The organism is Streptomyces sp. SX-6 (assembly GCF_059089585.1).
Map to the genome: position 1 here is coordinate 56,622 of NZ_JBTHHU010000028.1, position 46,153 is coordinate 102,774.

Consider the following 46,153-nt stretch of genomic DNA (forward strand, 5'->3'; position numbering starts at 1 on the left):
CCGGGTCGGCGAGGTCGTCGCCGCCGTGCTCGCCGCGACCGGGGCCCGGCTCGGCGTCCACGCGCAGGACGACACCGGGTGCGCGGTGGCCAACACGCTGGCCGCCGTGGACGCGGGCGCCACGCATGTGCAGTGCACCGCCAACGGCTACGGCGAGCGCGTCGGCAACGCCAACCTCTTCCCCGTCGTCGCCGCGCTGGAGCTCAAGTACGACCGCCGGGTGCTGCCCGAGGGCAAGCTCGCGGAGATGACCCGCATCTCGCACGCGATCGCCGAGGTCGTCAACCTCACGCCTTCCACGCATCAGCCGTACGTGGGTTTCTCGGCCTTCGCGCACAAGGCCGGGCTGCACGCCTCCGCCATCAAGGTCGACCCGGACCTCTACCAGCACATCGACCCGGAGCGGGTCGGCAACACCATGCGCATGCTCGTCTCCGACATGGCCGGACGCGCCTCCGTCGAGCTCAAGGGCCGGGAGCTCGGCGTCGATCTCGGCGGCGACCGGGAGCTCGCCGGCCGGGTCGTCGAGCGGATCAAGGAGCGGGAGGCGCAGGGCTACACGTACGAGGCCGCGGACGCCTCCTTCGAGCTGCTGCTCCGCGCCGAGGTCACCGGCCGGCCCCTGCGCTACTACCGCGTGGAGTCCTGGCGCGCGATCGCCGAGGACCGCCCCGACGGCACGCACGCCAACGAGGCGACCGTGAAGCTGTGGGCCAAGGGCGAGCGCATCGTCGCCACCGCCGAGGGCAACGGCCCGGTCAACGCCCTGGACCGCGCGCTGCGCGTCGCCCTCGAGCGCATCTACCCCCAGCTCGCGGCGCTGGAGCTGACCGACTACAAGGTCCGCATCCTGGAAGGCAGCCAGGGCACCGGGTCGATCACCCGGGTACTGGTCTCCACGAGCGACGAGAGCGGCGAGTGGTCCACGGTGGGCGTGGGCGAGAACGTGATCGCCGCGTCCTGGCAGGCGCTGGACGACGCGTACGCGTACGGGCTGATGCGGGCCGGGGTCCTGCCCCAGGACTAGGCGAGTTCGCGGCCGAGCCCGTGCTCCAGGAGGTCGAACGCGGCGTCCGTCTCCCGGTGGGCCTCGGGCAGCAGCTCCTTCGCGGCACAACCCTCCGACACACGGCGCCAGTTGTCCTGCCCGAGGAGCTGCTGGACGGTGACGATCTGGACGGCGGCGACGCGGCTCGTCAGCTCGTCCGCGCCGGCGGTCTCGCGCAGCGCCGCCGCCAGCTCCCGCTCGTCCACCTCGGTGTAGGCGTACATCCGGGCCACCAGGCCGGGGGAGGAGAAGATCAGGTCGCGGAAGGCGACCACCGCGGGGTGATCGCAGAGGCCGGTGACCGGGTCGAAGGCGTCGAGCCGTTCATGGAAGTGGGCGCGCAGCGCGGTGAGCGGTGTCAGGCCCGCCGCCCGGTCGCGCACCACGCGTGCCGCCTCCCCCTGGTGGTCGGCGAAGCGGTGCAGGACGAGGTCTTCCTTGGTGGGGAAGTAGCGGAAGAGCGTCGGCTTGGACACCTCCGCCGCTGCCGCCACATCGGCCACCGACACGCGGTCGAAGCCGTGCTCGAGGAAGAGTGCGATGGCGGCCTCCGACAGCGTCTGCCGTGTGCGCCGCTTCTTGCGTTCCCGCAGGCTCTCAGTCACGAGTTCGAGCCTAGCAGAGGTCCGTTACCCGGAATCTTTTGTTACTGAGTTGCATTTCTGGCTCGGTTGCCTTTTCCTGGATCCATGACGGAGACAGCCGTACTCATCGTGGGTGCCGGTCCGGCCGGCCTGACCCTTGCCTGCACGCTCGCCCGGGCCGGAGTGCCCGTGCGGATCATCGACAAGTCGCCCGAGTTCCACCACATTTCGCGGGGAAAGGGGCTCAACCAGCGCAGCCGCGAGCTCCTCGACGACCTGGGCGTGGGGGAGGAACTCGCCGCCTGGGGCGTGGAGCACCTGGTGCTGCGCAAGTACCGCGACGGCGTCCCGGTCGCCGACACGGTCAGCTTCGCCGACCGGACCCCGACTCCCGACACGCCCTACGTCAGCGGGCTGTCCCTGCCGCAGTGGCGGACCGAAGAGGTTCTGCGCGGCAAGCTCGCCGAGTACGGGATACAGGTCGAACTCGGCTGCGAGCTCGCCGAGTTCACACAGGACGCGGACGGGGTGACGGCCGTGCTCGCCGACGGCCGGAGCATCCGGGCCGCGTACCTCGCCGGCTGCGACGGCGGCCACAGCCCCGTGCGCAAGGCGCTCGGCATCACCTTCGAGGGGAGGACGGACGAGGAGGTCATGGCCGTCGGCGATGTGACGGCCGACGGGCTCGACCCGGCGTACTGGCACCAGTGGATCGACGAGGACGGGGGGATCCTGCTCTGCCCGTTCAAGGGGAGCCGTCACTGGCAGCTCCAGGCGCCGCTGGAAGCGGATGTCGCCCCTTCGCTGGAGAGCTTCCAGCGGATCTTCGACCGGCACGCGCGGGTGCCGGGAGTGCGGCTGGGGGACCCGCGGTGGATCGGGGAGTACCGGGTCAGCGTCCGCATGGCCGACCGTTTCCGGGACGGCCGGGTCTTCCTCGCGGGCGACGCCGCGCACGTCCACTCCATCGCCGGTGGTCTCGGCATGAACACCGGCATCCAGGACGCGGTCAACCTCGGCTGGAAGCTCGCCCTCGTCGCGCGGGGCGAGGTGGGGGGCGGGCTGCTCGACAGCTACGAGGAGGAGCGACTGCCCGTCGCGGCCTGGACGTTGAAGCTGACGGACGAGCGGTGGGCGGCGGTCGTCGAGGGGATGAGGGCCGCGGGCGTCGGCACCGAGGCCGTGCTCGTCGACGACGTCACCACCCTCGGGGTCGGCTACCCCTGGTCCTCGCTGGCGTGGGGCGGTGCGAAGGCGGGGGAGCGGGCGCCGCGGGTACCCGGTGTGCGGTTCGGGCCGCACTTCACACTGCTCGGCTTCGGCGAGGGCGGCGCGGCGGCGCTGGCCGGGGTGGAGCGGGAGCTCCCGGGGCTGGTGCGTACGCACCGGGCGGACGGCGCGCGTGAGGCGTACGGCGTGGAGGGCGACGGGCTGGTGCTCGTACGGCCCGACGGCCACGTCGCGTTGAGCGCGGCGGCGGACCGAGGCGCGGAGGTCGTCATCGACCGCTTGAGGCGCCTCGGCCAGTAGTGCCGCACAAGGGGGTTACGCCTGGGGCGCGTTCTTGACGGCGGAGATGTCGAAGGTCAGCTTCACCTTGTCGCTGACCATCACGCCGCCGGCCTCCAGGGCCGCGTTCCAGGTCAACCCCCAGTCGGAGCGCAGGATTTCGGCGCTGCCCTCGAAGCCGACGCGCTCGCTGCCGTAGACGTCGGTGGCCGAGCCGTTGAACTCCAGGTCGATGGAGAGGGGGCGCGTGACGTCCTTGATCGTGAGGTCGCCGGTGATGCGGTAGCGGTCGCCGCCGAGCTGCTCCGCGCCGGTGGAGCGGAACGTCATCAGCGGGAACTTCTCGGCGTCGAAGAAGTCGGCGCTGCGCAGGTGCGCGTCGCGGTCCTTGATGCTGGTGTCCACGCTGGCGATCTTGATGTCGAGGGCGGCGGTCGAGCGCGAGGGGTCGGCGCCGTCGAGGCGGAGGGCGCCCTCGTGCTCGTCGAACGAGCCGCGCACGTTGGTGACCATGGCGTGGCGGACAGTGAAGCCGATCCGGCTGTGGGCCGGGTCGATGGCGTAGTCGCCGGTCAGCGCGGCCAGTGCGGGGTCGACGGCGACGGCGGGGGCTGCGGCGGTGTTCTGCTTGCGGGAGAAGAGGCCCATGACTGCTCCTGTGGTCTCGTGGTCTCGTGGTCTCGAGAAAGTTGTTTAACCTTCAACGAGAATGAAGGTAGCGCGATTCGGTTCAACTTTCAACAGTCTGGTCATTGCAACTTCCGCATGGTCATGCCACGGTGCGCTCATGCCCACCGCCTGGACCCGTCGCCTCTTCCTCGCCGCCGCCACCGCCGGCGCGTTCGGCCTCACCCGCACCGCTCAAGCCGCCACGGCGGACGGCGAGTTCGCGGCCCTGCGGCAGCGCTGGCGGGACCTCGCGCTCGGCACCGGCTTCGACCCCGCCGCCGAGCCGTACGCCACGGTCCTGCGCCGCACCGGCGCGGCCGCCCGGGCGCACCGGGCGGCCATGCGGCCCGGCGCGTCCTCGCTCTGGCCCGACGCGCCCTTCGACCCGCCCGCCGGGATCACCCAGAGCTACGCCCGCCTGCTCGCCATGGCGCAGGCGTACGTCCAGCCCGGCACCGGCCTGACCGGCGACGCCGGGCTCCTCGCCGACACGCTCGCCGGGCTCGACCACGTGCACGACCGCGTCTACCATGCGGGCGCCGCCCGGCCCGGCAACTGGTGGGAGTGGCAGATCGGCAGCCCCAGACTGCTCCTGGACGCCCTCGCCCTGCTCCACGACCCGGTCGGGGACGCCCGGCGCGGCCGCTTCCTCGCGGCGGTCGACCACTTCGTCCCCGACTCCGTGCTCGGCTCGTACTCCGGCACCAGCACGGGCGCCAACCGCGTCGACCTGTGCCGCGTCGTGGCCGTACGCGGCGTGCTGGGCGAGTCCCCGGCCAAGGTCGCGCTGGCCCGCGACGCCCTCTCGCCGGTCTTCCCGTACGTCACCAAGGGCGACGGGCTCTATGCCGACGGCTCCTTCGTCCAGCACACCTGGATCGCCTACACCGGCACGTACGGCCAGGTCCTGCTCGACGGCCTCGGCCGGCTCTTCGCGCTGCTGCGCGGCTCGCGGTGGGAGGTCACCGACCCCGGCCGGCGGATCGTCCTCGACAGCGTCGAGCACGCCTACGCGCCGCTGATCCACAACGGCCTGGTGATGGACAGCGTCTCCGGCCGGGCGGTGAGCCGCGGGCTGCAGAGCGGCGGGGGAGTCCCGCAGAGCGACCGGCAGCGCGGGCACGCGCTCATCGCCGCCGTCGCGGTGCTCGCCGACGGGGCCGATGCCGCCGAGCGGGCCCGCTGGCACGGGCTGATCAAGGGCTGGGCGGCGAGGGACACCACCGGCGGGCCGCTCGCCGACGCGCAGCTCGGGGTCGCGGACCTGGCCCGGCTGGCCGCCGTCGCGGCGAGCCCGGAACCACCGGCGGAAGCGATACGGGGACCTCGCCTGTTCCCGGCCATGGACCGGGCCGTGCACCGGGGCCCCGGCTGGGCCGCGAACATCGCGATGGCCTCCGACCGCATCGCGTACTACGAGAACGGCAACGGCGAGAACCCGCGCGGCTGGCACACCGGCGCCGGGATGCTCTCCTGGTGGGCGCCGGGCGGCGACGACCAGTACGCCGACGGCTTCTGGCCCACGGCCGATCCGTACCGCATGCCCGGCACCACCGCCTCCACCAAGCGGCTCGCCGACAACGAGGGCGGTGCGTGGGGGGCGGCGAGGCCCGCGGTCCGCTGGGTGGGCGGGGTCGCGGACGACGCGTACGCGGCGGTGGGGCAGCACCTCAAGGGGCTCTCCTCGACGCTGGAGGCACGCAAATCCTGGTTCTGCGCCCCGGACGCGATCGTGTGCCTCGGCGCGGGCATCACCGCACGGGACGGCGTCCCCGTAGAGACCGTCGTCGACCACCGCAACCTCGGCGAGAACGGCGCCCCCGCGCTCGTCGTCGACGGCGAGACCCAGCCCTGCGACGACGGCCGGCCCCTCTCCTTCGACGGCGCGGCATGGGCCCACCTCGAGGGGCACGGCGGCTGGGTCTTCCCGGGCGGCGCCCCGCTGTGCGCGCTGCGCGAGACCCGCACCGGGGCGTGGCGGGACATCAACGCGGGCGGGTCGCCCGACCCGGTCCGCCGCCGCTACCTCACCCTCTGGCGCGACCACGGCACCGACCCCGAGGACGCGGACTACGCCTACGTCCTGCTGCCCGGCGCCACACCGGAGGCCGTCGCCGCCCGCGCCGAGGACGGCGGCGGGGTACGGATCCTCGCCAACACCCGCGACTGCCAGGCCGTCCGGCTCACCGCGCCGGAGGTCACCGCGGCCAACTTCTGGCGCGCGGGCAGCGCCGGAGACCTCACGGTGACGGCCCCCGCCTCCGTGCTCGTACGCCACCACGGCAACTCCGCGACCCTGCGCCTGGCGGACCCGCTCCGGGCCGATGCCGTGATCGACCTGACCTGGGCCCGCCCGGTGCGCCGGGTCACCGCGCACGACGCCTCGGTGCGGGTGCTCGGCACGGGGGCCTCGCTCCGGCTGCGGATCACGGCGGGGACGGCATGCGCGCCGCACGCCTGCACGGTGGAAGTCCGGTGAATCGCGAAACAGCTGACTTGTCGGTCACCCCTCAAGCCCCGCTGAGGGGCCGCTAGGGGCCCGCCAAAGGCCCGCTGGAGACCGCTCGCGAGCAGGGGTTTTGTGGGGTGCCCACAGCACGCGATCCGGAGCCGGCCCGGGGCAACTGATAAGGACCCCGTGCGATTCTGTACTCCTTGCCCACGAAATCACGCCCTACCTTGTGGGGAGTCGACATGATGTTCCGGCGCCCCCGCCGCGTACCGTCTATCCATGAGCAATCTCGAAGGTGCGCCCGAAGAGGCGAGTGACGTCCGCGGGCGCGTCGCCGAGCTGCACGCCATCCGCGAGCAGGTTCGGCGTGGCCCGAGCGAGCGGGCTACCCAGGCGCAGAAGGCCAAGGGGAAGCTGACGGCTCGCGAGCGTATTGATCTTCTGCTGGACGAGGGCTCTTTCAGTGAGGTGGAGCCGCTGCGGCGGCACCGCGCGCAGGGTTTCGGCCTGGAGGCCAAGCGCCCGTACACCGACGGTGTGATCACGGGCTGGGGCACGGTCCACGGCCGTACGGTCTTCGTCTACGCGCATGACTTCCGGATCTTCGGCGGAGCGCTGGGCGAGGCGCACGCCACCAAGATCCACAAGATCATGGACATGGCGATCGCCGCGGGTGCTCCGCTGGTGTCGCTGAACGACGGCGCGGGTGCCCGTATCCAGGAGGGCGTCTCGGCGCTGGCCGGCTACGGCGGGATCTTCCAGCGCAACACCAAGGCCTCCGGCGTCATCCCGCAGATCAGCGTGATGCTGGGCCCCTGCGCGGGCGGCGCCGCCTACTCGCCCGCCCTGACGGACTTCGTCTTCATGGTCCGCGAGACCTCCCAGATGTTCATCACCGGTCCGGACGTGGTCCGGGCGGTGACGGGCGAGGAGATCACCCAGAACGGCCTCGGCGGCGCGGACGTGCACGCGGAGACCTCCGGCGTGGCGCACTTCGCCTACGACGACGAGGAGACCTGCCTCGAGGAGGTCCGCTACCTCCTCTCCCTCCTGCCGCAGAACAACCGGGAGAACCCGCCCCGCGTGGTCTGCGAGGACCCGGCCGACCGCACCGGCGACGCCCTGCTGGACCTGGTGCCGGCGGACGGCAACCGGCCCTACGACATGCGCAAGGTGATCGAGGAGATCGTCGACGACGGCGAGTACCTCGAGGTCCACGAGCGCTGGGCGACCAACATCATCTGCGCGCTGACCCGGCTCGACGGCCAGGTCGTGGGCATCATCGCGAACCAGCCCCAGTCGCTGGCCGGTGTGCTGGACATCGAGGCCTCCGAGAAGGCGGCTCGGTTCGTCCAGATGTGTGATGCCTTCAACATCCCCATCGTCACCCTTTTGGACGTACCCGGCTTCCTCCCGGGTGTGGACCAGGAGCACGGTGGGATCATCCGGCACGGCGCAAAACTGCTGTACGCGTACTGCAACGCGACCGTGCCGAGGATCTCGGTGATCCTGCGCAAGGCCTATGGGGGTGCGTACATCGTCATGGACTCCCAGTCGATCGGCGCGGACCTGACCTATGCCTGGCCCACGAACGAGATCGCCGTGATGGGCGCGGAGGGCGCGGCGAACGTGGTCTTCCGCAAGCAGATCGCCGAGGCCGACGACCCCGAGGCCATGCGTGCCCGCATGGTCAAGGAGTACAAGACCGAGCTCATGCACCCGTACTACGCCGCCGAGCGAGGCCTGATCGACGACGTGATCGACCCGGTCGAGACGCGGGCGGTGCTCATCCGTTCGCTGGCCATGCTCGCCACCAAGCACGCGGACCTGCCGTCCCGCAAGCACGGCAACCCGCCCCAGTAGAAAGCCGCCCGACATGACTGACACGCTCGTCCGCGTGGAGAAGGGCACCGCCGGCGCCGAGGAGCTCGCCGCCGTCACCGCGGTCCTTCTCGCCCGTGCCTCCGCCGCCGCTCCCACGGCGGCCGGTCCGCGCCGCACCACCGCCAGCTGGCGCCGCCTGGAGCGCAGCTCCGGCTTCACCGCGCCGCACAGCTGGCAGGGCTGATATCCCTGTAAAGAAAGGCCCCGCACTCCCGAAGGAGTGCGGGGCCTTTCCGCTGCGCCGGGAGGCGCCTACCGCAGGCGCGCCATGAGCGCGTGCTCGACGAGCGTGATGAGGGCGCTCTTGGCCTCGTTGCGGTGGCGGGCGTCCGTGGTGATGATCGGGGCGTCCGGGCCGATCTGCAGCGCCTCGCGGACCTCTTCGGGGGCGTAGGGCTGGTGCCCGTCGAAGCCGTTGAGGGCGATGACGAAGGGCAGTCCGCTGTTCTCGAAGTAGTCGACGGCGGGGAAGCAGTCGGCGAGGCGGCGGGTGTCGACGAGGACGACCGCGCCGATGGCACCGCGGACGAGGTCGTCCCACATGAACCAGAACCGGTCCTGTCCGGGCGTGCCGAACAGGTACAGGATCAGATCCTGGTCCAGGGTGATACGGCCGAAGTCCATCGCCACGGTCGTCGTGGTCTTGTCCGGCGCGTGCGTGAGATCGTCGATGCCCGCCGACGCCGAGGTCATCACGGCTTCGGTACGCAGCGGGTTGATCTCCGAGACGGCGCCGACGAACGTGGTCTTGCCCACGCCGAAACCACCGGCCACCACGATCTTCGCGGAGGTGGTGGAGCGGACTGCCTCGCCGCTAGAGGTTCCGAAGTCCACTGAGCACCCTTTCGAGCAGTGTCACGTCAGGCTGGCCGCCGGCGGCCGCGTCGCCGCCGGGCTGATGGATGGCGACGAGCCCGGCCTCGGCCAAGTCGGCGACGAGGATTCGGGCGACGCCGAGCGGAATGGAGAGAAGTGCCGAGATCTCGGCGACCGACTTGATCTCGCGGCACAGATGGCAGATGCGCTGGTGTTCCGGCAACTGCCCTTGGAGCTGGGACGGCTGGGCCGTCGTGTGCACCAGCGCCTCGATGGCGAGCTGGTAGCGCGGCCGGGTCCGGCCGCCGGTCATGGCGTACGGGCGCACCAACGGGCTGCCCCCGCCCCTGGCGTTCGGCGCCGCCGCACGCCGGTGCTGCTGCGGCATCGCCTGCTGCGGTACCTGCGGCGGCACATGGGGCGCCTGCGGCCGTGGCGTCGGCGCGGACGGGAAGTTGAAGCGGTTCAGCGGCGGCCCGGCCTGATCGTCATTTCCATACGGGTAACCGCCTGGGGGCGTTGCCACGTCTCCTCCTCGGACTTCCCTGTCTGCTGCTGGTGCGCCACCGCACCTTAAGGCGCGGTGGCGCGAAACGCACTGCCTCTTTGCTAGTTGAGAAGGCTCCCCTGCAGTTCGGCGCGGAGGTCGGGCGTCAGGACATTGCCGGCGCGGTCGACCAGGAGGGCCATTTCGTAGCCGACGAGGCCGATGTCGCACTCCGGGTGGGCGAGGACGGCGAGCGAAGAGCCGTCCGAGATGGACATGATGAAGAGGAAGCCGCGCTCCATCTCCACCACGGTCTGGTTGACCGCGCCGCCTTCGAAGATCCGGGAGGCACCCGCGGTCAGCGAGGTCAGACCGGAGGCCACTGCCGCCAACTGGTCGGCGCGGTCCCGCGGGAAGCCTTCGGACATCGCCAGAAGGAGTCCGTCGGCGGAGACCACGACGGTGTGGGACACCCCTGGGGTGCTCTCCACGAAACTGGTGATCAACCAGTTCAGGTTCTGCGCCGCCTGGCTCATCGGGCTCACACTAACGCTCCTGATCGTAGGTGCCGCCGGGGCCGAAGCCCTGGTCGTGTTGCTGATGCTGCTCGTCCGCGGTGATCGCGGGGAACTCCGAGGAGTCCGTCCCCGCGCTGCGCCCCTGTTGGACACCGCGACGCAGATTCGCGAGCCTGCCGCGGACATCTTCCGGTGCGCGGGAGATCTGCGGGCCGCTCTGGGTGGTCTCCGCGGCCTTGCCCTCGACCAGGTTGGCCTTCGGCACCCGGCGCGGGAGACCCGACGCCGTGACTCCGCCGGCCTTCGGTATCCGGAGCTGCTCGGCACGCTGCCAGCGCTCGTCGTTGTCCGATCGCGGCTGGGGCTGGTCGCCCTGCTGAGCCTGTTGCGCGACCTCCTGGCGGTCCCGCTCCCGTTCGCTGCCGTCTCTCGTGGCCTCCTCGCCCGTCTCGGAGTGCCGCCACTGCCTGTCACGGCGCGGCAGACCGGACCCGGTCAGCGAGTGGGAGCCGCTCGAGGCGGGGCCCGGACGGTCGAACTCTACGCGCTCCGGCTGGGCCGTGTCAGCGGTCGGCGAGGATTCCGATTCCGCTGCGTAACCCGCCGAGTACTCGTTCTGGTACGTACCTGCCTGCGTCCAGTCGCCTTGATAGGCAGGCGCGTTGTAGTCGCCGTACGTCTGCTGGTCGGTGAAGCCCTGTTGCGCGTAGGGGGCTTCCGTATACGGCTGCTCGGGCTGCGGCTGCTGCGGCGGCTGCGGTGCGTAGGGCTGTTGCGGCGCCTCGGCGGGGAACACCGGGGCGGCGGTGGCCTGTTCGGCGCTCGCGGCGTAGTGCTGCGCCTCCTCCAGTGCCGCGCGCCGTTCCTCGCGCAGTCGCGACCGGCCCAGCGGGTCCGCCGGGGTCATGCCCGCGGACTGCGCCCCGGGCTCGTAACGGGAGTCGTCGAAGCCGAGTTCGGCGGCGGTGGGCATCCGGCCGACGGGCGCGGCCTGCTGCTCGGGGACGATCCGGGAGACCGTGAAGTCGTCGTCGTTCAGCTGGTCGTCGCCGCCACCACCGTGCGTGATGGCGTCCGGCAGCATCACCAGCGAGGTGGTGCCCGCCTGTTCGCCCGACGGGCGCAGCTGGACGCGGATGCCGTGCCGCATCGCGAGGCGGCCGACCACGAACAGGCCCATGCGCTGGGCGATCGCGACGTCCACGGTCGGCGGGTTGGCCAGCTTGTGGTTGATGTCCGCGATGTCCTCGGCGGTCAGGCCGATGCCCTTGTCGTGGATCTCGACCATCACGCGGCCGTCGGGCAGACGGGTCGCGTTCACACGGACCTTGGTGTGCGGCGACGAGAAGCCCGTCGCGTTCTCCAGCAGCTCCGCGAGCAGGTGCACGAGGTCGGTCACGGCGAGGCCGTGGATGTCGGCCTCGGGGATGCCGCTCAACTCGATGCGCTCGTAGGCCTCCACCTCGGAGGAGGCGGCACGCAGCACGTCCACCAGCGGGATCGGCTGGTCCCAGCGGCGGCCGGGCTCCTCGCCCGCGAGGATGAGGAGGTTCTCGCCGTTGCGGCGCATGCGGGTGGCCAGGTGGTCGAGCCGGAAGAGGTTCTCCAGCTGGTCCGGGTCGGCCTCGTTGTTCTCGAGCGCGGTGATGAGCTCCAGCTGGCCCTCGATCAGGCTCTGGTTGCGCCGCGAGAGGTTGGTGAAGATCGCGTTGACGTTGCCCCGCAGCAGGGCCTGCTCGGCGGCGAGCCGGACGGCCTCGCGGTGGACCTGGTCGAAGGCGCGGGCGACTTCGCCGATCTCGTCCTTGGTGGTGATCGGGATGGCCTGTACCCGGGTGTCGACGCGGCCCGGGTCGGTGCGCGACAGCTGGTCGACCAGTGCGGGCAGGCGCTGCTCGGCGACGTCGAAGGCCGCGGCGCGCAGGCTGCGCATGCTGCGGCTCATCGAGCGCGCGATCCGGCCGGCCACCACGAAGGCGGCGACGAGGGCGACGACCACGACCAGGCCGTTGACGATCGCGTCCTGCTGGGCGCTCTCGGAGACCTGCTCGACGTCGTTCACGGCGGCGTCGGCCAGGTGCTGCTCGACGGAGCGGTAGGCGTCGAACTTGCCGGTGGAGACGGCGTACCAGCTCTCCTTGGTGATGCCCATCGCCTTCAGCTGCGCGGGCGTCGCACCGGACATGATGGCGGCGGTCATCTTCTCCTGCTTGGCCGCCTTGTCCTTGTCGAGCGCGTTCTCGAGGCGCTTGATGTCGGCCTGGGAGCCACCGCTGCGGTACTCGTCCTCGGCGATGTACTCGAGGAACTTGTACGAGGAGAACGACGTCAGAAGGAACTGACGGTCCTTGGTGCTCATCTCCGGCTTCGCCAGCAGGTGGACGCCCATGGAGCGCTGGAGCGACTCGGCGGCCTTGGCGAGGGAGATGGCGTACATGGTGCGGCCGTAGGAGCCGCCGGAGCTGCCGGTGCCCAGGCCCAGCTCGTTGGCGAAGGACATGAGCGGGCGCTGGATGGAGCCGTACTCGTCCTCGGTCTTGACGCCCTGGTAGGCCGTCTTGCGTATGTCGCCGAGCTTCGCCTCGGCGGTGCGCACGGTCTTCAGACGGCGCTGCAGGCTCGGGGTGTCCGGCATGCTCTTGGCGGCCGAGTCGAAGTCGTCGCGGGCCGCGTCCGTCGCGTCCCGGGCCTTCTTGATCGCCGGGTCGTCGGGGTGGTCCGTGAGCAGGGGTATCGCGGACACGTCGCGCTCGTAGATCACGGCATGCGCGTAGGTGGCGGCGGCCCTGACCGCGCGGGCCGTCCTCGCCGCGTCCTCGGCCTCCTGCCAGGTGCCGACGGACTTGTTCACGTCGAGGCCGCCGAAGACGAGGGCGACGAGCACCGGGAGCAGCAGGATCGCGTTCAGCCGGGTGGCCACCCGCCAGTTGCGGGGCGAGAACCGGCCGCCACGGCCCGGGGGTGCGGCGGGAGCTTCGGGACCATCGGAAGGCGGCACCGAGGAGCGCGACGGCGGTGTGAAGTTGCCCCGCGCGTCTCGCGTCTGCCCCGCGGCACCCGTCTTTCTACGCCTCACTCGTCCAACAACCTCTCGGCGTCGGCACTTGTCGTCGTGCCGTCGTTCTGCTGAGCCATGGGTGCTCAGTTCGGGGAATTCCAGCATGCCGGGCTGGCACGGTCCAAACACCGGGCAGAGCCGGAGCCCGACGGAAAGTGGCCGACATAAAACGGGCATTAAGAGCGAGCAGCGCCAAAAGGCGGGCGAATTGTGCGCGCAGTGAAACCGGCCGAACGCGTCCTGTGGTCGCGTCCGGCCAATTCAACTGTCGAAACGTTATGAACCCCCGGCCGTTCCGTGTTCAATCACACAGCCCGTTCCGGCGCTGCCGGAACCATCGGTACCGGTTACTTGAGCCGCGCCATGAGCGCGTGCTCGACGAGCGTGATGAGCGTGCTCTTCGCTTCGCCCCGGTGCCGCGCGTCGGTGGTGATGATCGGTGTGTCCGGGCCGATCTGCAGCGCCTCGCGCACATCCTCCGGACCGTAGGGCTGCTGTCCGTCGAAGCCGTTGAGGGCGATGACGAAGGGCAGTCCGCTGTTCTCGAAGTAGTCGACGGCGGGGAAGCAGTCGGCGAGGCGGCGGGTGTCGACGAGGACGACCGCGCCGATGGCACCGCGGACGAGGTCGTCCCACATGAACCAGAACCGGTCCTGCCCGGGCGTGCCGAACAGATAGAGGATCAGGTCGTCGTCGAGCGTGATGCGGCCGAAGTCCATCGCCACGGTGGTCGTGGTCTTGTCCTGGACGTGGCTCAGGTCGTCGATGCCCGCCGAAGCCGAGGTCATCACGGCCTCGGTGCGCAGCGGGCTGATCTCCGACACCGCGCCCACGAATGTCGTCTTGCCTACTCCGAAGCCGCCCGCGACCACGATCTTCGCGGAGGTCGTGGCGCGGCCGACGCCGCCACTAGAGCTTCCGAAGTCCACTGAGCACCCTTTCGAGCAGTGTCACGTCCGGCGTACCGCCGGACTCGCCGCTGCCGCCCGGCTGGTGGATCGCCACCATGCCGGCCTCAGCCAGGTCTGCCACCAGAATCCGCGCCACGCCCAGGGGCATGTTCAGGAGCGCGGAGACCTCCGCCACCGATTTGACCTCACGGCACAGGTGGCAGATGCGCTGGTGCTCGGGAAGCAGGTTCCCGAGGTGCGCCGGGTCGGCCGTGGAGCTGACCAGCGCCTCGATGGCGAGCTGGTAGCGCGGCCGGGTACGGCCGCCCGTCATGGCGTAGGGACGGACCAGCGGCTGGTCGCCTTCACTCCCGTACGGCGTGTGGTGAGCGGCGCCGTACGGGCCGGGCGAGGCGGGCGGGGTCATGAATCCTCCGGGCTGGGACAGCAGGAAGGCAATAATGCCGTCGAGCGGGCGCCGGTGGGGGCGGCGGCCTTGCGGTCGGACGGTAAATCCGGTGTGTGTACGGTCAGTTCAGCAGGCTTCCCTGCAGTTCGGCGCGGAGGTCGGGCGTGAGCACGGTGCCCGCGCGGTCGACCAGGAGTGCCATCTCGTAGCCGACGAGGCCGATGTCGCACTCCGGGTGGGCGAGGACGGCCAGCGACGAACCGTCCGACACGGACATGATGAAGAGGAAGCCGCGCTCCATCTCCACCACGGTCTGGGTGACCGCGCCGCCCTCGAAGATCCGGGAGGCACCCGCGGTCAGCGAGGTCAGGCCGGAGGCCACTGCCGCCAACTGATCGGCGCGGTCCCGCGGAAAGCCTTCGGACATCGCCAGCAGCAGGCCGTCGGCGGACACCACCACCGTGTGGGACACCCCCGGGGTGTTCTCCACGAAGTTGGTGATCAACCAGTTCAGATTCTGCGCCGCCTGGCTCATCGGACTCAACTAACGCTCCTGCTGGTAGGTGGGGCCAACATTGTGGCTGCCGGTGGACGAGCCGGTGCCGGCCTGACGTCCCTGCTGGATGCCCCGGCGGAGGTTGGTCAGCCGGCCGCGTACGTCGTCGGGCGAACGCGAGACCTGCGGACCGCCCTGCACGGGCTCCTGCTGGGCCGTGCCTTCGACGAGGTTGGCACGCGGTACGCGCCGGGGCAGCCCGGACAAGGTCGTGCCGCCCGCCGCCGGCTCACGGACCTGTTCGGCCCGGCGCCAGCGCTCGTCGTTGGTGGTGTCGCGCCAGGAGCCCTGTTCGGCGGGCGCCGTGCGCTGTTCGCGGCGGGGCAGCGGCTGCGGGGTTTCCGCGGGCTGCTCCGGTACGGACGGCCGGCTCTCGCCGGGCGCTCCGCGGAACCAGTGCGACTCCAGTTCCTGGAAGAGCGGGGTCCCCGAGTCGGCACCGGCCGGTGCCTGCGGCTGCGCGGGCACCGCGAACTGCCCGGTGTCGCCGGGGAGTTCATGCTGTCCGGTCGTGCCGCCGTCCGGACCGGACACCGGGCGCAGCTGCGGGAACTCGGCGGTGTCGCCCGGTCCGCCCTGCGGCGCGCCGGCGCCGGGCAGGGCGAACTGGCCGGTGCCGCTGCCCGTCAGGTCCGGCTCGGGGACCGGAGTGAGCTGCGGGAACTGGCCGGTGCCGCTGTTGTCCGGCGTGGGCACCGCGGTCAGGTGCGGGAAGCCCGTGGTGTCGCCGGGCTGCGCGAACTGGCCGGTGTCCGGGAGACGGGTCTGTCCGGTGGTGCTGCCCGGGTGCTCGGGGGCGGCGGGCAGCTGCGGGAACTCGGCGGTACGGGACGCGCTTTCGACGTCCTCGTGGCCTCGCGGAGTGTCCTGCGCGTTCCGCGGCGAGCCGTCCGTGGCCAGCGGCCAGTCGTCCACCGGCGCGGGCTCGGGGGCCTTCGGAGCACGGTCGTCGCTGCCCCAGCTCGGCGCCGGTCGGCCGGCCTGGCCGTCGTCGGACGCGCCACGGGTCGGCAGCTGCGGGGGACGGCGTCCGGGGCTGCCCACGGGCCTGATCGTGGCCGGGCCCTTGCCGCCACGGGTCGGCAGCTGCGGCGGACGGCCCTGCTCGCCCGCGCCGTCCGCCGTGGGGGCGGCGGGCGCCGCGGGTGCGCTGCCGCCGCGGGGCGGAGTGTCGAAGAGGCTCGGGCCGCTCGGCGCGGCGGCGGCGGGACCCTGGCCGGGCGTCGGCAGGGGGCGCGTCGGCAGACCGCTGCCGGTCGTGGCCGGGCGGGAGGACAGGGCGGGCCGGGGGCCCGCGGGCGGGACCTGACGCCGGCTCGGCGCGGTGGGCAGGGAACCGCCCGGCGCACCGGTCGGGGCACTGCCCAGGGCGCCGGTCGGGGCACTGCCCGGGGTACCGCCCGGCGCACCGCCCATGGCGGGCATGGCGGGCATGCCCGGCATCGCGGGAGCGCCCTTGGTGCCGGCGGCACCCGGACCCGGCCTCCTGCCGCCCTGGGCGACGTCGACGGGCAGCATGACGAGCGCCGTCGTGCCGCCGGAGTCGGACGGGCGGAGCTGGATGCGGATGCCGTGTCGCAGGGACAGGCGGCCGACCACGAACAGACCCATGCGCCGGGAGACCGACACGTCGACGGTCGGCGGGCTGGCGAGCCGCTCGTTGATCGCGGCCAGGTCCTCGGGGGAGAGGCCGATGCCCGTGTCGTGGATCTCGACCAGCACGCGGCCGTCCGGCAGTGCGTGACCGGTGACCTTGACCTTGGTCTGCGGGGAGGAGAAGGACGTCGCGTTCTCGAGCAGCTCGGCGAGGAGGTGCACGAGGTCGTTGACGACGCGGCCGGCGACCTCGGTCGGCGGCACGCCGGTCAGCTCGATGCGCTCGTACTGCTCCACCTCGGACGCGGCGGCACGGAGCACGTCGACGAGCGGGACGGGGCGGGTCCACCGGCGGCCGGGCTCTTCACCGGCGAGAACGAGGAGGTTCTCGCCGTTCCGGCGCATACGGGTCGCGAGGTGGTCGAGCTTGAAGAGCGAGGACAGCTGGTCGGGGTCGGCCTCGCGGCTCTCGAGCTCGGAGATGAGCGAGAGCTGACGCTGGATGAGGCCCTGGCTCCGGCGCGAGAGGTTGGTGAACATCGCGTTGACGTTGCCCCGCAGCAGGGCCTGCTCGGCGGCGAGGCGGACCGCCTCGCGGTGCACCTCGTCGAAGGCCGCGGCCACCTTTCCGATCTCGTCCCGGCTGTGCACGCCGACGGACTCCACGGAGGTGTCCACGTCCTGCGGGTCGGTCTCGGAGAGCTGCTTGACGAGCTCGGGCAGACGGTCCTGGGCGACCCTCTGGGCGGTGTCCTGCAGCCTGCGCAGCGACTTGACCATGGAGCGGGCCACGACGAAGGCGCCGACCAGCGAGATGCCGAGCACCAGCACGACCACCGCACCGTTGATGACGGCTTCCTGCGTGGCGTCGTCCTGCAGCTGACGGGCCTGCTGGTCCATCTCCGAGAGCAAGCTCTTCTCGATCTTGCCCATCTCGGTGAGCTTGGACGTGTCGAGGTCGTACCAGTCACGGTACGAGCGCGGGTCGGTCTTGATGCCGTCCTGCTTCTCGAGCACGCGGTCGGCGTAGGTGTTGGCCGTGACGACGTCGACGACGCTGCCGTTGAGGGGCGCCGTCAGCTCCTGGTCATAGTCGCCGCGGATGGCGGTGAAGCGCTTGATGGCCGCGGTCTCGTTGTCCGCCGCCGCCTTGCCGTACTGGCGGTCGTTGGCGGTGAGCTGGGGACCGAAGGGGTTGGCGAGGCCCGCGCTGATCACCGCACGCTGGATGGAGGCGTACTCCTTGGCGGAGGAGAACGCGGTCAGCGCACGGGTCGCGGAGATCATCTCGCTGTTGCTGGTGGCCTGGGCCATGTCCTGGGAGAGACCCAGCAGCGAGGTGATCAGGGCGTCGTAGCTGTTGGCCGTCTGCGAGATGTAGTTCTTGTCGTAGTACGCGGACGACCGGACATCCTTGATCTTCTGGAGCTGCTTGGTGATGTCGACCAGGGTGGTCCGCACACCGACCATCGCCGTGTCGTCGGGCTTGACCTTTCCGGTGACATCCGTGAACGCCTTGATGGCGCGGTCGGTCTTCTCCCGGGGCGCGACGACCTCGTCGTCCTTGTAGTTCTTATTGGACACCGTCAGCGGACCCGCCGACTTGTCGCGCTCCTCCTGAAGGGCGTCGACCAGGTCGGCGGCCTTGCCCGTCATCTCCGTGAGGAGCTTCATGTGGTCGAGCTGGTCGACGTTGTCGAGCGAGCTGTTGATGCGCAGCGCGCCGAACGTCGTCGCGGCGACGACGGGGAGGGCGAGCAGGGAGACGAGTCGGGTGCTGATGCGCCAGTTGCGCATGGCTATTCGCGTACCCGGCCCGCCGGGCCCCTTTGCCTTCGGCGCGTCGACGGGCTCGCCGCCGCCGCTCGGCGCGTCGGCAGGCGTGCCGCGGTCGGTCGCACCGCGCGGCTCCTTCTCCGCCGCAGCGCTGCCTTCCCTCTTGAAACGTCCCTGCACTAGCGTCGCAACCTCTGGACCAGGCGCCCCACCGGGTGAGCGGAAGGACGGTGTCGAGTCGTGGGGGGACCGCGGTGCCCCCCTGGCGGTCCGTGGAATTCCAGCACAGTGCCGGATCTCCCAACAAGGCCGGTGCAGGCAGCGGGACGGTGGGTGACGGTGTGTACAGGAAATGTCGCGAAGCGTAGAGGATGCGCTCATCCATAGCGGACATTCATGGACGAGCCACCCGGGTGTCCCTGGCTGGCATCCGTTGTCCCAGTCGCCATGATCGGGAGCGGAACGTCAGGTTCAGCCCTGCAATGTCCGTTTCGCGATGTCAGATCGGGCGCCCGGTTTGCGGCAATTTTCGGCCGGTTCGTGAGCAAACTCACAGGCAATGCCGGGCATCCCCCATGCCCCCGGGGGGAATGGCGCGCCTAGCCTGGTTCTTTGCATTTCCCGAGAATCCGTAACCCGTGACGACAACGCGAGGCCCCGAACAGTGAAGACGACGATGCCCTCCCGGAAGACCGCCAACCCGCGCCGCACCACGCTCGTGAACCGCGAGAACATCGAGGGTCTCTTCGACGCGGAGCGCCCGGAGCACGCCGCCGAGCTGCCGACCGTCACCGCCAACCCGCGCCGCACCATCCTGATGGTCGCGCCCCAGGCCGCGCCCCAGGGCTGAACGCCCTCCCTCTGCGGCGCACGGGCCGCGCGCAGGCCCCCGCGATAGCCTGAAGTGTCAGACTCCGGACCGATCAGACAGGGGCACAGTTTCCCGTGCGCATCGCCAGATTTTCCCTCGACGGCAACGTCGCGTTCGGCGTGGTGGAGGGCGACGCCCACACCGAGGGCGGACCCGTCCTCGACATCATCAAGGGACACCCCTTCGCCGAATTCGAGCGCTCCGGGCGGAAGATCCCGCTGAGCAAGGTCCGGCTGCTGCCGCCCGTCCTGCCGAACAAGGTCGTCGGCATCGGCCGCAACTACGCCGAGCACGCGGCGGAGCTGGGCAATGCCATTGTTGATGATCAAGGGCGTCCCGAGATCCCGGTCACCTTCTTCAAGCCCTCGACCGCGGTCGTCGGCCCCGGCGACCCCATCGCCTACCCCTCCTTCTCCAGCGAGCTGCACCACGAGGCCGAGCTGGCCGTGGTCATCGGCCGCATGTGCCGCGAGGTCCCGCGCGAGCGCGTCAAGGACGTCATCCTCGGCTACACCTGCGCCAACGACGTCACCGCGCGCGACGTCCAGCGGCGCGAGAAGCAGTGGGCCCGCGCCAAGGGCTTCGACGCCTCCTGCCCGCTCGGCCCCTGGATCGAGACCGAGCTGGACCCGGGCGACCTCGGCATCCAGTGCACCGTCAACGGCGAGCAGCGCCAGCTCGGCCGCACCGCCGACATGGTGCGCCCCATCGAGGACCTGATCGTCCACATCACCGAGGCGATGACACTGCTCCCCGGTGATGTCGTCCTCACCGGCACCCCGGCCGGAGTCGGACCCCTGAACGTCGGCGACGAGGTCGCCGTCACCATCGAAGGCATCGGCACTCTCACCAACAAGGTGATCAAGCGTGGCTAACGCGAACGTCCGCGTACGTTTCTGTCCCTCCCCGACCGGCAACCCCCACGTGGGTCTGGTCCGCACCGCCCTGTTCAACTGGGCCTTCGCCCGGCACCACGGCGGCACCATGGTCTTCCGCATCGAGGACACCGACGCGGCCCGCGACTCGGAGGAGTCGTACCAGCAGCTGCTCGACTCGATGCGCTGGCTGGGTCTCGACTGGGACGAGGGCCCCGAGGTCGGCGGCCCCCACGCGCCGTACCGCCAGTCGCAGCGCATGGACATCTACCGGGACGTCGCCGCCAAGCTGCTCGAGCGCGGCTTCGCGTACAAGTGCTACTGCACCACCGAGGAGCTCGACGCCCGCCGCGAGGCCGCCCGCGCCGCCGGCAAGCCCTCCGGCTACGACGGCCAGTGCCGCACCCTCACCACCGAGCAGACCACCGCGTACGAGGACGAGGGCCGCACCCCGATCGTCCGCTTCCGGATGCCCGACGAGCCGGTCACCTTCACCGACCTGGTTCGCGGCGAGCTGACCTTCACCCCGGACAACGTGCCGGACTTCGGCATCGTCCGCGCCAACGGCGCGCCGCTCTACACGCTCGTCAACCCGGTCGACGACGCGCTGATGGAGATCACGCACGTGCTGCGCGGCGAGGACCTGCTCTCCTCGACGCCGCGCCAGGTCGCCCTCTACCGGGCGCTCGCCGAGATCGGCGTCGGCAACGGCACTGTCCCGGAGTTCGGCCACCTGCCCTACGTCATGGGCGAGGGCAACAAGAAGCTCTCCAAGCGCGACCCGGAGGCCTCCCTCAACCTCTACCGGGAGCGCGGCTTCCTCCCGCAGGGCCTGCTCAACTACCTGTCCCTGCTGGGCTGGTCGCTCTCGGGCGACCGGGACATCTTCTCGATGGAGGAGATGGTCGCGGCGTTCGACATCAAGGACGTCAACGCCAACCCGGCCCGCTTCGACCTCAAGAAGGCCGAGGCGATCAACGCCGACCACATCCGGCAGCTGGACGTGAAGGCCTTCATCGAGGCCTGCGACCCCTGGCTGAAGGCCCCGCACGCCCCCTGGGCGCCCGAGGCCTTCGACCGGGCGCGGTTCGAGGAGATCGCCCCGCACGCGCAGACCCGCCTCACCGTCCTGTCCGACATCACCGCCAACGTCGACTTCCTCTTCCTCGACGAGCCGGTGGAGGAAGAGGCCTCCTGGGCCAAGGCGATGAAGGAGGGCTCGGACGCCCTGCTGCGCACGGCGCGCGAGAAGCTGGCCGCCGCCGACTGGAACGCGGACGCCCTCAAGGCCGCCGTCGTCGCCGCGGGCGAGGAGCACGGCCTCAAGCTCGGCAAGGCACAGGCCCCGGTCCGCGTCGCGGTCACCGGCCGGACGGTCGGCCTGCCGCTGTTCGAGTCCCTCGAGGTCCTCGGCCGCGACCGCACGCTGGCCCGCATCGACGCCGCGCTGGCGAAGCTGGCGGCGTAACGCCCGGAAGGGCACCCCGAAGCGCCCCGAAGGCAGCAGAAGGCCCGCTCCCGCGGTTTCGTGCCGCGGAGCGGGCCTTCCGGCTTTGACGGGGCTGACGGGGCGTACGGCGGCCGCGGAGGCCCTCGGGGGCGTGCGGCCGGATCGCCCGCGCCGGGCCGGTGCGCATGCCGTGGCGGCCCGGACTGCGATGGCGGCTTATCGATTTTGGAGCCCCGTCCACCTTCGGGTAATGTTCTTCCTGCGCCGCCCGAGAGGGCCGAGAGGCCGGAGCGGGAGGCGCCAGCCCGAGCAAGACCCCTTCAGGGGGGTCGAGTTCTGGTGGGGTATGGTGTAATTGGCAGCACGAGTGATTCTGGTTCACTTAGTCTAGGTTCGAGTCCTGGTACCCCAGCAAGAGAATTCAACCGAATTCCTTCGGATATAGTTCTCTTGCAAAACGCGCAAAATGCAGTGTCTAGCCCCCGTTGTGTAGCGGCCTAGCACGCCGCCCTCTCAAGGCGGTAGCGCCGGTTCGAATCCGGTCGGGGGTACGGATCTGCTCATGAACAATGAGTGGATTACAGGCCCCCGTTGTGTAGCGGCCTAGCACGCCGCCCTCTCAAGGCGGTAGCGCCGGTTCGAATCCGGTCGGGGGTACTGGTAAACACCATGGGGTATGGTGTAATTGGCAGCACGAGTGATTCTGGTTCATTTAGTCTAGGTTCGAGTCCTGGTACCCCAGCTGAAAACTGAATAGATAGAGCTAGCCCCCGTTGTGTAGCGGCCTAGCACGCCGCCCTCTCAAGGCGGTAGCGCCGGTTCGAATCCGGTCGGGGGTACAAGAAGAAAAAACGCCTTTCGCATGAGCGAGGGGCGTTTTTTCGTTGCCCGTCCGGCGACTGTGCGCCCTTCTCCCCGCCGGGCCCCCGGCGTCATAATTCCCCGCATGGTCCATCCCCATGGCGCGGACCGCGAATTCCGGCTGCCCGGCGGCGAGTTCGAGCCCGCCGCACCGCGAGGCCTTGCCCGGCCGGGGAGTTCGCGGCGGCTCACCGGCCTGGTCGTCGCCCGTACCCACTGCCCGCCGGGGCTGCTCCTCGAGGGAGTCGTCGACGCGGCCACACGGGGCCGGCTCAGGGACGCGCTGTGGTCCGTCGCGGCGGTCAGGGGTGCGCCTGGAGATGTCCCGGGTGGAGTTCCTCGACCTCGGCGGCGTCCGGCTGCTGATGACCTTCGCCAGGGCCCGGGCCGCCCGTCACGGCACCGTCGAACTGGCCGGGCTGATGCCGCACCTGGCCCAGGCGATCACCCTGATCGGCTGGCACCGCACCCCGGGGCTCCGGCTGGGCGCCCCCTAACAACCCCCGAACCGCCGGGCGGACTCCTGGACGTGCGCCAGCCTGCGCAGGCTGAGCAGCACCGGTTCGTACAGCACGGTCAGTGCGACGGCCGCCTCGATCTGCCCGGCGGCCGTGGGCTGTTCCTCCACCAGGTCCAGGTCGGCGACGGCGAGCTCGGCGGCGAGGCGGCCGTACGGCAGCAGGTGCGCGGTGTCGCAGGGGTAGCCGAGGCGGACGAGCGCGGCGACCGAGGCGACGAGCGTGCCGAGGGCGGGGGAGGCCTCGTCGTGCATGCCGCGCCAGCCCAGTTGCTCCAGCAGCGCCTCGACCGACCGGCGCGCGGCCCCGGCCGCCTCGTCGTCCTCGGCGGGCCCCGGGGCCTGCGGCAGCGCCCGGGTGGCCGCGCCGAGCCGCATGTGGTGGTCCAGCGACGTGTCCTCCGCGGCGTCGATCACCGCCCGTGCGACGGCCACCGGCACCTTGCCGATCTGGATCAGCGCCCGCACCAGACGCAGCCGTCGCAGGTGTTCCTCGCCGTACGAGGCCTGGGTGGCGGTGACCCGGTGGCCGGGCTGGAGCAGCCCTTCCCGCAGGTAGTACTTGATCGTCGCGGTGGACACCCCGCTGCGCTCGCTCAGTTCGGCCAGTCGCATCCTCTTGCACCCTCCTTTGGATACTGGCACTATCCAAACATGGATAGCGACGCTATCCAATAAGAGGAGCGGGGGTACGGCATGAGTAGGGCACCGATAGCGGGGCGGGTCACGGCGGCGGCCGAGGGGGATGTGGTGGTCTTCCTCATCGGGGTGCGCATCAACCGGTGGCGGGCGGTGCGCCACTGGCTGCCCACCCTCACGGCCATGCCGCGCATGCTCAAGGAGCTCGCGCGCGAAGAGGGCAGCGGGCTGCTGGGGTACCGGTTGTACACGGCCGGGCCGCGCGTCTACACGGTCGTCCAGTACTGGGAGTCGCGCGAGAAACTGCTCGCCTACGCCTCGGCCCCGGAACGGCAGCACCGCCCCGCCTGGGCGGCGTTCAACCGCCGCGCGCGGAACGGTGCGGGGAGTGTCGGCATCTGGCACGAGACGTACATCGTGCCGGCGGGCTCGTACGAGGCGATCTACCACGCCATGCCGCCGACCGGGCTCGGTGAGGCCTACGGAGTCGAGCCGGTCGGGCGGCGGGGCGAGCGGGCCGCGGAGCGGCTCGCGGGCTAGCCGTTGCGGCGCAGGGCCTCCGTGAGGCGTACGGCCGCGTCGAGGACCGCCTGGGCGTGCATGCGGCCGGGGTGGCGGGTCAGCCGCTCGATCGGGCCGGAGACCGAGACGGCGGCCACGACGCGGTTGGAGGGCCCGCGTACGGGCGCGGAGACCGAGGCGACCCCGGGCTCGCGCTCGCCGATCGACTGGGCCCAGCCCCGGCGCCGTACGCCCGAGAGGGCGGTCGCCGTGAAACGGGCGCCCTGCAGGCCGCGGTGGAGACGCTCGGGCTCCTCCCAGGCCATGAGCACCTGGGCGGCGGAGCCGGCCTTCATCGGCAGGGTGGAGCCGACCGGCACCGTGTCCCGCAATCCGGACAGACGTTCCGCGGCGGCCACGCAGATGCGCATGTCTCCCTGGCGGCGGTAGAGCTGGGCGCTCTCGCCGGTCACGTCCCGCAGGTGCGTGAGCACCGGGCCCGCCGTCGCCAGCAGCCGGTCCTCGCCCGCGGCGGCCGCGAGCTCGCTCAGCCGGGGGCCGAGGATGAACCGGCCCTGCATGTCGCGCGCCACCATCCGGTGGTGCTCCAGCGCCACCGCGAGCCGGTGCGCCGTCGGGCGTGCCAGCCCGGTCGCCGTGACCAGTCCGGCGAGGGTCGCCGGACCGGACTCCAGAGCGCTCAGCACCAGAGCCGCCTTGTCGAGTACGCCCACACCGCTCGAGGGGCCTCCAGTGTTGTCCATGCGACGATACTCGCGTCTCACACTGTGAAACGCAAGTTCATATTCCGGCGCGAAGGTCCAACCTGTACGGACAGCACTCCAACGGCAATCCGAGTTGGCCGGGCAATCCGGCCGGAGGGACAGCGATGGGACGGACACTCGCGGAGAAGGTCTGGGACGACCACGTCGTCAGGCGCGCCGAGGGCGAGCCCGACCTCCTCTTCATCGATCTGCACCTGCTGCACGAGGTCACCAGCCCGCAGGCCTTCGACGGGCTGCGCAAGGCCGGGCGCAAGGTCCGCCGCACCGACCTGACCATCGCCACCGAGGACCACAACACCCCCACCCTCGACATCGACAAGCCCATCGCGGACCCCGTCTCCCGTGTGCAGCTGGAGACCCTCCGGGCGAACTGTGCCGAGTTCGGCGTGCGGTTGCACCCGCTGGGCGACGTGGAGCAGGGCGTCGTCCACGTGGTGGGACCGCAGCTCGGACTCACCCAGCCCGGCACCACGGTCGTGTGCGGGGACAGCCACACCTCCACCCACGGCGCCTTCGGCGCGCTGGCGTTCGGCATCGGCACCAGTCAGGTGGAGCACGTGCTGGCCACCCAGACGCTGCCGCTCGCGCCGTTCCGGACGATGGCGGTCACGGTCGAGGGCGAACTGCCCGACGGCGTCACGGCGAAGGACCTCATCCTGGCGGTCATCGCACGCATCGGTACGGGCGGTGGCCAGGGTCACGTCATCGAATACCGCGGCCCGGCCATCGAGAAGCTGTCGATGGAAGCCCGGATGACCGTCTGCAACATGTCCATCGAGGCGGGTGCGCGGGCCGGCATGATCGCCCCCGACGAGACCACCTTCGCCTACCTCAAGGACCGTCCCCACGCCCCCACGGGGGCGGACTGGGACGAGGCCGTCGCGTACTGGCGCACTCTGCGCACCGACGACGACGCCGTGTTCGACCGCGAAGTGGTCGTCGACGCCTCCGAACTCGCCCCGTTCGTCACCTGGGGCACCAACCCGGGCCAGGGCGCACCGCTGTCGGCGGCGGTTCCCGACCCGGCCTCGTACGTGGACCCCACCGAGCGCTTCGCCGCCGAAAAGGCCCTGGAATACATGGGGTTGACGGCGGGTCAGGCGCTGCGCGACATCCGCGTGGACACCGTTTTCGTGGGCTCCTGCACCAACGGACGGATCGAGGACCTGCGGGCCGCGGCCGCCGTGCTGAAGGGCCGCTCGGTCGCCGACGGTGTACGGATGCTGGTCGTTCCCGGCTCCGTCCGCGTGGCGCTGCAGGCCGTCGACGAGGGCCTGGACAAGGTGTTCACGGAAGCCGGCGCGGAGTGGCGGCACGCCGGGTGCTCGATGTGCCTGGGCATGAACCCCGACCAACTCGCGCCGGGCGAGCGGTCGGCGTCGACCTCCAACCGCAACTTCGAGGGCAGGCAGGGGAAGGGCGGCCGGACCCACCTCGTCTCGCCCCAGGTCGCCGCCGCCACCGCGGTGCTGGGCCATCTGGCCTCGCCCGCCGACCTGTCGGCCAGGGAAGTCCTCGCGGCCTGATCGCGCAGAGCACCTTACCGCAGGCTCCGAGCCGCGAAGAGGCGCGAAGAGGGAAGGAACTCACCACCATGGAAGCTTTCACCACGCACACCGGCCGGGCCGTACCGCTGCGCCGGAGCAACGTCGACACCGACCAGATCATCCCGGCGCACTGGCTGAAGAAGGTCACCCGGGACGGGTTCGAGGACGGGCTCTTCGAGGCCTGGCGCAAGGACCCGGAGTTCGTGCTCAACCGTCCCGAACGCGCGGGTGCCTCGGTCCTGGTGGCCGGCCCCGACTTCGGCACCGGCTCCTCGCGCGAGCACGCGGTCTGGGCGCTGCAGAACTACGGCTTCAGGGCCGTCGTCTCCTCGCGGTTCGCCGACATCTTCCGCGGCAACTCGCTCAAGAACGGGTTGCTCACGGTCGTTCTGCCGCAGGAGACGGTCGAGCGGCTGTGGGCGCTGACCGAGGCGGACCCCACCGCGCCGGTGACGGTGGACCTCGTCGCCCGGCAGGTCCGCGCCGACGGAATCACGGCTGATTTCGACCTTGACGAGAACGCCCGATGGCGGCTCTTGGAGGGCCTGGACGACATCGGGCTGACCCTCCGGGTCGAGGCCGACATCGCCGCGTACGAGGCCCGGCGGCCGTCCTTCAAACCGTCCACCGCCCTGATCTGAAGCGGGTTTTCACGCCCGTTCGGCCCAGCGCGCCGACCTCGTTCCGACCCCGGATTTTCGCTGTTCACCCAGGGTTTGACATGATGCGCCCCCTGTCCTCGGACAGGGGGCGCATCGCTCTGTTGAGGCCCCGTGAGGCGACAACTCGCCTCAGATGGCACAATCGGTGCATGGGAAGCGACAGCCAACTCGAGCTCTACCGGCTCGTCGCCGACCGACTCAAGGAAGCGCACTCACGGGTGCGCACACTGCAAGTCCCGGAGGGCGTACGGGTGGCGCTGTCCCGGAAGCTGCTGGCCATCACGGCCGTGGCGAAGCACGATCTCTCAGACGCTGCACTGCGTCTGGACCGGCTGATGAACGACCTCGACGAGGGCCGTTTCCCTTCAGAGCGCGGCACCGACGGAACTCCGTGATGGGTCGGGTTCGTTGCGGCACAAGGGTGATTAGACCGTTTCGTGTTTGATTTGCGGTATATATCTGCCTAACGTGCGAAAAGGCTGGAACAATTCCAGCGAAGTCTCCGAAGGGGAAGACGTGAACAAGGCGCAGCTCGTTGAAGCGATTGCCGACAAGGTTGGCGGCCGTCAGCAGGCCTCGGACGCTGTCGATGCCGTACTCGACGCGATTGTCCGCGCGGTGTGCGCCGGCGACCGCGTTTCGGTCACCGGTTTCGGCTCGTTCGAGAAGGTCGACCGCCCGGCCCGTTACGCCCGCAACCCGCAGACCGGTGAGCGCGTGCGGGTCAAGAAGACCTCGGTGCCGCGCTTCCGTGCGGGCCAGGGCTTCAAGGACCTGGTGGCCGGCACGAAGAAGCTGCCGAAGGGTGGCGAGGTCGCGGTGAAGAAGGCGCCCAAGGGCAGCCTCACCGGCGGCAAGGTCACCGCCAAGAAGGCCGTTGCCAAGAAGGCCGCCGCCAAGAAGGCCGTCGCGAAGAAGGCCGTCACCGCCAAGAAGGCCGCGGTCAAGAAGACCACCGCGAAGAAGGTCACGGCGAAGAAGACCACCGCCAAGAAGGCCGCAACCACCGCCAAGAAGACGGTGACGGCGAAGAAGACCACCGCCAAGAAGGCCGTCGCCAAGAAGGCGCCCGCCAAGAAGGCCACCGCGGTCAAGGCTCCTGCGAAGAAGACCACCGCGCGCAAGACGACCGCCAAGAAGACCGCCGCCAAGAAGAAGTAACGGCAGCGATCGGCGTCACGCGCCGGGCCGGGCTCCCTTCGGGGAGCCCGGCCCGCGGTGTGTACGGAACGGGGCACAACGGGCTTTGTACGGGCCCGTGAAGCGCCCTGCGGCGCCCTCAGGCGCCGTCGGAGCCGTCAGAGGGTCTGGAGCGTCACCAGGGTGATGCGCAGGCCCTCCGGGCCCTCCCCGGCAGTTTCCTCGGTGGGTTCCTCGCATTCGATCCGCACCCGCTGCCCGGGACGCAACAACCGCAGGCCGCCCGCGTCGAACGCGGCGGTGTCGAACGGCACCGGGGTGCCGTCGTCCAGCAGCACGCTTCCGGAACGGGTCTGGGGGTCGTAGGTGTACGCGGTGGCCTGCATGCCAGCAGCTTAGGCCAGGGGCGTCAGGTCAAGGGCGTCAGCTCAGGGGCCGCTCGACGGCCCGGCCCGTCCGGCACCGGGGGAGGCGAGCGGCCACGGCCGCCGTTCTGGGACCGACGCCCAGGGCCAGCGCCGCCCGCAAATCCGCTTCCGTGTCCACGTCCTGGCGCACGGATTCGACCCCCGCCAGCTCGATTTCCCGTGCCCCGGAAGCCCGGTGCCGCTCCCGTGAGTGCCCCTCGAACGCCGGCTCCAAAGCGATTCCGGGAGACGCCGCGAGCAGGGTCGTACCGATTCCGGCCGCATCGGCGAGAAATGCGCGCGGGAATTCGGCGGCCCAATCGAGCACCCGGCCGAGTTCCGCCGGGCGCAGCGCCGGAAGGTCCGCGTTGAGGGTGGCCACGGCCGAATTCGGGCGCCGTGCACGCACCGTACGGGCCCCGTGCGCGAGCGCGGCGTTCAGGCCGCCGCGCGGCGGTTCGTCCACCGTCCACGCGCCCAGCGCGGCGAGTTCCGCCCCGGCCGTCGGGTCGCTCGTGACAACCGCCACATCCCGTACGGACCCACAGGCCAGGGCCGCGCCCACGGTGTCGAGGGCGAAGGCCAGCGCCAGCGCGGACCGCGGAGCGGGCACACCTGCGCCCGTGAGACGACTCTTGGCCATGGCCAGCGGTTTCAGCGGCACCACCAGGGTCCAGGCCACATCCGCCCCTCTCTTCGTGTCGGCCCCATTCTCACCCGCCGTCGCGGCCGTCAGGAGAGCACGGGGTTACGGTGTTCTCGACAGACCGGGTAACTGGGGCGAGACTTGTCCGGCTCCCGGGCGAGCGACAGGCCCGCGAAGCTTCCCGTCCCGACAGAAGGGTGTCCGAGTGTCCCGCCACAGAATCGGCTTCTGGTACCGCATTACCGCGGTGATGGTGAAACCGCCGCTCCTGGTTCTGTTCAAGCGGGACTGGCGGGGAATGGAGCACATTCCGGCCGACGGCGGATTCATTACCGCGATCAACCACAACTCCTATCTGGACCCGCTGTCGTACGCGCACTACCAGTACAACACCGGCCGCGTGCCCCGCTTCCTGGCCAAGGCCGGGCTGTTCAAGGGCAGCTTCGTCGGCGCGGTGCTGCGCGGCACCGGGCAGATCCCCGTCTACCGCGAGACCACCGACGCCGCCACCGCCTTCCGCGCCGCCGTCGACGCCATCAACAAGGGCGAGTGCGTGGCCTTCTACCCCGAGGGCACCCTGACCCGCGACCCCGACATGTGGCCCATGGAGGGCAAGACCGGTGCCGCCCGCGTCGCCCTGCTCACCAAGGCCCCGGTGGTCCCGGTCGCCCAGTGGGGCGCCAACGAGGCCATGCCGCCGTACGCCAAGGAGAAGAAGCTGCGGCTCTTCCCCCGCAAGACGCTCCGCGTCATCGCCGGTCCGCCCGTCGACCTCTCGATGTACTACGGCAAGGAACCCACCGCCGAAGTACTGCGCGAGGCCACCGAGAAGATCATGGCCGCGATCACCGAACTCCTCGCCGAACTCCGGGGCGAGCCCGCCCCCGCGGAGCCGTACAACCACAAGAAGGCCCGCGCCGAGGTCCGCAGGAAGGCACAGGAGGACAGCAAGTGACGCGCTGCGCCGTCTTCGGCACCGGTTCCTGGGGAACCGCCTTCGCGATGGTGCTCGCGGACGCGGGCTGCGACGTGACGATGTGGGGCCGCCGCGCCGCACTCGTGGATGCCGTCAACACCGGCCGTACCAACCCCGACTACCTTCCCGGCATCGAACTCCCCGCATCCGTACGGGCCACGACCGACCCCGCCGAGGCGGCGCACGACGCCGAGTTCACCGTTCTCGCCGTGCCCTCGCAGACACTTCGCGGCAACCTCGCGCAGTGGAGGCCCCTGCTCGCGGACGACACCGTGCTGGTGTCGCTGATGAAGGGCGTCGAACTCGGCACCGCGAAGCGGATGAGCGAGGTCGTCGAGGAGGTCGCCAAGGTCACACCCGACCGGGTCGCGGTGCTCACCGGCCCCAACCTCGCCAAGGAGATCGCGGCACGGCAGCCCGCCGCCGCCGTCGTCGCCTGCCGCGACGAAGCCGTCGCCACCCGGCTCCAGGCCGCCTGCCACACCGCCTACTTCCGCCCGTACACCAACACCGACGTGGTCGGCTGCGAACTCGGCGGTGCCGTCAAGAACGTCATCGCCCTCGCCGTCGGCATCGCGGACGGCATGGGACTCGGCGACAACGCCAAGGCCTCGCTCATCACCCGGGGTCTGGCCGAGACGACCCGGCTGGGACTCGCGATGGGCGCCGACGCGCACACCTTCGCCGGCCTGGCCGGCATGGGCGACCTCGTCGCCACCTGTGCCTCGCCGCTCTCGCGCAACCGCACCTTCGGCGCCTGCCTCGGCCGCGGCATGACCCTCGAGGAGACCGTCGCCGTCACCAGGCAGACGGCCGAGGGCGTCAAGTCCTGTGAATCCGTGCTGGATCTGGCCCGCCGCCACCACGTCGACATGCCGATCACCGAGACCGTCGTGGACATCGTCCACGAGGGCAAGCCACCCATGGTGGCCCTCAAGGAGCTGATGTCGCGCAGTGCCAAGTCCGAGCGGCACTGAAACTCCGCGTACCACCAGGTACTCTCAACGCGATATGAGCAGCCAGACCTCCACCCAGAGCCCTGACCGGAAGCCGCGCGTCGCGGTCGTCTTCGGCGGCCGCAGTTCCGAGCACGCGATCTCCGTGGTCACCGCCGGCGCCGTGCTGCGCGCCATCGACCGCACCAAGTACGACGTGCTGCCGATCGGCATTACCACCGACGGCCGTTGGGCCCTCACGGCCGACGACCCCGAGCGGATGGCGATCGCCGGCCGCACGCTGCCGAACGTCGACCAGCTCGCCGAATCGCCCGAGGGCGAAGTGGTGCTGTCGGTGGCCCCCGCCAACCGGGAGGTCGTCTACAGCGAACCCGGCGCCGTGCCCAAGGCACTCGGCGAAGTCGACGTCGTCTTCCCGATGCTGCACGGCCCGTACGGCGAGGACGGCACCCTGCAGGGCATGCTGGACCTGGCCGGCATCCCGTACGTCGGCGCGGGCGTGCTCGCCTCCGCCGTCGGCCAGGACAAGGAGTACATGAAGCGGATCTTCATCTCCTACGGGCTGCCCGTCGGCCCGTACGAGGTGATCCGCCCCCGCGAGTGGGACACGGACCCCGCCGCCGCCCGCAAGAAGATCGTCGACTTCGCCGGCGAGCACGGCTGGCCGGTCTTCATCAAGCCCGCGCGCGCCGGTTCGTCGATCGGCATCACCAAGGTCGACGACATCGGCGGCCTGGACGACGCCGTCGCCGAGGCCCGCCGCCACGACCCGAAGATCCTGGTCGAATCGTTGCTGCGCGGCCGCGAGATCGAGTGCGGGGTGCTGGAGTTCGAGGACGGGCCCCGCGCGAGCGTGCCCGCCGAGATCCCGCCCGTCCAGGCGCACGACTTCTACGACTTCGAGGCCAAGTACATCGACTCCGCGTCCGGCATCGTGCCCGCGCCTCTCACCGAGGACGAGACGCGCCGGGTGCAGGAGCTGGCCGTGCAGGCCTTCGAGGCGACGTCCTGCGAGGGACTCGTCCGGGCGGACTTCTTCCTCACCGAGGACGGGGAGTTCGTGATCAACGAGATCAACACCATGCCCGGCTTCACGCCCATCTCCATGTACCCGCGCATGTGGCAGGAGAGCGGCGTGAGCTACCCGGAGCTGGTGGACCGGCTCATCCAGGCTGCGCTGCGCCGCCCGACGGGTCTGCGCTGACGGGATCGGGCTCGTCCCACGCGGGGATGGTCTTCTTGACGGCGGCGGCGAGGTCGGTGAGCGCGCTCATGTCCCCGCCGCCGTCCTCGCCCGCCACCTTCTTGGGGAGCACGACCTCCACATACACCAGCCGCAGCGGTGTGGTGCAGCGGATGCCGCCGTCGGAGAGCTTCTCCGGAGCCCACTTGACCCCGTCGATGTCCGCGGACCAGGTCTTCACATCGCTGAAGCTCTTCGGGCGGTCCACCCCGCAGCGCAGCGTGATCGCGTCCCGCTCGCCCCACTGGGCGGTGAAGTCCGAGGCCGGGTCGGTGGCATGCTGCGCAAGACCGCCCACGGTCTTCGGCAGCGCTGCGTGCAGGGCCCGGCAGAATCCGGCCTGCCGGCCGGTCGGGGCCGGACTGGGGACCGCCGGGCCCGCCTCGTCCTTCGACGACGAGCAGCCGGCGGCCGCCAGCAGCAGGACAGCGGCGGACAGGCCGAGAGGCCGGCGGAGCGAAGACTTCACCGGCCGAGCATACGGGGGAGCTAGATATGGACCACCGGGCAGGTCAGTGTCCGGGTGATGCCCTCGACCTGCTGGACCTTGGCGACCACCATGCGACCCAGCGCGTCCACGGTGTCGGCCTGGGCACGGACGATGACGTCATAGGGACCGGTGACGTCCTCGGCCTGGATCACTCCATTGATCTTCGAGATGACTTCGGCCACGGTCGACGCCTTGCCGACCTCGGTCTGGATCAGGATGTACGCCTGTACCACGGAACCTCCAGGGCGGCTTCGAGGATCATGTGGGGAGAAGAGACGCCACCGTACCGCGCCGCCGTACGACACGGGGAGACCCGCGCGGCCTGCGCGGCGCGGAACACGTCACCAACAGGGCAAACCGAGACTCCAGGAGGAGCGCAGTGAAAGGCACCGTCGGCGAGCTGGGGGAGTTCGGGCTCATCAGAGAGCTGACCTCCCGGCTCACCACCACACCGGCGGTCCGGCTCGGGCCGGGTGACGACGCCGCGGTGGTGGCGGCGCCCGACCGGCGCGTGGTGGCCAGCACGGACGTGCTGCTGGAAGGGCGGCACTTCCGCCGCGACTGGTCCACCGCCTACGACGTGGGCCGCAAGGCCGCGGCACAGAACCTCGCGGACATCGCCGCCATGGGCGCGGTCCCCACCGCGGTGCTGCTCGCGCTCGTCGTACCCGCCGAACTGCCCGCGACCTGGCCCGTGGAGCTGATGGACGGCATCCGCGACGAGTGCCAGGTCGCCGGTGCCGCCGTGGTCGGCGGGGACGTGGTGCGCGGCGAGACGATCACCGTGGCCATCACGGCCCTCGGCGACCTGCGCAACCACGAGCCGGTCACGCGCTCCGGCGCACAGCCCGGCGACGTGGTCGCCGTCACCGGCTGGCTGGGCTGGTCCGCGGCCGGGCTCGCGGTGCTCTCCCGCGGCTTCCGCTCGCCGCGCGCCTTCGTCGAGGCCCACCGGCGCCCCGAGCCGCCCTACCACGCCGGTCCGGCCGCCGCCTCGCTCGGCGCCACCGCGATGACGGACGTCAGCGACGGCCTCATCGCCGACCTCGGGCACATCGCGGAGGCCAGCAAGGTCCGTATCGACCTGCACACGGCCGCGATCGACGTGCCCACGCAGATGTCGGACATCGGGCAGGCCGTCGGCGTCGACCCGCTGCAGTGGGTGCTGACCGGCGGCGAGGACCACGCGATCGTGGCCACCTTCCCGTCGGACGTCAAGCTCCCGGCGCGCTGGAAGGTCATCGGCGAGGTGGTCAACCCGTCCGCCCTGCCCCAGGTGACCGTGGACGGCGCCCCCTGGGACCGGGCGGGCGGCTGGGACCACTTCGGGGAGACGGAGCCCGAGGAGTAGGTTCGGGAACCGTGCGCATACCTCCCACCGTGCTGACCGTCGCCGGCTCCGACTCCGGCGGCGGTGCCGGCATCCAGGCCGACCTCAAGACCATGCTCGCGCTCGGCACGCACGGCATGAGCGTGCTCACCGCCGTCACCGCCCAGAACTCCCGGGGGGTCCAGGGCGTCTGGCCGCTGCCGGAGGAGGCCGTACGGGCCCAGTTCCGCAGCGTCGTCGACGACATCGGCGTCCACGCCGTCAAGACGGGCATGCTCGTCTCCGCCGAACTGGTGGAGACCGTCGCCGGGCTGCTCGCCGGCGTGGCCGCGCCCGTGGTCGTCGACCCCGTGGGCATCTCCAAGCACGGCGACCCGCTGCTGGCCGCCTCCGCGCTCGACGCGGTCCGTACGAAGCTGCTGCCCGTGGCGACGGTCGCCACGCCCAACCTGGACGAGACCGCCTGGCTCACGGGCGTGCGGGTACGCACGGAGGCGGACCTGCGCGGGGCGGCGGAGGCGGTGCTGGCGTACGGGCCGCGCTGGGTGCTGGTCAAGGGCGGGCACCTCGAGGGCGACGCCGTGGACCTGCTGACGGACGGCACCGAGGAACACCGGTTCCGGGCACCGCGCCACGACAACCGCCATACGCACGGCACGGGCTGCACCCTGGCGAGCGCGATCGCCGCGGAGCTCGCGAAGGGACGCGGGGTGCCGGAGGCCGTCGCGGCGGCCAAGGCGTACGTCACCGGGGCGATCGCGGCGGGATTCCCGCTGGGCGGGGGCATCGGGCCGGTGGATCACGGGTGGGCGCTCAAGCCGTGAGCGCCGTGAGCGGGCATGCGAAAAGCCGGTCCCTCCGTAGGGGACCGGCTTCATGCAATCCGGTGGGGGCTGCGCGAACTAGCGCGAGACCTTGCCGGCCTTGATGCACGAGGTGCAGACGTTGAGCCGCTTCGGCGTTGCACCGACCATCGCACGCACCCGCTGAATGTTGGGGTTCCAACGGCGGGGGGTACGGCGGTGCGAGTGCGAAATGCTGTTGCCGAAGCCCGGCCCCTTGCCGCAGACGTCGCAGTTGGCAGCCACGGGTTACTCCAAAGACGGGTCACCCCCGCTGACGCGGAGACGACAGGCACGTACGGTGAATCCCTGCGTGCCGAATTCTCAGAGAGTGACCGGCAGTGTCAGGGGATGCCCTGATTCTCATCAGGCAACCGGAGCAGCATACAACGACCGCTCCAGGACAACGAAACTACCATGACCGGCCGTGATCGTGCCCGGCCGGTCCGCCGTGGCCCCCGGCACGACTACTGTGCCCACCGTCGTCACAGCCCCGAGCAGTCCCAGGAGGACACAGGTGCCGCACTCGCTGGATGCCGTCGCCGTACGCGCCTGGTGCGCCCTGGCGCTCGACGCGCTCGGCAGGGCCCGCGAGGAGATCGACGCGATCAACGTCTACCCGGTCGCGGACGGCGACACCGGAACCAACCTCTACCTGACCGCCGAATCCGCCGCCCGCGCCGTCGAGGCCGTCTTCGACGGCCACGCCACCACCGGCCCCGACTCCCGCCCCGGCCTGCCCGAGGCCGTACGGGCCATGGCCCACGGCGCGCTGATAGGGGCCCGCGGCAACTCCGGCACGATCCTCGCGCAGCTGCTGCGCGGCATGGCCGAGGTGCTGGCGGCGGCCGGCGAGGGGAAGGCCGGGGGAGCGGCCCTGGTACGGGCGCTGCGGCGCGCGGTCGAGTCCGCGTACGAGGGCGTGGCCCGGCCGGTCGAGGGCACCATCCTGACGGTCGCGGCGGCCGCCGCCGAGGCCGCGGCCTCGGCCGCCGGCGACGTCCCGGCCGTGGCCCGCGCGGCGTACGAAGGGGCCCGTACGGCCCTGGCGGCGACCCCGGGGCAGCTCGAGGTGCTGGGCCGGGCCGGAGTGGTCGACGCGGGCGGCAAGGGGCTGGTCGAGGTGCTGGGGGCGCTCTCGGGCGCGCTCGCGGGCGGTGCGCCCGGCGGCCACGCCGTCGGGGGCGGGTCCGGGCCCGCGTGGCGGGTGGAGCCCTTCGCCGCCGACCTCGGCGGCGTGGAGTGCGGGCCGGGCGGGCCCGCGTTCGAGGTGATCTACCTGCTGGAGGCGGACGACGAAGCGGTCGCCCGGCTGCGGGCGCGGCTCGACGCGCTCGGCGAGTCGCTCGTGGTCGTGGGCGGAGACGGGCTGTGGAACGTCCATGTGCACGTGGACGACGCCGGGGCCGCCGTCGAGGCGGGCATCGAGGCCGGGCGCCCGTACCGCGTCCGCATCACCCACTTCGGCGCCGCGGCCGAGGAGGGCACGCGCGTCCGCGAGCGCGTCCAGCGGGCCGCGGTGGCGGTCGTGCCCGGCGAGGGGCTGGCCCGGCTGTGCGCGGAGGCCGGGGCGACCGTGGTGGCGCTGCGGCCGGGGGAGCCGCCGGCCAGCGGCGAGCTCGTCCAGGCGATCCGGCGCGCGCACGCGCACGAGGTCGTCCTGCTGCCCAACGACGCCGAGCTGCGGCACACCGCCGCCGCCGCCGCGGAGCAGGCCCGCGCCGAGGGCGTCCGGGTCGCCCTCATCCCCACCCGCTCCCCGGTCCAGGGCATCGCCGCCCTCGCCGTCCACGAACCCGGCCGGCGCTTCGACGAGGACGTCGTCGCCATGACCGCGGCGGCGGGCGCCACCCGCTACGCGGAACTGGCCGTCGCCGAGCGGAAGTCGTGGACCATGGCCGGCGTCTGCCAGGCCGGGGACGTGCTCGGGCTGATCGACGGCGACGTGGCCGTCATCGGCACGGACCTGGCGGCGACCGCCGAGACCGTGCTGGACCGGATGCTCGCGGCGGGCGGCGAAATGGTCACCCTCGTGCTGGGTGCGGGCGTCCCGGAGGCCGTCGCCGACCGCCTGGAACGGCATGTGCGCGGCGGTCACCTGGCCGTGGACACCGTGGTCTACCGGGGCGAACAACAGGCGGCACCGCTGCTCATCGGCATCGAATAGACCCGGGTGTCAGCGGTCTGGTGTGCAATGGGTTGCGTGCCCGCGCTCCAAGAACCCCTGAAGAAGATCCTCGGCGGCAACACCGCGAAGGTGATGGCCGAGCACCTCGGCCTGCACACCGCCGGTGACCTGCTGCACCACTACCCGCGCCGCTACGCCGAGCGCGGCGAGCTGACCCGGCTCGCCGACCTGCCGCTCGACGAGCACGCCACGGTGGTCGCGCAGGTCGCCAAGGCCGCGATGAAGACGTTCAACCACGGCCGGGGCGTGCGCCTGGAGGTCGTGGTCACCGACGGCAGTGGCTCGCTGACCCTCGTCTTCTTCGGCCGGGGCGCCTACGCCCACGAGAAGGAGCTCGTGCCCGGCAGGCGCGGCATGTTCGCCGGCAAGGTGTCCGTCTTCAACCGCACCCGCCAGCTGATGCACCCCGACTACGAGCTGCTGGACCGCGACAGCGGCGCAGGCGCCGCCGAGGAGTTCGCGGGCCGGCTGCTGCCGATCTACCCGGCGTGCAAGCAGTTCCAGTCGTGGAAGCTCACCAAGGCCGTCGGCACGCTGCTGGACCTCTTCGAGGCGGAGGCCTGGCAGGGCATCGTCGACCCGCTGCCGCCCGCGCTGCGCGAGGGGCGGGGGCTGGCCGACCTCGCCGACGCCTTCCGCAAGGTCCACCGCCCGCGCACCAAGGCGGACATCGAGGACGCCCGTGCGCGCCTGAAGTGGGACGAGGCGTTCGTCCTCCAGGTCGCCCTCGCCCGCCGGCGTCACGCGGACGCCCAGCTGCCGGCCGTGGCGCGCAAGCCCGTCGCGGGCGGTCTGCTCGACGCGTTCGACGCCAAGCTGCCGTTCACGCTCACCGACGGCCAGCACAAGGTCTCCGGCGAGATCTTCGAGGACCTCGCCACCGAGCACCCCATGCACCGGCTGCTCCAGGGCGAAGTCGGCTCCGGCAAGACCATGGTCGCCCTGCGCGCCATGCTCGGCGTGGTCGACGCGGGCGGCCAGGCCGCGATGCTCGCCCCCACCGAGGTGCTCGCCCAGCAGCACCACCGGTCGATCACCGAGATGATGGGCGAGCTCGCCGAGGGCGGCATGCTCGGCGGCGCCGAGCAGGGCACCAAGGTGGTGCTGCTGACGGGCTCGATGGGCGCCGCGGCGCGCCGCCAGGCGCTGCTCGACCTGGTCACCGGCGAGGCCGGGATCGTCGTCGGCACCCATGCGCTGATCGAGGACAAGGTGCAGTTCCACGACCTGGGCCTGGTCGTCGTCGACGAGCAGCACAGGTTCGGCGTCGAGCAGCGCGACGCGCTGCGCTCCAAGGGCAAGCAGCCGCCGCACGTGCTGGTGATGACGGCGACGCCCATCCCGCGCACCGTCGCCATGACCGTCTTCGGCGACCTCGAGACGTCCGTCCTGGACCAGCTGCCCGCCGGCCGGTCGCCCATCGCCACCCACGTGGTGCCCGCCAAGGACAAGCCGCACTTCCTGACGCGCGCCTGGGATCGGGTGCGCGAGGAGGTCGAGGGCGGGCACCAGGCGTACGTCGTGTGCCCGCGCATCGGCGACGAGGAGGACAACGGGCGGAAGAAATCGGCCGAGGACGAGGCGGAGAAGCGTCCGCCTCTCGCGGTCCTGGAGATCGCCGAGCAGCTGGCCAAGGGCCCGCTCGCCGGGCTGCGCGTGGAGGTGCTGCACGGCCGGATGCAGCCCGAGGCGAAGGACGACGTCATGCGCCGCTTCGCGGCCGGCGAGGTGGACGTCCTGGTCGCGACGACCGTGATCGAGGTGGGCGTGAACGTGCCCAACTCCACCGTCATGGTGATCATGGACGCGGACCGGTTCGGCGTCTCCCAGCTGCACCAGCTGCGCGGCCGGGTCGGCCGTGGCTCGGCCGCCGGGCTGTGCCTGCTGGTCAGCGAGATGCCCGAGGCCAGCCCCGCGCGCGCCCGGCTGGCCGCCGTCGCCGGCACCCTGGACGGTTTCGAGCTCTCCCGCATCGACCTCGAGCAGCGCCGCGAGGGCGATGTGCTCGGCCAGGCCCAGTCCGGTGTGCGTTCGTCGCTGCGCATGCTCACCGTCATCGACGACGAGGAGGTCATCTCGGCGGCCCGCGAGGAGGCCTCGGCGGTCGTCGCGGCGGACCCGGAGCTCTCCGGCCTCCCCGACCTGCGCACCGCGCTGGACGCGCTGCTGGACGAGGAGCGCGAGAGCTACCTCGACAAGGGGTGAGGGCCCGGCCCGGCACACCCGGCGGCCACCGCCTACGCTGAGGATCACCACCGCACCACACCCACGAAGGACCCGAGGACCCATGACCCGCGTGATCGCCGGAGCCGCCGGCGGACGCCGCCTTGCCGTGCCGCCCGGTACCGGTACCCGTCCGACCTCCGACCGGGCGCGCGAGGGCCTGTTCTCGACCTGGGCCTCCCTGCTCGGCACCCTCGAGGGCACCCGCGTCCTGGACCTGTACGGCGGCTCGGGAGCCGTCGGCCTCGAGGCGCTCTCGCGCGGCGCCGGGCACGTCCTGCTGGTGGAGGCCGACGCCCGGGCGGTCCGCGTCATCCGCGAGAACGTACGCGCGATCGGGCTGCCCGGCGCCGAGGTGCGCACCGGCAAGGCCGAGCAGATCGTGGCCGCCCCCGCCCCCGCCGGCCCGTACGACGTGGTGTTCCTCGACCCGCCGTACGCCGTGTCAGATGACGAACTGCGCGAGATCCTCCTCACACTCTCCGCCCACGGCTGGCTGGCCGGGGAAGCGCTGATCACCGTGGAGCGCAGCACCCGGGGCGGTGAGTTCCGCTGGCCGGAGGGTTTCGAGGCCCTGAGGGCCCGTCGCTACGGCGAAGGAACGCTTTGGTACGGTCGCGCCGCCTCGGCGTGCCCACCCGGCACAGCTCCAGGCACGCCATGAATGGACCGGAGAGCGAGGAACCACCGTTGTTGCGCCGCGCCGTCTGTCCGGGGTCGTTCGACCCCGTGACCAATGGACACCTCGACATCATCGCCCGCGCTTCGAAGCTCTACGACGTCGTGCACGTCGCGGTGATGATCAACAAGAACAAGCAGGGACTCTTCACGGTCGAAGAGCGGATAGAACTGCTGCGCCAGGTCACCGCCCAGTACGGCAACGTCGAGGTCGAGGCGCACCACGGCCTGCTGGTCGACTTCTGCCGGGACCGTGACATCCCCGCCATCGTCAAGGGCCTGCGTGCCGTCAGCGACTTCGACTACGAGTTGCAGATGGCCCAGATGAACAACGGCCTCTCCGGTGTGGAGACGGTGTTCATCCCGACCAACCCCACCTACAGCTTCCTGTCGTCCAGCCTGGTCAAGGAGGTCGCGGCCTGGGGCGGTGATGTCTCCCACCTGCTGCCCCCGGTGGTGCTGGAGGCCCTCACCGAGCGGCTCGCGCGCAACTGACCCTTCGTCAGTTGGTGTCGGGCGGGCGGCGCCGGCCGTACAGTCGTGGCGTTCCCGCCCCTCGGCCGGACAGGCCTCTCAGCCAGACAGGCCCCCCTCGATCAGACAGAAAGTGGCGATCGTCAAGGTGGACGTGCAGAAGAAGCTCGACGAGATCGTCGCTACCGTCGCCGGTGCCCGCTCCATGCCGATGTCCGCCTCGTGCGTCATCAACCGGGCCGAGCTGCTCGCCCTGCTGGAAGAGGTGCGGGGGGCTCTGCCCGGCTCGCTCGCCCAGGCGCAGGAGGTCATCGGCGGCCGGGAGCAGCTGGTCGCCGACGCCCGGGAGGAGGCCGAGCGGATCCTCGAGTCCGCGCGCGCCCACCGCGGCTCGCTGATCTCCGACACCGAGGTCGCCCGCCAGTCCCAGCAGGAGGCCGACCGCATCCTGGCCGAGGCCCGCCGGGAGGCCGAGGAGATCCGCGCCCAGACCGACGACTACGTCGACGCCAAGCTCGCCAACTTCGAGGTCGTCCTCACCAAGACGATCGGCTCCGTCGACCGCGGCCGCGAGAAGATGCTCGGCCGGGGCGACGGGTACGCCGACCCGGCCGATCCGGACGTGCCCGAGCGGAGCGCCGACCCCGCCGCCCAGCGCCACAACGCCGACGCCTACGTGGACACCAAGCTCGCCGCGGTCTCGGCCGTGCTGGCCAAGACGCTCGAGGCCGTCGGGCGGGGCCGCCAGAAGCTGCAGGGGGCCCGGCCGATCGACGAACTGGGCGCCCACATGGCCGCCCAGGACGGCCTCCCCTCGCCGCGTGGCGCCGACGACGGGGATTACCTCGCCGGCCTGGCCGCCGTCAGCGAGGAGCCCGCCCCGGCGCCTGCCCCGCAGGATCATTCCGGCTACGCGCAGCAGGACGTGTACGACTACCAGCCGCACTACGCGCAGCAGCCGGACCCGTACGCCGCCCAGGGCGGCTACCAGCAGCCGGATCCCTATGCCTGGCCGTCCCAGGGGGCCGGGCAGGGCTACGGCGCCTACGAGCAGCCCCAGCACCAGCAGCAGCCCCAGGCGCAGCACCAGCATCAGCCGCAGGTCCAGGCGGGCGGAGCGCTCGACGAGACCAGCCTGTTCGACACGAGCATGATCGACCTCGAGCAGCTCCGCCGCTACGAACAGGGGCACTGACCCTCCCGGATTGGGCCCGTGGCCGACCGTCCAGTATCCTGGCTGTTCGGTCGCGCGTATGTCCGCGATCAGGGCTGCCCCGGCGCACCGACTCCGGTCGTCACAGCGGCAGCCATCACCGCAGCGTAGAAAGCAGGAAGCCCTGAACGTTCGCCTTGATCACCGTTCCCCTCTTGTGTTCGACACACACGAGCTGGGGCGGCGTCCCGGTGCGCTGAAGAGGCTCTCCCGCTCGGTTTCGGCTCCGGCCGACCTCGGTATCGAGGTCATCGGTGTCGCCGAGGGCGCGCCGGTGGAGCTGGAACTCCGCCTTGAGTCGGTCATGGAAGGGGTGCTTGTCACAGGCACCGCCCGTGCACCGCTCACGGGGGAGTGCGTAAGGTGTCTGGAGCCGCTGGAGCGAGAGCTCGAAGCGGACTTCCAGGAGATGTACTCCTACCCCGAGGCCGACAGCCGGGGCCGCCCTGTGGCGGAGCCCGACGAGGACTCGGAGGAAGAGGAGGACATGCTCTTCCTCGAGGACGACTTGTTCGACCTCGAGCCCGTGCTGCGTGACGCGGTGGTGCTCGCACTGCCGCTGCAGCCGGTGTGCCAGGACGACTGCCCTGGTCTGTGCTCCGAGTGCGGGGCACGGCTGGCGGACGACCCGGACCACCACCACGAGACCGTCGACATCCGTTGGGCGGCACTGCAGGGACTCGCCGGTTCAGACCAGAGCGGCGAGATGGACAACGCCCCCCGTTCCAACGGGGATGACTCACAGGAGAAGTAGCCGTGGCTGTTCCGAAGCGGAAGATGTCGCGCAGCAACACGCGCCACCGCCGGTCGCAGTGGAAGGCTGCGGTCCCCACCCTGGTGGCGTGCGAGCGCTGCCACGAGCCGAAGCAGCAGCACATCGCGTGCCCGAGCTGCGGCACCTACAACAAGCGCCAGGTCCTCGAGGTCTGATCGGCGGGTGACAGGCTCTATGTCGGACGCCACCACACCACAGGCGGACACGGCCTCGTCCCACACGCTTCTGGAAGGGCGGCTCGGGTATGAACTCGAGACCGCCCTTCTGGTGCGTGCGCTGACCCACCGCTCGTACGCGTACGAGAACGGCGGGCTGCCCACCAACGAGCGGCTGGAGTTCCTCGGGGACTCTGTGCTCGGCCTGGTGGTCACGGACACGCTGTACCGCATCCACCCGGACCTGCCCGAGGGCCAACTGGCCAAGCTGCGGGCCGCGGTGGTCAACTCCAGGGCACTGGCGGAAGTCGGCCGGGGCCTGGAGCTCGGGTCGTTCATCCGGCTCGGCCGGGGTGAGGAGGGCACGGGCGGCCGCGACAAGGCGTCCATCCTCGCCGACACCCTGGAGGCCGTGATCGGCGCGGTCTACCTCGACCGTGGCCTCGACGCCGCGGGCGAACTGGTGCACAGGCTCTTCGATCCGCTGATCGAGAAGTCCTCGAACCTCGGCGCCGGCCTGGACTGGAAGACCAGTCTCCAGGAGCTGACGGCGACGGAGGGGCTGGGCGTGCCGGAGTACCTCGTCACCGAGACGGGGCCCGACCACGAGAAGACCTTCACGGCTGCTGCCCGCGTCGGTGGTGTCGCGTACGGCACCGGCACCGGCCGCAGCAAGAAGGAAGCGGAGCAACAGGCGGCGGAGTCCGCCTGGCGCGCGATCAACGCCGCGGCGGAAGCCCGTGCGAAGACCGCGCAGTCGGACGGCAAGAACGACGCCGCTTCGCACTGAAACACCCTCCGGCCCGTGACGCACCCGCGTCACGGGCCGGACTCCGTCCGCACCCCGTCGAAGGAGAGCCGTGCCCGAGTTGCCCGAGGTCGAGGTCGTACGGCGCGGGCTGGAACGCTGGGTGAGCGGACGTACGGTCGCCGCCGTCCAGGTCCTGCACCCCCGGGCGGTGCGCCGCCACGCGGCCGGGGCGGAGGACTTCGCCGCACAGCTGACGGGCGTACGGCTCGGTCCGGCACAGCGGCGGGGCAAGTACCTGTGGCTGCCGGCGGGGGACGGCACCCGGGCCGTCCTGGCCCACCTCGGTATGAGCGGCCAGCTCCTCGTCCAGCCGCAGGGCTCCCCGGACGAGAAGCACCTGCGCATCCGCTTCCGCTTCGCGGACGCGGCCGGGACGGAGCTGCGCTTCGTCGACCAGCGCACCTTCGGCGGGCTGTCGCTGCACGACACGGATCCCGACGGGCTCCCGGACGTCATCGCGCACATCGCCCGTGATCCGCTCGACGCGGCCTTCGACGACGAGGCGTTCCACGCCGCCCTGCGCCGTCGCCGGACGACGATCAAGCGCGCCCTGCTCGACCAGTCGCTGATCAGCGGCGTCGGCAACATCTACGCCGACGAGGCCCTGTGGCGCTCCCGGCTGCACTACGACCGGCCGACCGCGACCCTGACCCGCCCGCAGACGGCCGAGCTGCTGACCCATGTACGCGAGGTCATGAACGAGGCACTGGCGGTCGGCGGCACCAGCTTCGACAGCCTCTATGTCAATGTGAACGGCGAATCCGGCTATTTCGACCGGTCGTTGGACGCGTACGGGCGCGAGGACGAGCCCTGCCGCCGCTGTGGCACGGCCATCCGCCGCCGTCCGTGGATGAACCGCTCCAGCTACTTCTGCCCGCGCTGCCAGCGCCCGCCGCGCGGCTGACCGCGTCAGGCGCCGTCGTACGTCTGCCGCGCCTCGGTGACCTGCGGCATCCGGGTCTCCACGAGTTCGATCAGGCCCCTCAGCCGCTCGGCGATCTCCGCTCCCAGCGGCGTGAGGCGGTAGTCCACGCGCGGGGGATTGACCTGCTGTGCCTCGCGGTGGACGAGTCCGTCGCGCTCGAGCGCCTGCAGGGTCTGCGCCAGCATCTTCTCGCTCACGCCCTCGACGCGGCGGCGCAGTTCGTTGAAACGCAGGGTGTTCTCGTGCAGGGCGCCCAGCGTCAGGCTGCCCCAGCGCCCGGTGACATGGCACAGAGTCTCGCGCGAGGGGCAGTTGCGGGCGAAGACGTCGAAGGCCAGGTCGCCATGACAGTCACGGGTCATGGAGACACCATACTCCTGCACAGCGCTAACCAGTGGGTTGCGCTTTCAAAAAGTTAGTGCTTTCCTTCTCGGTGTTCGGTTCCCCCCACGGTTCTTCCGAGGAGCTTTGTCGTGACCACTCCCGTCGTCTCCATCGCCTACCACTCGGGCTACGGCCACACCGCCGTGCTCGCCGAGGCCGTGCGCACCGGTGCCGCCGAGGCCGGTGCGACCGTCCACCTGATCAAGGTCGACGAGATCACCGAGGAGCAGTGGGAGCTGCTCGACGCCTCCGACGCGATCGTCTTCGGTTCGCCCACCTACATGGGCACCGCCTCCGGCGCCTTCCACGCCTTCGCCGAGGCCTCGTCCAAGCGCTGGTTCACGGGCGCCTGGCGGGACAAGGTGGCCGCCGGTTTCACCAACTCCGCCTCCAAGAGCGGCGACAAGCTGCACACCCTGCAGTTCTTCTCCATCCTCGCCGCGCAGCACAGCATGCACTGGGTCGGCCTCGGTCTGATGCCGGGCTGGAACTCCTCGACGGCCTCCGAGAACGACCTCAACCGCCTCGGCTTCTCCCTGGGCGCCGCCGCCCAGAGCAACAACGACCAGGGTCCGGAGGGCGTGCACAAGGCCGACATCGAGACCGCCGCGCACCTCGGCCGCCGGGTCGCCGAGCAGACGAAGATCTTCGTCGCCGGCCGCGCCGCCGTCTGAGGCACACGCATCCGGCGGGCCGGTGGCCGTGGGTAACTCCCCACGGCCACCGGCCCGTTCAGTACCCGAAGTCCTGCGTCCACCACGGGCCGCCCGGACCCCGGTGCACACCGATGCCGAGGGTCCGGTACTCGCAGTTGAGGATGTTCTGCCGGTGACCGGCGCTGTGCATCCACGCCTCCATCACCGTGTGCGCGTCGGGATGGCCCCGGGCGATGTTCTCGCCGCCGAGGTTCCTGATGCCGCGCCTGGCGGCCCGGTCCCAGGGCGACTTGCCGTCCGGGTCGGTGTGGTCGAAGAAACCGCGCCGCGCCATGTCGTCGCTGAAGGACTGGGCGAGCGAGCCGAGCCGGTGGTCGACGCGCAGCGGACGGCAACCGACCTTCGCCCGCTCGGCGTTGACCAGCGACACGATCTGGCCGGCGACCGAGGCGTGCACGTCCGCGGCGGGCACGTCCGTGGCGGGCGTCCGCACGTCCCCGGGGTTCTGCGCCGTCACCGTCTCGTCCGCGGAGGCGGAGACCTCGGTGTCCACGTCCGCGGGGAGCACGGACGGAGCCGGGCTCTCCGCGGACGCACGGACCGGGTGCGACGCGGGCGCCGGGGCGCTGCGCGGGGCGGTGCCCCGGCCCGCCGCCCGGGGCGCCACCGCCTGGGTGGCGC

48 protein-coding genes and 5 tRNA genes (1 of these 53 running past the window's edge) are annotated in these 46,153 nt (G+C 71.2%); 34 read left to right on the top strand and 19 right to left on the bottom strand.

Annotated features, from left to right (window positions below):
• A protein-coding gene (gene cimA / locus ACV530_RS27450; RefSeq protein WP_494335314.1) for a citramalate synthase crosses the window boundary here: on the top strand, positions 1–1,027 show its 3' portion. The gene continues 563 nt to the left of window position 1, outside the view; 1,027 of the gene's 1,590 nt are visible here — the last part of the coding sequence; its start codon lies off the left edge, out of view; the stop codon is at positions 1,025–1,027.
• Here the strand turns inward: cimA and ACV530_RS27455 are convergent.
• Positions 1,024–1,653, bottom strand: a complete 630-nt coding sequence (locus ACV530_RS27455; protein ID WP_494335315.1) for a TetR/AcrR family transcriptional regulator — start codon at positions 1,651–1,653, stop codon at positions 1,024–1,026. The genes cimA and ACV530_RS27455 overlap by 4 nt on opposite strands.
• A gap of 84 nt (positions 1,654–1,737) precedes the next feature.
• On the opposite strand from ACV530_RS27455, the gene ACV530_RS27460 reads away from it, so the two are divergent.
• Positions 1,738–3,162: an FAD-dependent monooxygenase gene (locus tag ACV530_RS27460; RefSeq protein ID WP_494335316.1), complete on the top strand. Its 1,425-nt coding sequence runs from the start codon at positions 1,738–1,740 to the stop codon at positions 3,160–3,162.
• A 15-nt stretch (positions 3,163–3,177) separates the two neighbouring features.
• Here the strand turns inward: ACV530_RS27460 and ACV530_RS27465 are convergent, their stop codons facing one another.
• Complete coding sequence (locus ACV530_RS27465) at positions 3,178–3,789, bottom strand: YceI family protein (protein ID WP_494335317.1); 612 nt, start codon at positions 3,787–3,789, stop codon at positions 3,178–3,180.
• A 139-nt stretch (positions 3,790–3,928) separates the two neighbouring features.
• Here ACV530_RS27465 and ACV530_RS27470 point away from each other — a divergent pair, with 139 nt between their 5' ends.
• The 3 genes from ACV530_RS27470 (at position 3,929) to ACV530_RS27480 (ending at position 8,330) form a co-directional block, all read left to right on the top strand.
• Positions 3,929–6,289 (top strand): polysaccharide lyase 8 family protein, encoded by a 2,361-nt coding sequence (locus ACV530_RS27470; RefSeq protein WP_494335318.1) that lies wholly within the window; start codon positions 3,929–3,931, stop codon positions 6,287–6,289.
• 252 nt (positions 6,290–6,541) lie between these two features.
• Positions 6,542–8,125 carry an acyl-CoA carboxylase subunit beta gene (locus ACV530_RS27475; protein WP_494335319.1) on the top strand — a complete coding sequence of 528 codons (1,584 nt, stop codon included), beginning with the start codon at positions 6,542–6,544 and terminating at the stop codon, positions 8,123–8,125.
• Positions 8,126–8,138: 13 nt separating this feature from the next.
• Positions 8,139–8,330 (top strand): acyl-CoA carboxylase subunit epsilon, encoded by a 192-nt coding sequence (locus tag ACV530_RS27480; RefSeq protein WP_494335320.1) that lies wholly within the window; start codon positions 8,139–8,141, stop codon positions 8,328–8,330.
• Between the two features lie 68 nt (positions 8,331–8,398).
• Here ACV530_RS27480 and ACV530_RS27485 read toward each other — a convergent pair whose 3' ends face one another.
• The 8 genes from ACV530_RS27485 to ACV530_RS27520 all read right to left on the bottom strand — a co-directional run bounded on the left by ACV530_RS27485 (position 8,399) and on the right by ACV530_RS27520 (position 18,432).
• Positions 8,399–8,980, bottom strand: coding sequence for a GTP-binding protein (locus ACV530_RS27485; protein WP_494335321.1), 582 nt, complete (start codon positions 8,978–8,980; stop codon positions 8,399–8,401).
• Positions 8,961–9,488, bottom strand: coding sequence for a DUF742 domain-containing protein (locus tag ACV530_RS27490; protein ID WP_494335322.1), 528 nt, complete (start codon positions 9,486–9,488; stop codon positions 8,961–8,963). Before ACV530_RS27490 ends, ACV530_RS27485 begins: the two co-directional genes overlap by 20 nt.
• A gap of 83 nt (positions 9,489–9,571) precedes the next feature.
• A complete protein-coding gene (locus tag ACV530_RS27495) occupies positions 9,572–9,994 on the bottom strand; it encodes a roadblock/LC7 domain-containing protein (RefSeq protein WP_344031778.1) in 423 nt (140 codons plus the stop codon).
• A gap of 1 nt (position 9,995) precedes the next feature.
• A complete protein-coding gene (locus ACV530_RS27500; RefSeq protein WP_494335323.1) occupies positions 9,996–13,043 on the bottom strand; it encodes a sensor histidine kinase in 3,048 nt (1,015 codons plus the stop codon).
• 329 nt (positions 13,044–13,372) lie between these two features.
• A complete protein-coding gene (locus ACV530_RS27505) occupies positions 13,373–13,954 on the bottom strand; it encodes a GTP-binding protein (protein ID WP_494335324.1) in 582 nt (193 codons plus the stop codon).
• The gene (locus tag ACV530_RS27510; protein ID WP_462698162.1) at positions 13,935–14,342 is read right to left on the bottom strand and encodes a DUF742 domain-containing protein; all 408 of its coding nucleotides are present in this window, start codon (positions 14,340–14,342) and stop codon (positions 13,935–13,937) included. Before ACV530_RS27510 ends, ACV530_RS27505 begins: the two co-directional genes overlap by 20 nt.
• A 103-nt stretch (positions 14,343–14,445) precedes the next feature.
• Positions 14,446–14,859, bottom strand: a complete 414-nt coding sequence (locus ACV530_RS27515; protein WP_494335358.1) for a roadblock/LC7 domain-containing protein — start codon at positions 14,857–14,859, stop codon at positions 14,446–14,448.
• A 9-nt stretch (positions 14,860–14,868) separates the two neighbouring features.
• Positions 14,869–18,432 (bottom strand): sensor histidine kinase, encoded by a 3,564-nt coding sequence (locus ACV530_RS27520; protein WP_494335325.1) that lies wholly within the window; start codon positions 18,430–18,432, stop codon positions 14,869–14,871.
• Between the two features lie 484 nt (positions 18,433–18,916).
• On the opposite strand from ACV530_RS27520, the gene ACV530_RS27525 reads away from it, so the two are divergent.
• The 9 genes from ACV530_RS27525 to ACV530_RS27565 all read left to right on the top strand — a co-directional run bounded on the left by ACV530_RS27525 (position 18,917) and on the right by ACV530_RS27565 (position 22,806).
• The gene (locus tag ACV530_RS27525; RefSeq protein ID WP_494335326.1) at positions 18,917–19,102 is read left to right on the top strand and encodes a hypothetical protein; all 186 of its coding nucleotides are present in this window, start codon (positions 18,917–18,919) and stop codon (positions 19,100–19,102) included.
• A gap of 95 nt (positions 19,103–19,197) precedes the next feature.
• Positions 19,198–19,998 (top strand): fumarylacetoacetate hydrolase family protein, encoded by an 801-nt coding sequence (locus ACV530_RS27530; RefSeq protein ID WP_494335327.1) that lies wholly within the window; start codon positions 19,198–19,200, stop codon positions 19,996–19,998.
• Positions 19,991–21,466 (top strand): glutamate--tRNA ligase, encoded by a 1,476-nt coding sequence (gene gltX, locus ACV530_RS27535; protein WP_494335328.1) that lies wholly within the window; start codon positions 19,991–19,993, stop codon positions 21,464–21,466. The genes ACV530_RS27530 and gltX overlap by 8 nt, the downstream gene beginning before the upstream one ends.
• Positions 21,467–21,788: 322 nt before the next feature.
• A tRNA-Gln gene (locus ACV530_RS27540) sits at positions 21,789–21,860 on the top strand.
• Positions 21,861–21,926: 66 nt separating this feature from the next.
• Positions 21,927–21,999 (top strand) — tRNA-Glu (locus ACV530_RS27545).
• Between the two features lie 33 nt (positions 22,000–22,032).
• Positions 22,033–22,105: transfer RNA gene (locus tag ACV530_RS27550), tRNA-Glu, on the top strand.
• A gap of 13 nt (positions 22,106–22,118) precedes the next feature.
• Positions 22,119–22,190 (top strand) — tRNA-Gln (locus tag ACV530_RS27555).
• Between the two features lie 24 nt (positions 22,191–22,214).
• Positions 22,215–22,287 (top strand) — tRNA-Glu (locus ACV530_RS27560).
• Between the two features lie 120 nt (positions 22,288–22,407).
• A complete protein-coding gene (locus ACV530_RS27565; protein ID WP_494335329.1) occupies positions 22,408–22,806 on the top strand; it encodes an STAS domain-containing protein in 399 nt (132 codons plus the stop codon).
• Here the strand turns inward: ACV530_RS27565 and ACV530_RS27570 are convergent.
• Positions 22,803–23,441, bottom strand: coding sequence for a MerR family transcriptional regulator (locus tag ACV530_RS27570; RefSeq protein ID WP_494335330.1), 639 nt, complete (start codon positions 23,439–23,441; stop codon positions 22,803–22,805). The genes ACV530_RS27565 and ACV530_RS27570 overlap by 4 nt on opposite strands.
• Before the next feature lie 81 nt (positions 23,442–23,522).
• Here ACV530_RS27570 and ACV530_RS27575 point away from each other — a divergent pair, with 81 nt between their 5' ends.
• Complete coding sequence (locus ACV530_RS27575; RefSeq protein ID WP_494335331.1) at positions 23,523–24,005, top strand: DUF4188 domain-containing protein; 483 nt, start codon at positions 23,523–23,525, stop codon at positions 24,003–24,005.
• Here ACV530_RS27575 and ndgR read toward each other — a convergent pair.
• On the bottom strand, positions 24,002–24,730 hold the full coding sequence (gene ndgR, locus ACV530_RS27580; RefSeq protein ID WP_494335332.1) for an IclR family transcriptional regulator NdgR: 729 nt from the start codon (positions 24,728–24,730) through the stop codon (positions 24,002–24,004). The two genes, ACV530_RS27575 and ndgR, sit on opposite strands and share 4 nt — an antisense overlap.
• 125 nt (positions 24,731–24,855) lie before the next feature.
• Here ndgR and leuC point away from each other — a divergent pair, with 125 nt between their 5' ends.
• The 4 genes from leuC (at position 24,856) to ACV530_RS27600 (ending at position 28,121) form a co-directional block, all read left to right on the top strand.
• Positions 24,856–26,277: a 3-isopropylmalate dehydratase large subunit gene (gene leuC, locus ACV530_RS27585; protein ID WP_494335333.1), complete on the top strand. Its 1,422-nt coding sequence runs from the start codon at positions 24,856–24,858 to the stop codon at positions 26,275–26,277.
• A 68-nt stretch (positions 26,278–26,345) separates the two neighbouring features.
• On the top strand, positions 26,346–26,939 hold the full coding sequence (gene leuD / locus ACV530_RS27590; protein ID WP_494335334.1) for a 3-isopropylmalate dehydratase small subunit: 594 nt from the start codon (positions 26,346–26,348) through the stop codon (positions 26,937–26,939).
• Between the two features lie 170 nt (positions 26,940–27,109).
• Positions 27,110–27,355, top strand: a complete 246-nt coding sequence (locus ACV530_RS27595; protein WP_494335335.1) for an SCO5555 family protein — start codon at positions 27,110–27,112, stop codon at positions 27,353–27,355.
• A 121-nt stretch (positions 27,356–27,476) separates the two neighbouring features.
• Positions 27,477–28,121 (top strand): HU family DNA-binding protein, encoded by a 645-nt coding sequence (locus tag ACV530_RS27600; protein WP_494335336.1) that lies wholly within the window; start codon positions 27,477–27,479, stop codon positions 28,119–28,121.
• 137 nt (positions 28,122–28,258) lie between these two features.
• Here ACV530_RS27600 and ACV530_RS27605 read toward each other — a convergent pair whose 3' ends face one another.
• The gene (locus ACV530_RS27605; RefSeq protein WP_494335337.1) at positions 28,259–28,486 is read right to left on the bottom strand and encodes a hypothetical protein; all 228 of its coding nucleotides are present in this window, start codon (positions 28,484–28,486) and stop codon (positions 28,259–28,261) included.
• A gap of 37 nt (positions 28,487–28,523) precedes the next feature.
• On the bottom strand, positions 28,524–29,189 hold the full coding sequence (cofC, locus tag ACV530_RS27610; protein WP_494335338.1) for a 2-phospho-L-lactate guanylyltransferase: 666 nt from the start codon (positions 29,187–29,189) through the stop codon (positions 28,524–28,526).
• 169 nt (positions 29,190–29,358) lie between these two features.
• Between cofC and ACV530_RS27615 the strand changes: the two genes are divergently transcribed.
• From ACV530_RS27615 to ACV530_RS27625, 3 genes are read left to right on the top strand one after another with little or no spacing between them, the layout of a single operon-like run.
• Positions 29,359–30,108 carry a lysophospholipid acyltransferase family protein gene (locus tag ACV530_RS27615; RefSeq protein WP_494335339.1) on the top strand — a complete coding sequence of 250 codons (750 nt, stop codon included), beginning with the start codon at positions 29,359–29,361 and terminating at the stop codon, positions 30,106–30,108.
• On the top strand, positions 30,105–31,106 hold the full coding sequence (locus tag ACV530_RS27620; RefSeq protein WP_494335340.1) for an NAD(P)H-dependent glycerol-3-phosphate dehydrogenase: 1,002 nt from the start codon (positions 30,105–30,107) through the stop codon (positions 31,104–31,106). Before ACV530_RS27615 ends, ACV530_RS27620 begins: the two co-directional genes overlap by 4 nt.
• A 34-nt stretch (positions 31,107–31,140) precedes the next feature.
• The gene (locus ACV530_RS27625) at positions 31,141–32,289 is read left to right on the top strand and encodes a D-alanine--D-alanine ligase family protein (protein ID WP_494335341.1); all 1,149 of its coding nucleotides are present in this window, start codon (positions 31,141–31,143) and stop codon (positions 32,287–32,289) included.
• Here ACV530_RS27625 and ACV530_RS27630 read toward each other — a convergent pair.
• Positions 32,249–32,797, bottom strand: a complete 549-nt coding sequence (locus ACV530_RS27630; RefSeq protein WP_494335342.1) for a DUF3515 domain-containing protein — start codon at positions 32,795–32,797, stop codon at positions 32,249–32,251. The two genes, ACV530_RS27625 and ACV530_RS27630, sit on opposite strands and share 41 nt — an antisense overlap.
• A gap of 20 nt (positions 32,798–32,817) precedes the next feature.
• On the bottom strand, positions 32,818–33,051 hold the full coding sequence (locus ACV530_RS27635; RefSeq protein ID WP_494335343.1) for an Lrp/AsnC ligand binding domain-containing protein: 234 nt from the start codon (positions 33,049–33,051) through the stop codon (positions 32,818–32,820).
• A gap of 146 nt (positions 33,052–33,197) precedes the next feature.
• On the opposite strand from ACV530_RS27635, the gene ACV530_RS27640 reads away from it, so the two are divergent.
• Both ACV530_RS27640 and thiD read left to right on the top strand, forming a co-directional pair.
• Positions 33,198–34,169, top strand: coding sequence for a thiamine-phosphate kinase (locus ACV530_RS27640; RefSeq protein ID WP_494335344.1), 972 nt, complete (start codon positions 33,198–33,200; stop codon positions 34,167–34,169).
• An 11-nt stretch (positions 34,170–34,180) separates the two neighbouring features.
• Positions 34,181–34,972, top strand: a complete 792-nt coding sequence (thiD, locus tag ACV530_RS27645; RefSeq protein WP_494335345.1) for a bifunctional hydroxymethylpyrimidine kinase/phosphomethylpyrimidine kinase — start codon at positions 34,181–34,183, stop codon at positions 34,970–34,972.
• A 78-nt stretch (positions 34,973–35,050) separates the two neighbouring features.
• Here the strand turns inward: thiD and rpmB are convergent, their stop codons facing one another.
• The gene (rpmB, locus tag ACV530_RS27650; protein WP_494335346.1) at positions 35,051–35,236 is read right to left on the bottom strand and encodes a 50S ribosomal protein L28; all 186 of its coding nucleotides are present in this window, start codon (positions 35,234–35,236) and stop codon (positions 35,051–35,053) included.
• A 271-nt stretch (positions 35,237–35,507) separates the two neighbouring features.
• Between rpmB and ACV530_RS27655 the strand changes: the two genes are divergently transcribed.
• From ACV530_RS27655 to mutM, 9 genes are all read left to right on the top strand, one after another.
• On the top strand, positions 35,508–37,157 hold the full coding sequence (locus ACV530_RS27655; protein ID WP_494335347.1) for a DAK2 domain-containing protein: 1,650 nt from the start codon (positions 35,508–35,510) through the stop codon (positions 37,155–37,157).
• 27 nt (positions 37,158–37,184) lie between these two features.
• The gene (gene recG / locus ACV530_RS27660) at positions 37,185–39,383 is read left to right on the top strand and encodes an ATP-dependent DNA helicase RecG (RefSeq protein ID WP_494335348.1); all 2,199 of its coding nucleotides are present in this window, start codon (positions 37,185–37,187) and stop codon (positions 39,381–39,383) included.
• 82 nt (positions 39,384–39,465) lie between these two features.
• A complete protein-coding gene (rsmD, locus tag ACV530_RS27665; RefSeq protein WP_494335349.1) occupies positions 39,466–40,065 on the top strand; it encodes a 16S rRNA (guanine(966)-N(2))-methyltransferase RsmD in 600 nt (199 codons plus the stop codon).
• Complete coding sequence (coaD, locus tag ACV530_RS27670) at positions 40,062–40,574, top strand: pantetheine-phosphate adenylyltransferase (RefSeq protein ID WP_494335350.1); 513 nt, start codon at positions 40,062–40,064, stop codon at positions 40,572–40,574. The genes rsmD and coaD overlap by 4 nt, the downstream gene beginning before the upstream one ends.
• A gap of 127 nt (positions 40,575–40,701) precedes the next feature.
• Positions 40,702–41,748, top strand: a complete 1,047-nt coding sequence (locus tag ACV530_RS27675; protein WP_494335359.1) for a F0F1 ATP synthase subunit B — start codon at positions 40,702–40,704, stop codon at positions 41,746–41,748.
• Between the two features lie 175 nt (positions 41,749–41,923).
• Positions 41,924–42,520 (top strand): YceD family protein, encoded by a 597-nt coding sequence (locus ACV530_RS27680; RefSeq protein WP_494335351.1) that lies wholly within the window; start codon positions 41,924–41,926, stop codon positions 42,518–42,520.
• Positions 42,521–42,522: 2 nt separating this feature from the next.
• Positions 42,523–42,696 carry a 50S ribosomal protein L32 gene (rpmF, locus tag ACV530_RS27685; protein ID WP_003951102.1) on the top strand — a complete coding sequence of 58 codons (174 nt, stop codon included), beginning with the start codon at positions 42,523–42,525 and terminating at the stop codon, positions 42,694–42,696.
• Positions 42,697–42,715: 19 nt separating this feature from the next.
• Positions 42,716–43,486: a ribonuclease III gene (gene rnc, locus ACV530_RS27690; RefSeq protein WP_494335352.1), complete on the top strand. Its 771-nt coding sequence runs from the start codon at positions 42,716–42,718 to the stop codon at positions 43,484–43,486.
• 70 nt (positions 43,487–43,556) lie between these two features.
• On the top strand, positions 43,557–44,411 hold the full coding sequence (mutM, locus tag ACV530_RS27695) for a bifunctional DNA-formamidopyrimidine glycosylase/DNA-(apurinic or apyrimidinic site) lyase (RefSeq protein ID WP_494335353.1): 855 nt from the start codon (positions 43,557–43,559) through the stop codon (positions 44,409–44,411).
• 5 nt (positions 44,412–44,416) lie between these two features.
• On the opposite strand, the gene ACV530_RS27700 is transcribed toward mutM, so the two are convergent.
• Positions 44,417–44,794, bottom strand: coding sequence for a winged helix-turn-helix transcriptional regulator (locus ACV530_RS27700; RefSeq protein WP_494335354.1), 378 nt, complete (start codon positions 44,792–44,794; stop codon positions 44,417–44,419).
• Positions 44,795–44,905: 111 nt separating this feature from the next.
• Between ACV530_RS27700 and ACV530_RS27705 the strand changes: the two genes are divergently transcribed.
• Positions 44,906–45,490 carry a flavodoxin family protein gene (locus tag ACV530_RS27705; protein ID WP_494335355.1) on the top strand — a complete coding sequence of 195 codons (585 nt, stop codon included), beginning with the start codon at positions 44,906–44,908 and terminating at the stop codon, positions 45,488–45,490.
• A 58-nt stretch (positions 45,491–45,548) separates the two neighbouring features.
• Here the strand turns inward: ACV530_RS27705 and ACV530_RS27710 are convergent.
• Positions 45,549–46,153, bottom strand: a 605-nt coding sequence (locus tag ACV530_RS27710) for a CAP domain-containing protein (RefSeq protein ID WP_494335356.1), incomplete at its 5' end; no start/stop codon positions are given.

Bases quoted from the DNA above. Each gene is read 5' to 3' on its own strand.
- ACV530_RS27460 (WP_494335316.1), top strand. From the start codon at position 1,738: ATGACGGAGACAGCCGTACTCATCGTGGGTGCCGGTCCGGCCGGCCTG.
- ACV530_RS27465 (WP_494335317.1), bottom strand. From the start codon at position 3,789: ATGGGCCTCTTCTCCCGCAAGCAGAACACCGCCGCAGCCCCCGCCGTC.
- ACV530_RS27470 (WP_494335318.1), top strand. From the start codon at position 3,929: ATGCCCACCGCCTGGACCCGTCGCCTCTTCCTCGCCGCCGCCACCGCC.
- ACV530_RS27475 (WP_494335319.1), top strand. From the start codon at position 6,542: ATGAGCAATCTCGAAGGTGCGCCCGAAGAGGCGAGTGACGTCCGCGGG.
- ACV530_RS27480 (WP_494335320.1), top strand. From the start codon at position 8,139: ATGACTGACACGCTCGTCCGCGTGGAGAAGGGCACCGCCGGCGCCGAG.
- ACV530_RS27510 (WP_462698162.1), bottom strand. From the start codon at position 14,342: ATGACCCCGCCCGCCTCGCCCGGCCCGTACGGCGCCGCTCACCACACG.
- ACV530_RS27515 (WP_494335358.1), bottom strand. From the start codon at position 14,859: ATGAGCCAGGCGGCGCAGAATCTGAACTGGTTGATCACCAACTTCGTG.
- ACV530_RS27565 (WP_494335329.1), top strand. From the start codon at position 22,408: ATGGCGCGGACCGCGAATTCCGGCTGCCCGGCGGCGAGTTCGAGCCCG.
- ACV530_RS27570 (WP_494335330.1), bottom strand. From the start codon at position 23,441: ATGCGACTGGCCGAACTGAGCGAGCGCAGCGGGGTGTCCACCGCGACG.
- ACV530_RS27575 (WP_494335331.1), top strand. From the start codon at position 23,523: ATGAGTAGGGCACCGATAGCGGGGCGGGTCACGGCGGCGGCCGAGGGG.
- ndgR (WP_494335332.1), bottom strand. From the start codon at position 24,730: ATGGACAACACTGGAGGCCCCTCGAGCGGTGTGGGCGTACTCGACAAG.
- leuC (WP_494335333.1), top strand. From the start codon at position 24,856: ATGGGACGGACACTCGCGGAGAAGGTCTGGGACGACCACGTCGTCAGG.
- leuD (WP_494335334.1), top strand. From the start codon at position 26,346: ATGGAAGCTTTCACCACGCACACCGGCCGGGCCGTACCGCTGCGCCGG.
- ACV530_RS27595 (WP_494335335.1), top strand. From the start codon at position 27,110: ATGGGAAGCGACAGCCAACTCGAGCTCTACCGGCTCGTCGCCGACCGA.
- ACV530_RS27605 (WP_494335337.1), bottom strand. From the start codon at position 28,486: ATGCAGGCCACCGCGTACACCTACGACCCCCAGACCCGTTCCGGAAGC.
- ACV530_RS27625 (WP_494335341.1), top strand. From the start codon at position 31,141: ATGAGCAGCCAGACCTCCACCCAGAGCCCTGACCGGAAGCCGCGCGTC.
- recG (WP_494335348.1), top strand. From the start codon at position 37,185: ATGGGTTGCGTGCCCGCGCTCCAAGAACCCCTGAAGAAGATCCTCGGC.
- rsmD (WP_494335349.1), top strand. From the start codon at position 39,466: ATGACCCGCGTGATCGCCGGAGCCGCCGGCGGACGCCGCCTTGCCGTG.
- coaD (WP_494335350.1), top strand. From the start codon at position 40,062: ATGAATGGACCGGAGAGCGAGGAACCACCGTTGTTGCGCCGCGCCGTC.
- rnc (WP_494335352.1), top strand. From the start codon at position 42,716: ATGTCGGACGCCACCACACCACAGGCGGACACGGCCTCGTCCCACACG.
- ACV530_RS27700 (WP_494335354.1), bottom strand. From the start codon at position 44,794: ATGACCCGTGACTGTCATGGCGACCTGGCCTTCGACGTCTTCGCCCGC.